58 protein-coding genes, 1 tRNA gene and 1 pseudogene (1 of these 60 running past the window's edge) are annotated in these 57,671 nt (G+C 45.1%); 26 read left to right on the top strand and 34 right to left on the bottom strand.

The window, feature by feature from the left end; translation table 11 throughout:
* The 6 genes from AACT42_RS24440 to AACT42_RS24415 form a co-directional block, all read left to right on the top strand.
* On the top strand, window positions 1-153 hold the 3' end of the coding sequence (locus AACT42_RS24440; RefSeq protein ID WP_161441830.1) for a DUF2787 domain-containing protein. The gene continues 285 nt to the left of window position 1, outside the view; the window shows 153 of its 438 coding nt (coding positions 286-438); the start codon falls outside the window, past its left edge; the stop codon is at window positions 151-153.
* Window positions 154-204: 51 nt separating this feature from the next.
* A complete protein-coding gene (locus tag AACT42_RS24435) occupies window positions 205-648 on the top strand; it encodes a DUF2787 domain-containing protein (protein WP_094134154.1) in 444 nt (147 codons plus the stop codon).
* A 3-nt stretch (window positions 649-651) separates the two neighbouring features.
* Entirely contained in the window at window positions 652-828 is a 177-nt protein-coding gene (locus AACT42_RS24430; RefSeq protein WP_094134155.1) for a hypothetical protein, read from the top strand.
* A gap of 138 nt (window positions 829-966) precedes the next feature.
* Window positions 967-1,734 (top strand): WYL domain-containing protein, encoded by a 768-nt coding sequence (locus AACT42_RS24425; RefSeq protein ID WP_094134156.1) that lies wholly within the window; start codon window positions 967-969, stop codon window positions 1,732-1,734.
* Complete coding sequence (locus AACT42_RS24420) at window positions 1,731-2,099, top strand: hypothetical protein (protein ID WP_094134157.1); 369 nt, start codon at window positions 1,731-1,733, stop codon at window positions 2,097-2,099. The genes AACT42_RS24425 and AACT42_RS24420 overlap by 4 nt, the downstream gene beginning before the upstream one ends.
* Before the next feature lie 47 nt (window positions 2,100-2,146).
* On the top strand, window positions 2,147-2,374 hold the full coding sequence (locus tag AACT42_RS24415) for a hypothetical protein (RefSeq protein ID WP_094134158.1): 228 nt from the start codon (window positions 2,147-2,149) through the stop codon (window positions 2,372-2,374).
* 196 nt (window positions 2,375-2,570) lie between these two features.
* Here the strand turns inward: AACT42_RS24415 and AACT42_RS24410 are convergent, their stop codons facing one another.
* The 3 genes from AACT42_RS24410 to AACT42_RS24400 all read right to left on the bottom strand — a co-directional run bounded on the left by AACT42_RS24410 (window position 2,571) and on the right by AACT42_RS24400 (window position 7,280).
* Window positions 2,571-3,794 (bottom strand): aldose 1-epimerase family protein, encoded by a 1,224-nt coding sequence (locus AACT42_RS24410; RefSeq protein ID WP_094134173.1) that lies wholly within the window; start codon window positions 3,792-3,794, stop codon window positions 2,571-2,573.
* 549 nt (window positions 3,795-4,343) lie between these two features.
* Window positions 4,344-4,664, bottom strand: coding sequence for a hypothetical protein (locus AACT42_RS24405; RefSeq protein ID WP_094134159.1), 321 nt, complete (start codon window positions 4,662-4,664; stop codon window positions 4,344-4,346).
* Window positions 4,665-4,673: 9 nt separating this feature from the next.
* A complete protein-coding gene (locus tag AACT42_RS24400) occupies window positions 4,674-7,280 on the bottom strand; it encodes a LysM peptidoglycan-binding domain-containing protein (RefSeq protein WP_094134160.1) in 2,607 nt (868 codons plus the stop codon).
* 368 nt (window positions 7,281-7,648) lie between these two features.
* Here AACT42_RS24400 and AACT42_RS24395 point away from each other — a divergent pair, with 368 nt between their 5' ends.
* Window positions 7,649-7,822, top strand: coding sequence for a hypothetical protein (locus tag AACT42_RS24395; RefSeq protein ID WP_254918665.1), 174 nt, complete (start codon window positions 7,649-7,651; stop codon window positions 7,820-7,822).
* 197 nt (window positions 7,823-8,019) lie between these two features.
* On the opposite strand, the gene AACT42_RS24390 is transcribed toward AACT42_RS24395, so the two are convergent.
* The 3 genes from AACT42_RS24390 to AACT42_RS24380 all read right to left on the bottom strand — a co-directional run bounded on the left by AACT42_RS24390 (window position 8,020) and on the right by AACT42_RS24380 (window position 9,685).
* Complete coding sequence (locus AACT42_RS24390; RefSeq protein ID WP_094134161.1) at window positions 8,020-8,220, bottom strand: AlpA family transcriptional regulator; 201 nt, start codon at window positions 8,218-8,220, stop codon at window positions 8,020-8,022.
* A 73-nt stretch (window positions 8,221-8,293) separates the two neighbouring features.
* Window positions 8,294-8,890, bottom strand: a complete 597-nt coding sequence (locus tag AACT42_RS24385; protein ID WP_094134162.1) for a YagK/YfjJ domain-containing protein — start codon at window positions 8,888-8,890, stop codon at window positions 8,294-8,296.
* A gap of 120 nt (window positions 8,891-9,010) precedes the next feature.
* Window positions 9,011-9,685 (bottom strand): inovirus Gp2 family protein, encoded by a 675-nt coding sequence (locus AACT42_RS24380; protein ID WP_094134163.1) that lies wholly within the window; start codon window positions 9,683-9,685, stop codon window positions 9,011-9,013.
* Between the two features lie 784 nt (window positions 9,686-10,469).
* On the opposite strand from AACT42_RS24380, the gene AACT42_RS24375 reads away from it, so the two are divergent.
* The gene (locus AACT42_RS24375) at window positions 10,470-11,351 is read left to right on the top strand and encodes a hypothetical protein (protein WP_094134164.1); all 882 of its coding nucleotides are present in this window, start codon (window positions 10,470-10,472) and stop codon (window positions 11,349-11,351) included.
* A gap of 67 nt (window positions 11,352-11,418) precedes the next feature.
* Here AACT42_RS24375 and AACT42_RS24370 read toward each other — a convergent pair whose 3' ends face one another.
* Window positions 11,419-12,678: a tyrosine-type recombinase/integrase gene (locus AACT42_RS24370; RefSeq protein WP_094134165.1), complete on the bottom strand. Its 1,260-nt coding sequence runs from the start codon at window positions 12,676-12,678 to the stop codon at window positions 11,419-11,421.
* A gap of 927 nt (window positions 12,679-13,605) precedes the next feature.
* Between AACT42_RS24370 and AACT42_RS24365 the strand changes: the two genes are divergently transcribed.
* Together AACT42_RS24365 and AACT42_RS24360 are read left to right on the top strand one after the other, a co-directional pair.
* Window positions 13,606-16,707, top strand: coding sequence for a beta-galactosidase (locus AACT42_RS24365; protein WP_094134166.1), 3,102 nt, complete (start codon window positions 13,606-13,608; stop codon window positions 16,705-16,707).
* A pseudogene (locus AACT42_RS24360) lies at window positions 16,697-16,851 on the top strand (substrate-binding domain-containing protein); the annotation flags it as partial. The gene AACT42_RS24365 and the pseudogene AACT42_RS24360, both read left to right, overlap by 11 nt.
* A gap of 15 nt (window positions 16,852-16,866) precedes the next feature.
* On the opposite strand, the gene AACT42_RS24355 reads toward AACT42_RS24360, so the two are convergent.
* Together AACT42_RS24355 and fabR are read right to left on the bottom strand one after the other, a co-directional pair.
* On the bottom strand, window positions 16,867-17,244 hold the full coding sequence (locus AACT42_RS24355) for a YijD family membrane protein (RefSeq protein ID WP_094134167.1): 378 nt from the start codon (window positions 17,242-17,244) through the stop codon (window positions 16,867-16,869).
* Window positions 17,244-17,885, bottom strand: a complete 642-nt coding sequence (gene fabR, locus AACT42_RS24350) for an HTH-type transcriptional repressor FabR (RefSeq protein WP_017048583.1) — start codon at window positions 17,883-17,885, stop codon at window positions 17,244-17,246. The genes AACT42_RS24355 and fabR overlap by 1 nt, the downstream gene beginning before the upstream one ends.
* A 286-nt stretch (window positions 17,886-18,171) precedes the next feature.
* Here fabR and sthA point away from each other — a divergent pair, with 286 nt between their 5' ends.
* Window positions 18,172-19,572, top strand: coding sequence for a Si-specific NAD(P)(+) transhydrogenase (gene sthA / locus AACT42_RS24345; protein ID WP_094134168.1), 1,401 nt, complete (start codon window positions 18,172-18,174; stop codon window positions 19,570-19,572).
* 103 nt (window positions 19,573-19,675) lie between these two features.
* Here sthA and dinF read toward each other — a convergent pair whose 3' ends face one another.
* The 3 genes from dinF to lexA form a co-directional block, all read right to left on the bottom strand.
* Window positions 19,676-21,019, bottom strand: coding sequence for an MATE family efflux transporter DinF (dinF, locus tag AACT42_RS24340; RefSeq protein ID WP_094134169.1), 1,344 nt, complete (start codon window positions 21,017-21,019; stop codon window positions 19,676-19,678).
* 62 nt (window positions 21,020-21,081) lie between these two features.
* A complete protein-coding gene (locus AACT42_RS24335) occupies window positions 21,082-21,900 on the bottom strand; it encodes a class I SAM-dependent methyltransferase (RefSeq protein ID WP_017044869.1) in 819 nt (272 codons plus the stop codon).
* Window positions 21,901-21,994: 94 nt separating this feature from the next.
* A complete protein-coding gene (lexA, locus tag AACT42_RS24330; RefSeq protein ID WP_026028591.1) occupies window positions 21,995-22,618 on the bottom strand; it encodes a transcriptional repressor LexA in 624 nt (207 codons plus the stop codon).
* A gap of 319 nt (window positions 22,619-22,937) precedes the next feature.
* Here lexA and plsB point away from each other — a divergent pair, with 319 nt between their 5' ends.
* Entirely contained in the window at window positions 22,938-25,361 is a 2,424-nt protein-coding gene (gene plsB, locus AACT42_RS24325) for a glycerol-3-phosphate 1-O-acyltransferase PlsB (RefSeq protein ID WP_013855485.1), read from the top strand.
* An 81-nt stretch (window positions 25,362-25,442) separates the two neighbouring features.
* Here plsB and ubiA read toward each other — a convergent pair whose 3' ends face one another.
* Both ubiA and AACT42_RS24315 read right to left on the bottom strand, forming a co-directional pair.
* Complete coding sequence (ubiA, locus tag AACT42_RS24320; protein ID WP_094134170.1) at window positions 25,443-26,297, bottom strand: 4-hydroxybenzoate octaprenyltransferase; 855 nt, start codon at window positions 26,295-26,297, stop codon at window positions 25,443-25,445.
* Complete coding sequence (locus tag AACT42_RS24315) at window positions 26,294-26,848, bottom strand: chorismate lyase (RefSeq protein ID WP_013855487.1); 555 nt, start codon at window positions 26,846-26,848, stop codon at window positions 26,294-26,296. Before AACT42_RS24315 ends, ubiA begins: the two co-directional genes overlap by 4 nt.
* Before the next feature lie 236 nt (window positions 26,849-27,084).
* Between AACT42_RS24315 and AACT42_RS24310 the strand changes: the two genes are divergently transcribed.
* Window positions 27,085-27,492, top strand: coding sequence for a flagellar basal body-associated protein FliL (locus AACT42_RS24310; RefSeq protein WP_013855488.1), 408 nt, complete (start codon window positions 27,085-27,087; stop codon window positions 27,490-27,492).
* A 31-nt stretch (window positions 27,493-27,523) separates the two neighbouring features.
* Here the strand turns inward: AACT42_RS24310 and glpG are convergent, their stop codons facing one another.
* From glpG to ftsY, 6 genes are all read right to left on the bottom strand, one after another.
* Complete coding sequence (gene glpG / locus AACT42_RS24305; protein ID WP_094134171.1) at window positions 27,524-28,357, bottom strand: rhomboid family intramembrane serine protease GlpG; 834 nt, start codon at window positions 28,355-28,357, stop codon at window positions 27,524-27,526.
* A gap of 8 nt (window positions 28,358-28,365) precedes the next feature.
* Window positions 28,366-28,686, bottom strand: a complete 321-nt coding sequence (gene glpE / locus AACT42_RS24300) for a thiosulfate sulfurtransferase GlpE (protein WP_010316900.1) — start codon at window positions 28,684-28,686, stop codon at window positions 28,366-28,368.
* A gap of 395 nt (window positions 28,687-29,081) precedes the next feature.
* Window positions 29,082-29,939, bottom strand: coding sequence for an RNA polymerase sigma factor RpoH (gene rpoH, locus AACT42_RS24295; protein WP_013855491.1), 858 nt, complete (start codon window positions 29,937-29,939; stop codon window positions 29,082-29,084).
* A gap of 175 nt (window positions 29,940-30,114) precedes the next feature.
* Window positions 30,115-31,083 carry a permease-like cell division protein FtsX gene (gene ftsX, locus AACT42_RS24290; protein ID WP_013855492.1) on the bottom strand — a complete coding sequence of 323 codons (969 nt, stop codon included), beginning with the start codon at window positions 31,081-31,083 and terminating at the stop codon, window positions 30,115-30,117.
* On the bottom strand, window positions 31,073-31,747 hold the full coding sequence (gene ftsE / locus AACT42_RS24285) for a cell division ATP-binding protein FtsE (RefSeq protein ID WP_010316903.1): 675 nt from the start codon (window positions 31,745-31,747) through the stop codon (window positions 31,073-31,075). The genes ftsX and ftsE overlap by 11 nt, the downstream gene beginning before the upstream one ends.
* 62 nt (window positions 31,748-31,809) lie before the next feature.
* Window positions 31,810-33,072, bottom strand: coding sequence for a signal recognition particle-docking protein FtsY (ftsY, locus tag AACT42_RS24280; RefSeq protein ID WP_094182991.1), 1,263 nt, complete (start codon window positions 33,070-33,072; stop codon window positions 31,810-31,812).
* A 206-nt stretch (window positions 33,073-33,278) separates the two neighbouring features.
* Here ftsY and rsmD point away from each other — a divergent pair, with 206 nt between their 5' ends.
* Window positions 33,279-33,878: a 16S rRNA (guanine(966)-N(2))-methyltransferase RsmD gene (gene rsmD, locus AACT42_RS24275; RefSeq protein ID WP_026028810.1), complete on the top strand. Its 600-nt coding sequence runs from the start codon at window positions 33,279-33,281 to the stop codon at window positions 33,876-33,878.
* On the top strand, window positions 33,875-34,141 hold the full coding sequence (locus tag AACT42_RS24270; protein WP_088731368.1) for a DUF1145 domain-containing protein: 267 nt from the start codon (window positions 33,875-33,877) through the stop codon (window positions 34,139-34,141). Before rsmD ends, AACT42_RS24270 begins: the two co-directional genes overlap by 4 nt.
* A 75-nt stretch (window positions 34,142-34,216) precedes the next feature.
* Here the strand turns inward: AACT42_RS24270 and AACT42_RS24265 are convergent, their stop codons facing one another.
* From AACT42_RS24265 to AACT42_RS24255, 3 genes are all read right to left on the bottom strand, one after another.
* Complete coding sequence (locus AACT42_RS24265) at window positions 34,217-34,804, bottom strand: YhgN family NAAT transporter (RefSeq protein ID WP_017048588.1); 588 nt, start codon at window positions 34,802-34,804, stop codon at window positions 34,217-34,219.
* A gap of 100 nt (window positions 34,805-34,904) precedes the next feature.
* Window positions 34,905-35,528 carry a lysoplasmalogenase gene (locus AACT42_RS24260; protein ID WP_013855503.1) on the bottom strand — a complete coding sequence of 208 codons (624 nt, stop codon included), beginning with the start codon at window positions 35,526-35,528 and terminating at the stop codon, window positions 34,905-34,907.
* Window positions 35,529-36,446: 918 nt separating this feature from the next.
* Window positions 36,447-36,821: a hypothetical protein gene (locus tag AACT42_RS24255; RefSeq protein WP_026027131.1), complete on the bottom strand. Its 375-nt coding sequence runs from the start codon at window positions 36,819-36,821 to the stop codon at window positions 36,447-36,449.
* Window positions 36,822-37,041: 220 nt separating this feature from the next.
* Between AACT42_RS24255 and AACT42_RS24250 the strand changes: the two genes are divergently transcribed.
* Complete coding sequence (locus tag AACT42_RS24250; protein ID WP_017044543.1) at window positions 37,042-37,371, top strand: DUF2500 domain-containing protein; 330 nt, start codon at window positions 37,042-37,044, stop codon at window positions 37,369-37,371.
* Here AACT42_RS24250 and AACT42_RS24245 read toward each other — a convergent pair.
* Window positions 37,368-38,381 carry an acyltransferase gene (locus tag AACT42_RS24245; protein WP_013855506.1) on the bottom strand — a complete coding sequence of 338 codons (1,014 nt, stop codon included), beginning with the start codon at window positions 38,379-38,381 and terminating at the stop codon, window positions 37,368-37,370. The two genes, AACT42_RS24250 and AACT42_RS24245, sit on opposite strands and share 4 nt — an antisense overlap.
* A 220-nt stretch (window positions 38,382-38,601) precedes the next feature.
* Between AACT42_RS24245 and AACT42_RS24240 the strand changes: the two genes are divergently transcribed.
* Window positions 38,602-39,072 (top strand): Dps family protein, encoded by a 471-nt coding sequence (locus AACT42_RS24240; RefSeq protein WP_013855507.1) that lies wholly within the window; start codon window positions 38,602-38,604, stop codon window positions 39,070-39,072.
* A gap of 63 nt (window positions 39,073-39,135) precedes the next feature.
* Here AACT42_RS24240 and AACT42_RS24235 read toward each other — a convergent pair whose 3' ends face one another.
* A complete protein-coding gene (locus tag AACT42_RS24235) occupies window positions 39,136-40,362 on the bottom strand; it encodes an EAL and HDOD domain-containing protein (protein WP_094132038.1) in 1,227 nt (408 codons plus the stop codon).
* A gap of 36 nt (window positions 40,363-40,398) precedes the next feature.
* Window positions 40,399-41,016: a homoserine/homoserine lactone efflux protein gene (rhtB, locus tag AACT42_RS24230; RefSeq protein ID WP_088728532.1), complete on the bottom strand. Its 618-nt coding sequence runs from the start codon at window positions 41,014-41,016 to the stop codon at window positions 40,399-40,401.
* Between the two features lie 74 nt (window positions 41,017-41,090).
* On the opposite strand from rhtB, the gene AACT42_RS24225 reads away from it, so the two are divergent.
* From AACT42_RS24225 to AACT42_RS24210, 4 genes are all read left to right on the top strand, one after another.
* The gene (locus AACT42_RS24225) at window positions 41,091-42,089 is read left to right on the top strand and encodes an alpha/beta fold hydrolase (protein ID WP_026028809.1); all 999 of its coding nucleotides are present in this window, start codon (window positions 41,091-41,093) and stop codon (window positions 42,087-42,089) included.
* Window positions 42,090-42,239: 150 nt separating this feature from the next.
* A complete protein-coding gene (locus AACT42_RS24220) occupies window positions 42,240-43,067 on the top strand; it encodes a Cof-type HAD-IIB family hydrolase (protein ID WP_013855511.1) in 828 nt (275 codons plus the stop codon).
* A gap of 188 nt (window positions 43,068-43,255) precedes the next feature.
* On the top strand, window positions 43,256-44,284 hold the full coding sequence (locus tag AACT42_RS24215; protein WP_094132037.1) for a COG3650 family protein: 1,029 nt from the start codon (window positions 43,256-43,258) through the stop codon (window positions 44,282-44,284).
* Entirely contained in the window at window positions 44,285-44,890 is a 606-nt protein-coding gene (locus AACT42_RS24210; RefSeq protein WP_019281801.1) for a tRNA-uridine aminocarboxypropyltransferase, read from the top strand.
* On the opposite strand, the gene yigB is transcribed toward AACT42_RS24210, so the two are convergent.
* From yigB to lptM, 6 genes are read right to left on the bottom strand one after another with little or no spacing between them, the layout of a single operon-like run.
* Entirely contained in the window at window positions 44,876-45,589 is a 714-nt protein-coding gene (gene yigB, locus AACT42_RS24205; RefSeq protein ID WP_064624083.1) for a 5-amino-6-(5-phospho-D-ribitylamino)uracil phosphatase YigB, read from the bottom strand. The genes AACT42_RS24210 and yigB overlap by 15 nt on opposite strands.
* 3 nt (window positions 45,590-45,592) lie before the next feature.
* On the bottom strand, window positions 45,593-46,525 hold the full coding sequence (gene xerC, locus AACT42_RS24200) for a tyrosine recombinase XerC (RefSeq protein WP_094132036.1): 933 nt from the start codon (window positions 46,523-46,525) through the stop codon (window positions 45,593-45,595).
* On the bottom strand, window positions 46,497-47,201 hold the full coding sequence (locus AACT42_RS24195) for a DUF484 family protein (RefSeq protein WP_019281077.1): 705 nt from the start codon (window positions 47,199-47,201) through the stop codon (window positions 46,497-46,499). Before AACT42_RS24195 ends, xerC begins: the two co-directional genes overlap by 29 nt.
* A 24-nt stretch (window positions 47,202-47,225) precedes the next feature.
* Window positions 47,226-48,056 carry a diaminopimelate epimerase gene (gene dapF / locus AACT42_RS24190; protein ID WP_010319875.1) on the bottom strand — a complete coding sequence of 277 codons (831 nt, stop codon included), beginning with the start codon at window positions 48,054-48,056 and terminating at the stop codon, window positions 47,226-47,228.
* 11 nt (window positions 48,057-48,067) lie between these two features.
* On the bottom strand, window positions 48,068-49,321 hold the full coding sequence (gene lysA, locus AACT42_RS24185) for a diaminopimelate decarboxylase (protein WP_088728526.1): 1,254 nt from the start codon (window positions 49,319-49,321) through the stop codon (window positions 48,068-48,070).
* A gap of 29 nt (window positions 49,322-49,350) precedes the next feature.
* Window positions 49,351-49,470 (bottom strand): LPS translocon maturation chaperone LptM, encoded by a 120-nt coding sequence (gene lptM, locus AACT42_RS24875; protein WP_033197445.1) that lies wholly within the window; start codon window positions 49,468-49,470, stop codon window positions 49,351-49,353.
* 75 nt (window positions 49,471-49,545) lie between these two features.
* On the opposite strand from lptM, the gene cyaY reads away from it, so the two are divergent.
* Window positions 49,546-49,860 (top strand): iron donor protein CyaY, encoded by a 315-nt coding sequence (gene cyaY / locus AACT42_RS24175; RefSeq protein WP_017044535.1) that lies wholly within the window; start codon window positions 49,546-49,548, stop codon window positions 49,858-49,860.
* 44 nt (window positions 49,861-49,904) lie between these two features.
* Here cyaY and AACT42_RS24170 read toward each other — a convergent pair whose 3' ends face one another.
* Complete coding sequence (locus tag AACT42_RS24170) at window positions 49,905-52,433, bottom strand: class I adenylate cyclase (RefSeq protein ID WP_017044534.1); 2,529 nt, start codon at window positions 52,431-52,433, stop codon at window positions 49,905-49,907.
* Between the two features lie 350 nt (window positions 52,434-52,783).
* On the opposite strand from AACT42_RS24170, the gene hemC reads away from it, so the two are divergent.
* Genes hemC through AACT42_RS24150 form a run of 4 tightly spaced genes read left to right on the top strand, consistent with a single transcriptional unit; the run spans window position 52,784 to window position 56,833 of the window.
* Entirely contained in the window at window positions 52,784-53,722 is a 939-nt protein-coding gene (gene hemC, locus AACT42_RS24165; protein WP_026028808.1) for a hydroxymethylbilane synthase, read from the top strand.
* A 3-nt stretch (window positions 53,723-53,725) separates the two neighbouring features.
* Window positions 53,726-54,487 carry a uroporphyrinogen-III synthase gene (locus AACT42_RS24160; protein ID WP_013855520.1) on the top strand — a complete coding sequence of 254 codons (762 nt, stop codon included), beginning with the start codon at window positions 53,726-53,728 and terminating at the stop codon, window positions 54,485-54,487.
* Window positions 54,471-55,652 (top strand): uroporphyrinogen-III C-methyltransferase, encoded by a 1,182-nt coding sequence (locus AACT42_RS24155; protein ID WP_094132035.1) that lies wholly within the window; start codon window positions 54,471-54,473, stop codon window positions 55,650-55,652. Before AACT42_RS24160 ends, AACT42_RS24155 begins: the two co-directional genes overlap by 17 nt.
* Window positions 55,652-56,833, top strand: a complete 1,182-nt coding sequence (locus AACT42_RS24150) for a heme biosynthesis protein HemY (protein ID WP_094132034.1) — start codon at window positions 55,652-55,654, stop codon at window positions 56,831-56,833. Before AACT42_RS24155 ends, AACT42_RS24150 begins: the two co-directional genes overlap by 1 nt.
* A 646-nt stretch (window positions 56,834-57,479) precedes the next feature.
* Here the strand turns inward: AACT42_RS24150 and AACT42_RS24145 are convergent.
* Window positions 57,480-57,570 (bottom strand) — tRNA-Ser (locus AACT42_RS24145).
* Between the last annotated feature and the right edge of the window lie 101 nt (window positions 57,571-57,671).

Below are 57,671 nucleotides of genomic sequence, written 5' to 3'. Positions count from 1 at the left end.
CGCTGGTGCTATCAACCCGATGTGGGGAGCACTGATTTATCCCATCCAGAGGTACAAGAGCTACTCTCGGTCTGGATGAAAGCCTTTGCCCGTCACCTTTCCAGAAACGTCTTTGATGATGTGCAACTGACAATGGTCGGTACGTTCCACTAAATTCTCACTCTCTCATTTCTTATTTGAATCCTGAAACAAGGAGGACTCACTATGTCCAAATTAACCTTCACAGCATCATCACTACCTGTGTCCAAGAAACTGCATAAGCTGCTAAGTGAACAGTTCACCGCTCATTTACTGACTAATGAAGCACTGACCACCAGCCGTTATCTGGTGTTCAACTTTCGCGATAAAAGTTACAGCGCGGAGGAAGGCGGCTTCCATCCGGTTGAGATGGGGATTTGCCAAACCTCAACAGGAGAATGGAGCATCGAATACATCACCGACTTTGCTTATATAGGTAACTACTATCCAGAGCTAGAGCGCAACTTGGATTTTGATTTTCGGGTTGGGCAGTTCTTTGTTGCTTATCGTGGCTGGCTACCAATGCAGGGTAGCCGTGATGCCAAAGAGCAGTATCGCCTATGGGAGAATAACTTTCTTACCTATGTCGATATGGACGCTTACAACGAGATAGCCGTCACCCCGCAATAACTCATGACTTCTCTTCTTCTACAAACCATCAAACTTGTCACTGCCCTCATCACGCTGTTTTCACTTTCCCCGTTCTTCGGTGCCATTGGAGCCCTATCCACTTTAGGTTTTCTGGTGGTGCTATTAATTGGGTTATTGGCAGCGATTGCCGAGCTCAGTGATAAGTATAAGCCTCGTTAATGTTAATCGGCTCACGCTTTGGTGATGCCGATTGATGCTGTTTTCACCGTTGGACATTATGTGTCTGACCCACCTCTATTCTCCCGACATTAAATGTCCGACTCCGGTGTGGAGCTTTGATGTATTGAGAGCGTAGTCATGAGCAATAAAACCAGCATTGAAGGGTTATCCGCTTTGCTGCACACGCTGATGCTTATTCCTCAACATCGATGGATCACCGTTAGGGAATTGCAGCAGCAGTTAGCCCTACTCGATATCCACCGCACCACTCGCAGCATTAAACGTTACCTCGATGAAGTCATTGTGGAGGTGTTTAATGTGGAATGTGATTCGATGAGCATGCCTCATGTCTATCGGAAAACCTCAGAGCAATTGTGGAAGCTCAACAAGCAGGAAATGCTCTATTGGCAATTGACCAACAGGTACTTACTGCCGCTTGTTCCTGATGCACTGAATTATGGGCAAGGGTCCTCCTCGGAGAGAGACAAACCCTTGCCACAAAAGGGTTCAGTACATTCAAAAGAGCAAGCATGGTTAGCCAAAGTACATGTAGAATTGCCCACTATTCGCGAGTGGAGTGACGAGCAACGGCACATGTTGAATGCGGTACACACGGCATTACTGCACAACCGTATGCTCAAGATCTCTAGCCAAGTATTGCAGCAAGAGAAGGCGCTCATTGAGCCACTGGGACTCTCGGTTCAGTGTGACGCGCTCTTGCTGCTCTTTCGATTATCCGGCCAACACACGATACGCACCCTAGCCTTGCCTTTGATTGATGAGGCCAGTGTATCGACGTTTTCTTTTACCTATCCGACTGATTTCAATATTGAGCAGTTCATGCGTGAACACGATGAAATCAGTACGCCTGAATTTTACTCACCGATAAGGAGAGCACCGTTATGATATTAATCAACACCCCACTCCGATACGCCGCTATGAGCGTGCTGTTTATCGGACTCACCGCTTGTGGCGACCAAGAAGAGACTCAAGCAGCAACGGCTGATATTGAAGTGTCGATATCGACTAACTCGCACTGGGGAACATTGGTCTTTGACCTGCAAGCTATCACTGACAACACCGTAATCAGCAATGTAGTGATTAACCGTGGCAACTGCCGATTACCCGCAGGCACAGCCTCAGAGCTATCAAGAAACGTTTCATTGCAGTTCGGCCAAACCTACACCGGATACAGCAACAACTGCACCGTGGACAGCGTGAAAGAAATCGAAGTCACCTCCAGCGCGGGCACCTTTGTCTACACCTTCTAACTTTCAATTCCCAAATAACACACTCAACCAACTCGTAAGGATCAACCATGAAAAAGTCATCTCTACTTATCACTACAGCGTTAGTTTTCTTTGCCTCTTCCGCCTTTGCTGGTGGAACACTGGGCGGCAACCCATCCACAGATTCGGGTGCAGTCAACGCCAGTGTGGGCAAATGCACTCAATACAAAATGGATGTGAAAGCAGCGCAACAGGCAGGCAAAGACGTAGCGACCATCACCGTTCCTGAAGGCTGTGAAGCAGTCAAAGAAAAGTAACGCCACCAGCAGGGGTAAAAACGACAATGGGGAGCAATCACGCTCCCCATTCTTTTTTTTGCTTCTGTACCTAAGCTTCCCATCTAAAACATTTCTGGGCATTAACGTTAGTACCACGGGGAATTATGAATTTCTAATTAGCTAAAATAGCAGAGGGGATACGATTTCCCCTCTGCATCAATGGAAGCACTATGGATTACTGAACTTTACTTAGATCGACGATTGGCTCATGCACTTGCTGCACTTTTTTACCATTCAGAAGTTTATTCACATCTTTAACCGCACTATCCACTTCTGCTGAAGAAGACAATACCGTATACGTTAGATCAAAATGTTTGCTTTCTCCTGCATGAATCGTCGGGACTAGGCCCAGAGGACGTTGGAACTTGGTGTTGTAGGCGTAACTGGTACCAGGTTCAATTCCCGTAACATAACCTTGCTGTAAAGTATCTGTGTTTTTCCAAATCGTCAGAACTGGCAATTGGCTGGTATTGTATTGCATTGATACACCTAGGTTGCCCGCCTTGTTATGTAACACAGCTAATGTGTTTCCTCTCTTATCTGCGACAGGTTTTAGATTGTAAACCATCTCATCATACCCTTTAGTTGGGCCTAGGTAAGTTTGCCAATCTTTCAAACCTTTATCTGCATAGCTATTAAAGGGAGAAATTTCACTGGCAGCGGCATACACTTTTGCACCTTTCTCTAATATTGGGCTGCCAAAGTTAGAGTGATAAATAATTTGGTATTCATCGTCGTAATCAGATTTGTTGGTCAAAGTATCATTGAGCGAGAAGCTGTTTTCTCCCGGAGTAATAGAAAACGATGTTTTTGTTACTAGATCTGCTTTTTTAAACGTTCTTTCCGACACTTCACCTTCAACAGTAATAGTATGCGGAGCCTCATCGTCAACAATGACTTTAATTGACGAACTTGGCGTATTTTGAACCCGACCATGCAAGCTAAGTAGTTGACCATTGTCATCTACCCCAGGATGCCCCGTCCATTCATAACCACAACGCACCATCATTTCGTTGAAGCCATCCAACCAACCGAGTCCGTTACGACTTTCCAAATCAATGTAGGCTGGATTAACAATTTCTTTTACTGGCGAGTCCCAGCCTAACACTCGTTTGCCATCTTTTTTAACGTCAAAAATCCCCATACCTCTGGTTGGAACTAAGGTCACTTCCAGCTCACCATTCTTTATGACAATAATGTCAACGCCTTCTTGCTTACCGCCATGTAAGCGCACTTTTTCTATGCTAAAAGGGATATTTCCAAAACCAAGCTTTTGGTTCGTAATTTCCCAATTTTCAACATAAGTATTCGTTGCGGTATCAGTTAGGGTAAATTCTGCTGCTGTAGCATAAAGCGGTGCAACCAAAGTAAGAGCTGCAATAAGTGGTTTTATTTTCATAGTTTGATCCTCTAAATAATTTTTCTGACATTCAAGCTGAATCGTTTCAGCTATCAAAATTGCAGACAAAAGTTTTCGGATCAAAGTGCTGAACAAATAGATGTGATTCAGTTCATCGAACTGGTCACTTTTCAACCTATTAATGTTTGATGAATCACGTTCAGCAATAACTGATTGATTTGCAAATAGCAATATAACGACGTTGAAATTTTAACTTTTAGAATCAAATGTATACCTTGGGTAATAGTCTAAATCGAAGAACTCTAAAATGGTATGTAGCTAGTTTAGGGGAGGTTGACACCAACATCAGCAGTAAAAAACGACAATGGGGAGCAATCACGCTCCCCATTCTTTTTTGTCTCAATGCACTGGTTTAAAGGTATATGTTATCTGTTAAAAAGCGACTTAACTCTACCCAAAATGATTGCGATATTAATCCTTTATACAAAAATAAAGAGGTAAAGCACGGTCATAAAAAACAACCAGTTTAACCACATGAACAAGTCGAAGGAAACTGCTCCATTTCTTCAACGATGGCGTACAAAAGGATCAAATGAGAAAACTTATCAAAAAAACAAAGTTAGCCCACATAAAAAAATCAAATTTCAAGGTTCTCTTTTTTGCCCTATAACGGACTAAAGGATAGAAAAGTGCATACATCACAAACAACCCTCCTGCCCCTAGGCCTGAAGTATTCAGATACCACTTTTCCTTAAACTGCTCTGGTTCTTTAGATAAGTTTGCTATCAGCTCGTCAATATATCGCCGATCACCGAAGCAGTAGCGATAAGAATAAAACATAAATGGCAATACCCAGATAAAAACCCATAGGTTAGCCAACTTGTGAATGAGGGTAAAAAAGTCTTCCATACTGTGCTCTTAAAATACTTTTGGCATATCAAAGTCACTATATCTATTTGAATTAATATAGTTTTCCACTTCCACTGGGATACCTTTTTCCAATTCCTTTTCTACTGAATCAAGATAACTATCTAAGCCCAACAGGTCATATTTTTCTTCAAAAAGCTCTTTGCCAGCGCCAGCTCCAATGAACCCACCAGTCAGGGCTCCCCCTGCATAAAGCAACATCACGACTGGTGCAGCACTTATAGATAGACCAACAACCAAAAGACCAGCAATACCAGCGCCTAACATCCCTCCAGCCCATCCACCAGCAACACCACCAGTTTCAATTGCAGCTTGACGAGTACATGATGCTAACGACTCACAGTTTTGAGTAACATTGTATACGCCGCTTGCAACTCCAAGGCCTAACGATAGTTTTCCTGCTTTCTCCGCATAAGTTATCCACTTAGCGGTATTGGCTACACGGGCTCCCAGCTCGGGAACCGAACCTGCCTTTAATATTTCATCAGCATTGTGAATGAGTGACTTAGTAGAGTCTATGCCCAAACTTGTCTTTAAGCCTTGGTCGACTGGTATCTTCAGAGTACGCTGCGTAAGTTTATCCAACTGCCTATCGAGGATTTTCTTCAAACCTTGCCTCTGTCGAACAAAGCTTGATCGGTCGATTTTTTTAGCTAGGAGATCGAGGTATAGACGATCCATCTTTTTAAGTGATGACGATACATTTTCCAGATTTTTCTGCATTGCTGGCGCTATTGTTCCAACTGCTGCTCCCATGTATGCGAATGAGTCCGACGGCTTACCCGTATTCCAATACTCCACCAGCTTATTTTCTATTACTTCAAAGTAAGCTTGATGCAACTCGATTTGGTCGGAGCTCAACTTGCCCAATTCTTCACTCGCTAGCATCGAATTATCTTTTAATGACTTTAGCTTGGCCTTATCCTCTTCTGAAAACGGCTCCTTGGTTAGGAAGATAACCATTTCTCCAAGAATAAGGGGATCATTCAGATGTTGGTTATGTTCTTGGATCAGAGATTTCGTTACAGAAGAGACACCACTTAGCGCTTGTTCCCAATAATCACTAAGGGACTGAGACTCTTCAATCCTCGCAAAGCCAAGTTGGAACTCTATTTGCTCTTCAACCTCTTTTAAGTTAGCAATGGTGAGATCATCGTGAACAACACCTTCAGAATTCACCGACTTAAATGTGGAGCCTTTGATGTAAGAACTTGAATAGTCATAAATTGAGTTTGAGGGCTTGTTGTACTCCTTCACTTCAACACTTGGTTTCCCATACTTTAAATCGGTCTGTTGTTCAATCTCGGCCTTGTTACTTACTAATAATTGGTCACCAACCTTCAATTTCATCGGGTCAGCATCATACTGCGGGTTCAAATCAAGTAACTGTTTCGCCGACAAACCATATTGCCCTGCAATGGCTCCCCATGATTCTCGTTGGTTGGTTTTAGAATCCGTCCCAACAGTATGCGTTTCTGGTTTACTCTCAGCTTTCTCCGTTTCCGCAGGTTGAGTAGTCTGTCTTTCTGTGACAGGTTGCTTGGGCGCCGCAAGCAACTCGTTGATATCGAGCTTAATACCATGTTGCGCCAACCAGTCATCATTGAGGCCGTCGAGCTCCTCTCGGGTAATTGGCTGTTCAAGATAAATCAGATGTTGGTTGTCGGCGTCTTTACCTTCGAGCTTCCAGTAGACCAGAATGGCACTTTGATAGACGTTGTAGCCTTGCTCATCATTAAGCTGCTCGTGAGTAGAACGTGTTGCGTAGAATGCCCACTTGCCATTTCCTAGCAGCTTGTACTCTTGAACTAAGCGTCCATTGTAGAAATGGTAGTAGTAGCCTTCTGTTGGTAGCCCCAAACGCTCACCAAGCTGCACTGAAGGTACAACAGGGATAAATGCCTCTCGTACTACACCGGAGCCTATAGGCTTTACCTGCACATTGTTGGGAACACTAATTCCCAAAGCATTGGAAGCCACTTTAGCTACTAATTTTTTCGGTTCATCAAAGGCGGTATGAGCGGTATATTTTGTACCGTGCTCGGTCGCCTCCGTCTGCCAGCGGCCAATCAGGGCTTCTTGTTTGGTTTTCGCCAATTCAAACGCATACCCCACGCTTTTTCTAAACGTCTCATCCGAACAAGCCACTTCAAAGCAATATTCGTATTGCAGTTTTGGTGGTGCATCTAAGGTATCAGGTTTTACGGGCTCAGGAACATAGGTCTCTTCAATGTTAGGCGCATAACCAGCGGCGCTTTGAGTGGGCGCAGCACTGCCCGCAGCACCACCAGACATTTTCGTTCTTGAAAGGTAGGCACTTTTCGCTTCTGGCGATAACGCCTCTTGCCCTTCAGCCGACAAGCTCCACGATTTGCTCATACTATCTCGGAGCATCACAGGCTTCGAAGGTGAATCCGTCAATAGTGCTAACTCACCATTTTTCAGCTTCTCCATAAAACTGGAATAACTCATCCCCTGAGGAAGTGCTGAGCCTAACGCTCTTTCGTCCAGCCGACCAATGTCACCTTCAACCTGACCAAACTCATATGCCATCAGTTCGGTTAACCGTACCACTCGATAACCCACAATCAAATCCATCCGCTATTTTCAATGGGCGTATTCTACCTAACCAGTGGGAGTTGCAGGATTTATAACCATAAGTTAGGTCTACCAATTGCAGACATTGTGATTTTCACCCACCGGAACCAGACCTATTGATAATGACTTAATCATTAAGAAAATAAAGCTCATTGCGGATTTTTACCAAACAAAAGAAAAGGTCACAGTTTGAGATGGATACACTCCTCACAAACTGTACAAATATCGCCCTACCTATCAAAACCTCAACGACAGTATTGAACTTCCTTCCTAGAATCTTCACTCTAAATTAGCAATGTTGCATATACTAAAAAGAGGTTGCTCTAATGAACGATTGGGAATAAGTAAACTTTAGTCAAGACCATGAAATGGACTATCACTTAGGTCTAGTAGGTAAATCAAAGTCCGAGTACAACAGAAAGTACCTAAGAGACAACACTCAAAGGACGGCAAAAGATAAGTTAGACAAGACACGAATTACCCATACTGAATTCAAGCCATTTGTTATAGCTGATAAACCACATTTGAAAGATCCTGCCTAATAGATAGTTAAGATAATATTGCCTCTTTGAAAGGGGCAATATTCAGCAATACAAACCTCGTTTGCATCCGTGTTGGTTGTTTGGGGCTGCGCCGTCTACGTATATTGAATAACTCATTTATTATCTCTCTCTAATTGAAAAAGGGCGCATGACTTTGTTTAGCCAGCGCCCCGTTGATGGTTTATCTGATGTTTGTATTACTGAAAGGATTCTTGGCCGTCTCGCAGTGCTAGACGTTGCTCCATCCATTCTTCGATTTCACTTTCTACCCAAGCCACGGCACGTCCACCGAGTGGTACACTCTGCGGAAAATCGGTTTCATCTGCCATGAACTTATAGATAGTTGAACGGCCTAGCCCTGTTAGTGACATCACGTCTTTAAGTCTTAGAAATCTCATTTTCACTGGGAATCGTCTCCTGCTTTGTATATACCCATGTGATAAGCCACCACTGTAAAAAAATGCAGTCGGTCTAATCTGCACTAGAGCCAAAGAAGTAACGCTCTTCTTTCCATGCTTCAGCAAGGTTGCTCATACGTTTAAAGGCGCTGTTCTTTATGTTAGTGTCAGTGCTCTTACAGCGTGTACCCAGGCTATAGTTCCCTCGATCATTCAGTTGGACCATTGAGCGCTCATTACCTTGGTAGTGCTTTTTAATCGCTTCTCCCCAAGCTGTTTTCAGATGCCCCACAATTTCATTACTTTTCTCCATGTAAATGCCATCACCAAAATTCTGCTTATAATCAGTAAACAAAACCACTCGATATTGGTGCGAACGGTTATCCTCTCGCTTACGCCACACGTAGTGCAACGAATCGGCGTTCAGCTTCTCTTTCAGGATTTCAAAGTAATCGTTCAGGATGCAAAACTTTGCATCTTGATGATCTTTAGGCAGATATAAGTCAAAACGTGTAACGAGAGCGACTTCAAACTGACTGAGAGCCTGTTCAAAGACATCAACCATCGAAGTCAGTGCTGACTCGTACAACCCCTTGTCGCTGTAATACAGAGGGTAATCTTCAAAAGTTCTATCAAGGGTAATACTTGGGAGGTGGGTTCTATTCGCCATGAGTAATGCCTTTTGTGTGTGAATGACATAGGCATTACTCGCGCTGTATTTTTTAATGATGGTACGTTCCTGTGGGATCAACAACAAACCACAGGAAGTGTAACTATAGTAATTTTTATGCTACTTACGGCTTGTACCAAAGTTTCTTTGATGATCACCGAAGTGCTTAGTGTTTTCTTTTGCTAGATAGCTTACATGTTCGAATAGGCTATCAAACTGCTGTTCAAAAGACCGTGAGTTGGAATCTAGACGATGAATTACTGGAGTCCCTGAACGGTCTTTAGATACGTAAACCAAACCATTAGCTTCATCGTAGTCAACACCTGTGACTTTCGCCCATGCATCTATGACCATAGAGAGTAAGTTTTCTCGTTGGTTTCTCGCCTTCCCTAACCAGTTAAAACGATCTTTGTTGAACATGAGTACTAGGTGGTAGTGGTCATTCAGTGAAGAACAACGCTCCCTTACCCATACATACCTCACTTTACAAGGATGAACTCGTTGTCCATGCCTTTCCTTTCTTCGACCGTCATATTCGATCTGTGACTGTAGCGAACGGACAAAATCAGTGATTGCTCGACGTTTCTCTTGTCCATTTCTAAGCTTGGGGAATCGCAAATCAACTCGTAATGCCATTGTTCGGGGATAGTCATCCATAGCCTGCCCAATGGTGTCATAAATTTTATCTAGATACTGAATACAGAGCGCACCATGAGCCGTCTGAATAGGATGACCTCTAAATGTTTTCTTAGTAGTCAGTTTCAGGTTTTGGTTTTTTCTAGAGCGTACTTTCATTTCCTATCTACTCCTGTGTTTAGGTTCATAGATAGGTCTGTGTCGTTATTTTTAGTTATGCGATTTGAGTAAGTGGATAGGATAGGATTGGATGGAAGTACTAATAATACTAACCAGACAGACAACAAAAAAATCGCTCCGTAGACAACTCCTGCCCGTCAGAAGAAACAAGTGTCAGATAACAATCAAAACCTAGGCACTGAACTGTAAAAAATCGATGCAAGAGCATCCATCTCGAATCCAAGTCACTTACAAGTTAAATGACAAATAAAGTATCTGAAAAAGTGAGATGTCAATGGCGATACTAAGCATAAAACAAACGACAGGTAGCCACACAAAAACAGATATAGTTTTCAACGACAATGGTCAAACATTTTCCCGACTGCGTTTCCTGAGACCTAACCAACTAATTCAATTTTGTAAAGCGGGGGAGTGAATAGATGTACTTCCCCCTCATAAACTAAATCGCTGCACTATCATCACCGCGTCACAACCTGTCTCATAGGTACGTTCTCCCCTCGCAAAATCCCTTGTGCACTCCAAAAAAACCATTATCTTATTTAAAAAAAAAGATATCGAAGAAAAACCAAGCATGAAACCCAATAAACACTCTAAAAACATAGAGCACACAGTATCATTCAACAAAAAACAAGATTTTTAAGGAACTTTTTTACTACGATAAATCTAATAATTGAATACGTTAATTGTACTTTTTAGATACTAAAATTGATGGTATATATATACACTTAACCATCATTAAAATTGCAAGTTTGGGAACATTAAGATGGCATCAAGAGAGGCTTCACTAATCGAAAATGGCTTATTCAGGGCGAATAATGAAAGATACTTGAAGTTCTACTGGGCTTATCTTGCTAAGAATATGAACAATATTTTGGGGAGAGACTGCCAAGACAAAAAGGAACTACAGCTCAAAATATCCATGGTGTTACTACGCCGTAAACTCGATGTTGAAGGCTTGATAAATCGGATGAATCGCGCAGCATTGGAAAGTTTGTTACCTGAACGGTCGTTTGATTGGATAGATAAAAATGACGATAGAATCGTCTACTTCGTTTGGTCTTTGCTGAGGTTAACAACTCCGCGATCTCTGAAGATAGACGATAATGAGTATGATTTCAGATACTCAACTAGACTTACTCACTGCACCAATAATATTAATGACAAACAAGTAAACTACTACAAAAAGTTGAATTTGAACCCACTGCCTTTACATCGTTCAGAAGCATTTGAACTCATATATGACTTCTTTGATCAATGGAGCGCCACTGCTCATTCAAAAGAAAAACTAATGCTTATTCTTAAAGAAAAGTGGTTGTATATTGCATCAGATCTTCGCCCTGATTACTCCTGGATCGACCCAAAGAACAAACAACAAAACACTTGGACGTCTAACTATATTTCATCCCAACTAGAGTGGCTACCACACCTACCACCACCTATGACAACCTCTCAAACTTACAACATCAACATCGCCAACTTAGATACCCTGTTCGTTTTTCGTACAAATTTTGGTCAAAAAAAGCGAAAAGATAATACAGAACGCGGCACGAGACTAACTCACGCTGAATTCATGTACAAAATGATGAAGGCATGGAAGCAAAAGCAGTTTCGAGAAAAGGCTCGGCGCGCATCAGCTAAATATTAACCAGGTGATACGCACTTCTCACAGACTCTTCCCTTGCTCTATGCATTACCCTACTTTAGGGCAAAAGCTAGGCCATCTTAGCTGAAGGTAACGGGTGGACGTTCGCTTCCATTAGCGATTGCAACTTGTTACCCCATGCTTCCAGAACCTTCAATTGCTCATCGATATAATCATGATGGTTATAGACTCTGAGCATGCCTGGGAGCTGGTGGCCGACTGTCTTTTCAATCGCTACGATATCTAACCCCATTTCACTACAACGACTGATAAAGGTACGGCGCAAGTCGTGAGGTGAAAAGCGCTCAAAATCGATAGGTAGATTACGTTTGATCAATGCCCGTACTGCCGCAGGTTCTTGCACTTTATCGACCATTAGCTGGGGCCATACCAACTTCCACTTACTTGGCACACTGTCACGCTGATCTTTTAGAAGTGCAAGCAAGTAGTCACTTAAAGGCACTTTACGTGCATCTTGGCTTTTAGTGTGTCGTTCTTCTGAGCTGGCTGGTAACAGCCAAGTTCCCTCTTCAAAATCTAACTCACTCCAACGCATTTCTAGTACAGCACTAATTCGCTGTCCACAACCAAGTAAGAACTGCATTAAACGAATGTTAGAGGGATCTGTACGCCATGACGGCATACTCGTTAACAGAATCTTTAACTCTGAAAAGCTTAAATTACGTTTTGTCACTTTAGAGCCGCCGCCAACATCTTTTGCTTTCAGCTGTGGTGCAGGATGAGTATCAAGCATATTTAGTGCTAGGGCATGGTTAATCACTTGATTGATGATTTTATGACAAACCCCGATAGCCCCCGCCATACGCTTACCGTCTTTATCGACCTTCGCATCAAAGACCCGGTTGAGGTCATATATGCTCAAATCAGCCAATTTGATGCTACCGAGAATCGGCTTGATATCTCGATAGTAAATGGTCCTCGACTGGTCACCACGAAGCTGTTTTGAAAGACGTTTTTCATCGAAGCTAATAAACGCATCGTCAAAGGTCTTCGCCTCATCTTGCGCTCGTTTCTCGATATCCAACTCAACCTTTGGGTTCTTACCATTCTCCAACCAACTACGATAACGGCCCGCTTCCTTTCGCGCCTGATCCAATGTCATCCCGCGCTCTGGTTTGATCTTAATGTATCGACCCATAGAGATTTTTTCGTGTTTCTTCCCTACTTGAAAACGAAAGATCCAAGTCATTGTGCCTGTTGGACGAACTCGAATGTTCAATCCTTCGACCTTCTTATCGGGGATCGAGTATTCCTTATCCTGTGGCTTCAATGCTTGCAACGTTGCATTGGTACTGATTCGTTTCGTCATCGTTGGAAAACCTCTGCATTTCTGGGTACGGCTCTGGGTACGGCGTGGGGTACGGCAAACGTCGAGTTTCTATTGTACGGCTTTGGACTTTACCGGACAACAAGATCACGAAAATCCTTTAAAATCATAACTTTAATTGTTGAAAATATAACTCTGTAGACTTTGGCGGATTAAAGGTTCGATTTACCCACCACATGGAAGCAGGTGTGATGCTGGAGAAGATTAAATAAGACTTTCAATCAATATTTAAATTTCGATTTAATCGGCTTTCACGCATTCGTACTGACAACATTACCTATTATGCTGCTCGCTCTGACTAACGGTTTAATCAGGGCGGGCTATAGCACAGGGCGATGCAGAGCCCATACGATAACCGTTGAGATCACCGCTTACCTTCTGCCCCCAGTGCAAAATCTCTGCATACTCACCCAATTCGACAATCAGTAGAGCCTGCCCACCGGTTAATTCAATCAATGGTTATCTGTCATTTTGTCTGACTTTGAAGCAGGAAATTACATCGCATCACAATGAATAGAACAAAATAATCGGTGAGCCAAACCAAATTCATGGGAACGTTTACAGATTGATTTTGATATAAACGTCAGATCCAAAGCCAATCTCATCAAGGAAAGTTCATCACTCGCCGTTAAAATTGCTTAAAAGTACATTCCAGAGAGGATGATCACACGAAAGAAGAATAAATCCGTTATTACTATGAAAATATAAACCCCACCATGGAAACGTTTCCACATTTTATTTACACTGAGTAGCAAGTTAGGACTCAAAAAATAAAACGATTAGCTACTCTATGTATGGCACTGTTTTTGGCCGCGTTTGCGTCGATTACCAGAGCAAAAAAGTCATCCATTACGGTATTCACTACCGTAGCTCAACACGGTTAGAAACAAAAAATCAAGTAGGAAAACCATGAAGGCATTTTCAGATATTCTCCAACGACGTGACTGGGAAACCCCGCAATCAGTGAATATTCACTGCTTAAAAGCACACAGCCCACTTTCCAGTTACCGAGATATTGACCATGCCCGTGACGGCGTTTACGCCCAACGTCAATCGCTGAATGGCCAATGGAAATTCAAAGTGTTCGACTCGCCAGAACAAGTCGAAGGCGAGTTTATTCAAACCAAATTCAATGACACGAACTGGGATGAAATAACGGTTCCTTCCAACTGGCAGCTACAAGGCTACGACAAACCAATTTACACCAACGTAAAATACCCGTTTGAAGTAAACCCTCCATTCGTGCCCGCTGAAAACCCGACAGGTTGTTACCGCACTACGATTTCCCGCTCAGAAGCCGATCTTGCCAATACCCAACGCATCATCTTCGATGGTGTGAACTCAGCATTCCACCTATGGTGCAACGGTACTTGGGTAGGATACAGCCAAGATAGCCGCTTGCCTTCCGAATTCGACTTATCGCCCTACCTAGTGGCTGGCGAGAATACACTTGCCGTGATGGTGATGCGTTGGTGTGATGGCAGCTACCTAGAAGACCAAGACATGTGGTGGCTAAGTGGTATTTTCCGCGACGTAGCTCTGCTTTCTAAACCGCAACACTGCATTGAAGATGTATTCGTCACGCCAGATTTGGATGCGTGTTATCGCGATGGTTCACTATCAATCGTGACGCACATTTCAGCGCCAGATTGTTACCAAGTGCAAGTGCAGCTCTTTAATGGTGAATGCGCAGTGACTGAGCCGCGAATTGATCGCCCGCACAACCGCCGTATTGACGAGCGGGGCACATACGATGACGTGGTATTTCAAACATTGCACGTGCGTGAGCCAAACAAATGGAGCGCAGAAACCCCCAATCTATACCGCCTAGTCGTTTCACTATTAGATGAAAACGGCATACATCTGGAGAGTGAAGCCTATCATGTGGGCTTTCGCAAAGTGGAAATCACTGATGGTCAGTTTAAACTCAACGGCAAGCCTTTGCTGATCCGTGGCGTTAACCGTCATGAGCATCATCCAGAGCTTGGGCATGTGATGACAGAAGAAGACATGATCCGCGACATCTGTTTGATGAAGCAATACAATTTCAACGCGGTACGTACAGCGCACTACCCAAATCACCCTCGTTGGTACGAACTGTGTGACCAATACGGCTTGTACGTGTGCGATGAAGCGAACATCGAAACCCATGGCATGCAGCCGATGAATCGCCTTTCGAGCAATCCACAATGGACGCACGCATACATGAGCCGCTACACCCAAATGGTGATGCGCGATAAAAACCATCCTTCTATCATCATCTGGTCTTTGGGTAACGAGTCTGGCCACGGCAGCAACCACAATGCGATGTACGCTTGGTCGAAAAACTACGATCCGTCGCGCCCTGTTCAATATGAAGGTGGCGGTGCCAATACCGCTGCAACCGACATTATTGCGCCTATGTACGCCCGAGTGAATACAACGATTGCAGATGAAGCAGTGCCAAAATGGCCAATCAAAAAATGGATTTCTCTACCCAACGAAACTCGCCCACTGATTTTATGTGAATACGCCCACGCGATGGGTAACAGTTTGGGGAGTTTTCATGAATATTGGGATGCATTCCGCGAGTTTCCTCGCCTTCAAGGCGGCTTTATCTGGGATTGGGTAGACCAAGGCTTGAGCCAATGGGACGAGAACGGCCAACACTTCTGGGCTTACGGTGGCGATTTTGGCGATAAAATCAATGACCGCCAGTTCTGCATCAACGGGTTGATCTTCCCAGATCGCACTGTGCATCCAACATTGGAAGAAGCCAAATACTGCCAGCGTATGATTCGCGTGTCGCTGCAAGAACAAGCGAAAGGATTCTGTCATCTATTAGTAACTAACGAAAACCTATTTCGTGCAACGGACAACGAGCAATTGAACTGGTCACTTTTAGAAGATGGCAAATTGATTCAATCTGGCTCAGTGGTGCTGAACATCAAAGCCGATAGCCAAGCAACCGTAGATATTGCTTTTGAATTTACACCTAAAGCAGAAGCGCGATACCACTTGAATACTGACATCACCTTAGTGGCTGAAACACTTTGGGCACCCGCGGGACATGTGAGCGCTTCTGAGCAATTTGCGCTACGCAATACCGCAGGTCTCGCCATGCCTAAATTGGAAACGCAACCAGCCCCAGCGATAAGCCAGCAAAAATGCATGATCGTAGTCACCAGCCTAGATGAGAAGCATCAATGGTGCTGGGATAGTCAAACAGGCTTGATGATTGATTGGCAAGTCGATGGCAAAGCGCAAATGCTGGCGGCACCGCAAGATAACTTCTTCCGTGCGCCACTGGATAACGATATTGGTGTGAGTGAAGTGGATAACGTAGATCCAAACGCTTGGGTATGTCGTTGGGATATGGCTGGCATTGGCCAATGGAAACGCGAATGTGTCAGTTGCCATGGCGACATGTTGGCGCATGCCGTGCAAGTAACATCAACTTTCGCTTACCAATTCAACGGCGCCGTGCAAGCCATCACCACTTGGACGCATACGCTGAAAAACAGTGGCGAAATGCAGCTGACCGTTGATGTAACACTTGCCGATGATCTACCACCCATGCCACGTATCGGCTTGGAGCTACAATTGCCATTGCATGAACAGAGTACACCAATCACTTGGCAAGGTTTAGGTCCGTTTGAGAACTACCCAGACCGCCTATCTGCAGCACGTTTTGGCTTGCACACGCAAACGCTAGAAGAGATGCACACTCAGTACATTTTCCCAACCGACAGTGGCTTACGTTGTGGAACTCAATGGCTGCAAGTGAACGAACTGGCGATATCTGGCGATTTCCAATTTAGTGTCAGTCAATATGCTCAACAGACGCTGGCAAAAGCAAAACACACCTGTGATTTAATGGCAGAAAAAACCATTTATGTGCGCCTAGACCATCAGCACATGGGCGTGGGTGGTGATGATTCTTGGAGCCCTAGTGTGCACAAAGAATTCCAGCTAACTGGCAATAATTACGTTTACCGAATATCGTTCAAAGCAATTTCGCATCGTATTTAAAAACGCACCGATAACGGCTATCGCCACTTACAACGATTACGTGGCAGCGGGATGCATGACGCTACGACAAGAAAACGGCGTCCACATCCCTGTGATATGTCTTTGATAGGCTTGGATGACGGTCACATCGCACGCTATATCTACCTAGTCATTGATGACTTAGTCGGCGCGATGGCGACCAAGAAAACCCAATTTCCTTCCAACCCAGAGTAGCAACAACAGCAGTACGAGAATCGCGAAAAAGTTAGAACCAGAATCTGGATATTGTGCTTTGATAAATGCCGAATGACCAAAAGCACCGACAAAGAAACAGGCAAGCGCTACCAATGGAAGATCTTCCGCCACCGGATGGCGCAAATATTCTTGATACAACGCCTGCACAGAAAGCACTAATGCAATCAATGGGAAAATGGAGAACGGAACTTGGCTAATGGTTACCCAAGACAACAAAGCATCGCCGCACATACCTGCGATGAGCGCTAGCACAAGTATTTTTCTTTCCGAACCACGATGGGTTGTGTTGTTTTCATTCGACATTACTCTATCCCCCCTTTGAGCCGATTACGTTCACGTTCTTTGCGATACCAAAATGCCCCTTTGGCTAGCATTCGCAACTGCATGATCAAACGTTCAGCAAGCTCATCTCGCTCACGTCGATCTAAATCTAAAGCTTCAGCGCCGGAGCTGAACACCAAAATAACGGAAGCTTCGGCCTGAGTTAATGCCTCGTCACGACCCATGCCTGTCGTCATCAAATACTCGGTGAGCTCTGCGGAAAAGTGCTGTATTTCTCGCACTACCGCGGCACGAAACTCGCAAGAAGTACCTGAGCGTTCTCGCAGTAATAAGCGAAACACATTGGGACTACTTTCAATAAATTCCATGAAGGTTTCAACCGACGTGCGGATCACACTGCCCTCTTTGACAATGCGCTGCCGTGCTTGACGCATCAATTGGCGCAGCAGTAAACCGCCTTCATCAACCATGGTTAAACCCAACTCATCCATATCTTTAAAATGTCGATAGAATGAGGTGGGCGCAATCCCCGCCTCGCGGGCCACTTCTCGTAAACTTAAGTTAGAAAAACTCCGATCGGCACTTAATTGGCTAAATGCTGCATCAATCAATGAACGACGTGTTTTTTCTTTTTGTAATGCGCGAATTCCCATCGATTTCATATTAAGTCGCTTCTCTTTTACTATCTGAGCCATACTATAACGTGATTGAGCACGTTGTCTAAGCCACAACATCGCCTCTTTGGACAAAGTGACCAATTAAACAGTCACCTAACCTAATTTCAATCACTCGCCACAGTAAGATGGGCAAAGCAATAGCATAAAGTGGCATTTTCACCTCTCGAGCGTGATCCTCTCCACTCTCTGATGGCAACATCGTTTACCGCACTGATGGATCAGTTAAAATCTCGCTACAGCAATGTTAAACAAATACGACAAGGAATAGAGTATGGCGAACCAAAACCACTTCGATGTCATCGTAATTGGTAGCGGCCCGGGCGGAGAAGGCGCCGCAATGGGTTTGACTAAAGCGGGGTTTAATGTCGCCATTATCGAAAAAGAGAGTAGTGTTGGCGGAGGTTGTACCCATTGGGGCACCATTCCCTCCAAGGCGTTACGCCATGCGGTCAGCCGCATCATCGAATTCAACAGTAACCCTCTATTTTGTAAAAACAACACCAGTATTCATCTCACTTTTTCTGATATTTTAGGCCATGCTAAATCTGTGATTGATAAACAGACGCGCTTGCGCCAAGGCTTTTACGATCGCAATCAGTGTACGCTGATTTTTGGTAACGCTAAGTTTACCCACAAAAATACCGTGGCGGTTACGCACGCTGACGGCAGCATCGAAAAATACAGCGCCGACAAATTTGTGATTGCGACTGGCTCACGCCCTTATCAACCTGATGATGTTGATTTTACTCATGAACGAGTTTATGACAGCGATTCGATTCTCTCGCTTAAACACGATCCTCGCCACATCATCATTTATGGCGCAGGCGTCATTGGTTGCGAATACGCTTCGATTTTCCGCGGCTTAGGCGTCAAAACCGACCTCATCAATACCCGTGACCGCTTGCTGTCGTTTCTGGATAACGAAACGTCTGATGCACTCTCGTACCATTTTTGGAACAGCGGCATTGTGATTCGTAATGATGAAACCCATGAAAAGATTGAAGGCACTGACGATGGTGTGATCGTTCACTTGCAATCGGGCAAAAAAATGAAAGCCGACTGTATCTTGTATGCCAATGGACGCACGGGCAACACTGACAAATTGAACCTCAAAGCGGTGGGCCTGAATGCCGACTCACGTGGCCAACTGGCCGTCAATCGTAACTATCAAACCTCGGTGGAGCACATCTACGCAGTCGGTGATGTAATTGGCTACCCAAGCCTTGCGAGCGCAGCCTATGATCAAGGTCGATTTGTCGCTCAAGCGATTGCTCATGGTCAAGCGCAATGGCACTTAATTGATGACATTCCAACTGGGATTTACACCATTCCTGAAATCAGTTCAGTGGGCAAAACAGAGCAAGAACTCACCGCGGCCAAAATTCCGTATGAAGTTGGCCGCTCTTCGTTTAAACACCTCGCACGAGCACAAATTTCTGGCAAAGATATCGGCAGCTTGAAAATTTTGTTTCACCGAGAGACAAAAGAAATTTTAGGTATTCATGTGTTTGGAGAACGCGCGGCTGAAATCATCCATATCGGACAGGCAATTATGGAGCAAAAAGGCGAAGCCAATACCCTCGAATATTTCGTTAATACCACCTTCAATTATCCAACCATGGCCGAAGCCTACCGCGTGGCGGCGTTAAATGGCCTGAATCGATTGTTCTAATCATCGACCTAATTCTGCCTGCTAATGGAATGAAAGCCGCTAACGAGTGCGGCTTTCTTTTTGGTAACCTAGTGAGTGAAGTGCTTAGGGATAGGTTCGGTGATCAAGTGAGAAAAACACCGCGTCGCCATTGTGAGATAAATAGCACACCTAAACTGATGCCGCGCATTGCCATAAAGCTGAGCATCGCCATCCACAGGGCGTGATTACCCAAAGACTGAGCCAGATAGAAAACGCTGAAAAAACTGCACATCGCGACAAACATGCTGTTGCGCATCTCTTTACCTTTGGTCGCGCCGATAAAAATACCATCCAATAAAAAACACCACATCGCGGTTAACGGCATCGCCACCAGCCACGGTAGATAACGGTTAGCCGCTTGCTGAACTGCATTAATGTCAGTGATCAGCGTGATCAACGCCGATCCCCACACCGCAAACATCACCGTTAACGCTAAACAGATTAGCGCACTCCAGAAAAAACTGCCGATCAGAGCACTTTTGAGCTGCGTCTCACTTTTTGCACCAATCGCTTTGCCAACCATAGCCTCCATCGCATAAGCGAAACCATCCATGCCATAGGAGATCATCATCAAAAAACTCATTAAGACAGCGTTAGCCGCCACAGTTTGATCGCCAAAGGCCGCCCCTTGAAAGGTCATAAAGCTAAACGCCGCCTGCAAACAGAGTGAACGCAGGAAAATATCGCGATTCAATTTCACAAAGCGGCTAAGACCTTGTGTCACTAAAACACCTAGCTGCAGTGGCGAAGGGAGTTGATGCCGCCACCAATAGCGCCAAACACACAGTAAACCAAAGCTCATGCCCGCATAATCAGCGATAACCGACGCCAGCGCAGCACCTTCCACTTTCCAGCCGAAACCCAACACAAACAGAATGTCCAACGCGATGTTGGTTAAGTTAGTGATGATTACCATCCACATTGGCGCTTTGGCATTTTGCGTGGCTAACAGCCAGCCGAGCAGTACAAAGTTGGCCAATGCGGCGGGCGCACTCCACGCTCGAATCACAAAATACTGCAACCCATATTGCTTTACTTGCTCACTGGCACCGCTGGCTGAAAAAATCGCATCGCCAATCCATCGATGCAGAATCAAAAACAACAACGCAAATGCCAGTGCCATCAAGAGCCCTTGCAACAAGACTAACGCCAGTTTTTGTGACGATTGTTCACCGTATGCTTGCGCCGCAAGGCCTGTGGTCGACATTCTTAAAAAGCCGAGTAACCAGAAAGTGACACTGACTACCGTACCGCCAAGTGCCACACCACCTAAATACCAAGCGTGTTCCAGATGACCGATCACCGCCGCATCAACTAAACCTAACAGCGGTACGGTAATATTGGACAGCACCATAGGTATCGCCAGTAGCAACACTTGTCGATGTACGGAACGGTTCGATAACGTTTGTAAAATAGATTGCAACACGTTGACCTCTCATGGGTGAGAGCAAAGTGTAGCGGAGTGATAGGAGGACGGCTAGCGGTTACTCACCAACGGACATAAACTAAAACGGGTGTTAAGCGCAGCTTGTAAACCATCACCTTACTTAACCAACGTTGCCATAATTTCCAGCGGCCACAATGTTGATCGAGCGGTGAAAACGTTTTTGCCGACGAAGCCCAAGGCAAGACATTGAGTACCGCTTCGGTTGGATTAGCAAAACCATGTCCGTAATGGCCTGAGCCCATTTTCTGACCTAAAGCGGAAGCAGTTTTGTCTCCAGCCAGCATTAAACAAGCCGCCGCATTAGAAAAATGCAAACCCAATGCGCGGATAAAATAGGTGAGTTGCTGCGCCGTACAATCTAATAACGCATGCTCACAAACGATTAAAACGGCTGAGGATTCCGCAATAGGCAATCCATCCAACCACTGAAGATCATCGACACTGCCACACACATGTTGATAACGCTCACTGCGATGAAACAATTTCTGCCGCCACAGCAGGTTTTCGGTGATATCGAGTTCTATCCAATGGCAACGCCCGTTGTCTACCCGATAAAAACGGGTATCTAACCCTGCACCGACATTAATGATCCATCCATCAGGGTTACGCTCAATAAACGCGCGCACTTGTTGATCGCACAATTGCGTTAAGGTGGCATGCAGTAATTGTTTTTGATCGATATCACCGCTTAAACATTCGGGGGCTAAGTGACAGCTCTGGCAGGCCTTTGCAGCGATCGGATCATACACTAACCCGTTATCAACCAAACTTTCGCGGCTACGAAACCACAACGGTTGAACTAAATTGGTTGGAATATGATGACGTGGGGTTAGTGAATGTTTATCGGTAGGCATTACCATCTTCCTTATGTCGCAACTCGATGTAACAACAAAGAAGATGATAATGAATATCAGTTAGAATAACAAGTTATTGAGAATGGATCTCAATAATAAATTACATCCAATCGGTATTGCGAATAATGCCGACGGCGACACCTTCAATGGTGAGCTGCTGAGATTTAAGATCCACTTCAATCGGTGAGAACGCTTCATTCTCTGCGTGCAATAACACGGTAGAGCCTTTGCGTTCTAGACGTTTTACCGTCACATCATCTTCAACACGCGCCACCACCACTTGCCCATTACGCACATCTTGTGTTTTATGCACTGCGAGTAAGTCACCGTCCATAATGCCAATATCTTTCATACTTTCGCCTTGCACACGCAGTAAGAAATCCGCTTGAGGGCGAAACATATTGGGATCCACTTGGTAATGCGCTTCGACATGCTCTTGCGCCAAAATAGGCTCTCCCGCCGCGACTCGACCAATTAAAGGCAGGCCAAGATCTTCTGGCTCATTGGCAGCTTCAAGTAAGATACGCAACCCACGAGAGGCACCCGGAATAATTTCAATCGCTTGTTTACGAGCCAGTGCTTTTAAATGCTCTTCTGCGGCATTGGCGGAACGAAAACCCAGCTCGCGTGCGATTTCAGCGCGAGTCGGTGGCATTCCGGTTTCGTCGATCTTACTGCGGATAAGATCAAATACTTGTTGCTGGCGGGGCGTTAACGGCTTCATATCTCACCTGTCTGTTTATACAGTTAACTGTGAGTATATCCAGTAATCGAATAAATGGAAGAGCGGACGCTTATTTTTTGGCTATTTACAAAAAATGCCGCAATCGACCGATAAATACCTCACCGATTCACTCACCGCGCTCGCAAGTGATGCTGTTTTACTAAACAATAATGATTAAAAGGTTTGACCAGTTTCTGGTATCCTTGCGGCTCAAAAATAGCTAGCCGCTTCGGCGCATATCGATTTCTCTGAGTATCAACTCACAGGGAAATGGACATGCGCTTAAGCATATTGAAATATTCTTGAGGCGACGACCTTTATGTCTTCTGGACACTCATTATCTCGTTCACTACTAAAATTACCTTTGTCTGCGTTGGTCAAAGGCACGGCGATCCCTTCTAATCCAATAGAAGACCACGGCATTGATATTCACAAGCCGATTGTTTACGCCTTACCTTTTCGCTCAAGTGTTGATTTGCTCACCTTGCAAACTCACGCCAAAGAACTGGGTTTACCTGACCCGCTGCAACCACTTGAGCTAAACGGCAAAAGTTTTGCCCGTTATGTTTTCATCTCGGCGCGCCCAACCTTGATGCGCAATGATCAGCACGTTCCTAGTGACTCTATCGCTCTTTTTTCTGAACTGCTTGAGCTACATAAGTTTGATACGGAATTGGACGTTCAAATGATCCCAGCGACGGTGCTTTGGGGACGTAAACCAGGTAAAGAGGGGCAAGAGAAACCCTATCTCCAAGCCTTAAATGGCCCACAAAAAGCACTCGCGGTAATTTTTGCTGGACGCGATTGCATGGTGCGCTTTAGCCCCGTCGTTTCACTGCGCTATATGGCTGATTCACACGGCACCGACGAATCTATCGCGCATAAATTGGCACGAGTGGCTCGTATTCATTTCTCTCGCCAAAAGCTGGCAGCTTCTGGGCCAAATTTGCCCAATCGCCAAGCGCTGTTTAACCGCCTAATTAAATCACAAGCGATTGAAAAAGCGATTGAAGATCAAGCGAAAGCCAACAATATCTCCCTCGAAAAAGCGCGCAAAGAAGCGCATGACATCATGGATGAGATTGCCGCTGATTTCTCTTACTCCTTAATCAAGAAAGGAGAACGCATACTGGGCTGGTTATGGAACCGCATTTACCAAGGGCTTAATATAAATAATGCCGCCACCGTACGTCGCCTTGCGCAAGATGGACACGAGATTGTCTATGTCCCTTGCCACCGCAGCCATATGGATTATCTCTTACTTTCTTATGTGCTGTATCGCGAAGGTATGGTGCCACCGCATATTGCTGCCGGAATCAACTTGAATTTTTTCCCAGCAGGGCCGATTTTTCGCCGTGGCGGCGCATTCTTCATTCGTCGCAGCTTTAAAGGTAATAAGCTCTATTCGACCATTTTCCGCGAATATCTGGCCGAGCTATTTGCCAAAGGCTATTCAGTTGAATATTTCAGCGAAGGTGGCCGTTCACGCACTGGCCGTTTACTGCCAGCGAAAACAGGCATGCTGGCGATGACCATCCAAGCCATGTTGCGCGGCCTTAACCGCCCGGTGACCCTCGTGCCGGTTTATATCGGTTATGAACACGTGATGGAAGTAAGCACTTACGCCAAAGAGCTACGCGGCAAAAGTAAAGAGAAAGAAAATGCGGGTTTAGTGCTGCGCACGATTCGCAAGCTGCGTAATTTTGGCCAAGGCTATGTCAATTTCGGCGAACCGATCCCGTTGAACCAATACCTTAACGAGCAAGTGCCAGAATGGACGCAAGATATTGACCCTATGGGCAGCACCAAGCCGCAGTGGATCAACCCTATTGTTAACCAACTGGCCACCAAGATGATGACGCACATTAACGATGCGGCGGCGGCCAATGCCTTAACTTTGTGTGCCACCGCATTACTTGCTTCACGCCAAAGCGCACTGGCTCGTGACAATTTGGTTAAGCAAATCGACTGCTATTTATCGCTACTAAATAACGTGCGCTACTCAGCAACCTGCACTGTGCCTAAAGCCAGTGCGGAAGAACTGGTTAACCACGCACAGTCACTCGACAAATTTGTAATTGAATCCGATACCATGGGTGAGATTATTTCTCTTGACCGCAATCAGTCGATTTTGATGACCTACTATCGCAATAACATCATTCATCTGTTTGCCATTCCCTCACTGATTGCGCAGATGTTGATCCGCCAGCAAACGCTATCACTAGAGCAGATAACCGCCAATGTGGCACTGATTTATCCCTTCTTAAAGCAGGAGCTGTTTTTAAGCTTTGCGCAAGATGAACTCGCAGATGTAGTCAACGCTTACGTTAACGAACTGCAACGTCAACAATTAGTGACGCTAGAAGAGGGTGTCGTGGCCATTAACCAAGCCAAAACACAAGTGTTGATGCTGCTCGGTCGTACCATTTCAGAAACCCTACAACGCTACGCGATTGCTCTCAATCTACTGGTTGCCAACCCTGAAGTGGGCAAATCTGATTTAGAGCAAAAAAGCCAAGAAATTGCACAACGTCTTGGCCGTTTGCATGGCATCAATGCCCCTGAGTTTTTTGATAAAGGGGTATTCTCCGCCATGTTTGTCACGCTCAAAGAGCAGGGCTATTTGGATGTTGATGGCAATTGCCATTTAGAACCAACCGTTCAACTAGCACGCCTACTTTACTCGATGCTCTATCCTGAAATTCGCTTAACCATTCAAGAAAGTCTCTGCCAAGCGAACTAATCGGTCGTAAGAAACAGTAAAGGCATCCCAATGGATGCCTTTACTTTATTCGTGAAGTACTTACAAAAACTAGTGAACTACTTACCAAAACGCAAAAAGCAGGCCCAACGTTAACACCATGCCAACGTAATTGTTATTGAGAAAAGCGTGGAAGCATAAATCACGATCACGATGACGAATTAAACGCTGCTGATAAACAAACAGAGCCGCTGCAGCCAATACTGACCAATAAAAACTCGCCCCTAACTGATAATAACCACCAAGTGCGATCATCAACGCCAGTACCAATAACTGTAAAATGCCGATGATGATTTTATCAAAACGACCAAATAAAATAGCGGTCGATTTTACTCCGATATTGATATCGTCATCGCGATCAACCATCGCATACTGCGTATCATACGCCACAGTCCACAACGCATTGATCAAAAATAGCCCCCACATCACTGCTGGCAATTCGTTGGCTTGCGCCGCCCATGCCATCGGAATAGACCAACTAAAGGCCAGCCCTAATACCAACTGCGGAAGGTGTGTATAACGTTTCATGAACGGATAAACAAACGCTAATGCGATACCAACAAAGGAGAGCTGAACCGTGAGTGGATTCATGGTCAAAACCAGCAGGAAAGAAGTGATACCTAGCGTTAAAAACAGTGCAATCGCCTCTTTGGTTGTCACACGCCCGGCAGGCAAAGGCCGCTGTTTGGTTCGTTTAACATGTCCATCGACTCTGCGATCGGCAAAATCGTTGATCACGCAACCCGCTGAGCGCATCAACAACACCCCCAACACGAATACCAATAATACTTTAGGATCGGGGAAACCTTGCGCGGCTAAAATCAATGCCCATAAGGTTGGCCACAACAATAGCAAAGAACCAATTGGCCGGTCCATGCGCATCAGTTGCCAATAAGCACGCGCCTTAACCAAAGTCATGACACTCTCTCCTTAGAGTAAATCGGTGAAAAGGGTAAAAACAGCTCCGCAACTAACATCGGTTTATTATTCATCCATAATCGTGAACGGCGTGCAAGCAACGGCCCCTCTTCCATCATTGCCCAGCCCACTTGTAGTGCGTCACGCTTAACGTGCTCAGCACGAAAAACCGTTAACCCAAGCGGGATATCACCTTGACGCGCTAAGTCATATTGCTGACCCAGCATCGAAGATTGAGGAATTAAAGTACGGCCTAAAACCCATGGCTGTTGATCACCACGCAGCACAACCTGACGTAACAAACAGGCTTCATCAGATAACAGAGCCATCTCATCGCCCTGTAATTTTTCTGCCTCAACGAGCTTATTGTGCAGTAGTTCAACGCTCAGTTGCTGACACTGCGCCTCTAACACGCGAGATAATGATCCTTGCTCTAAAAGCCAAGACTGAGAAACCTGATCAGGAAAAGAAAAAACGTCAGGTTGTTGCCAAATTACTTCTCGCAAAGCAGACAGATAGAGCGAAATTGATTGATTCATACTAGTATTCAATTAGTGGCTTTATCAACATACAATAAAGGTCCATTTTTGGTTAACACAACCATAAAAAGCGCTCACTCACAGAATCCCTCGGTTGGAGGTTAGAAACCCGCTTGTAAAAACGGGAAGCGACAACTGCGGTATATTCCAAACAACGAGATAAGCATTTTGATTACAATCCGATGCTCTATTGTAACAAGACTCAAGCGATTCGAGTATCGTGAACCAACTAAAGAAAAGATAGAAATATGCTTAAACGTTATGTAGCCCAAATAATTATCGCCCTAAGCTTGTTTTGTGCGTTACCAAGTTATGCACAAGATGAAAAAGCGCCTAGGCTGGCGTACTTTACCTTAGAGCCGGATCTCACCACCAACTTTTTCACCAAAGGAAATAAGTTAGGTTACATCCAAGTTCGTATCGACGTGATGGTATCCAGCGACGCCGATTTACCCGCCGTTGAACGGCATCAACCACTGATTCGTGATGCCATCGTCGAGCTACTCGGTAAACAGACCGAAGAGACGATAAAATCACTCGCAGGTCGGGAAGATTTAAGAAAAACGTTGGTCACAGAGCTCAACGCGGTGTTACTGCCTGAAATAGGCCGAACCATTATTGCTGACCTACTGTTTACTAAATACATCTATCAATAGAGCAGCGATTGCCGCTCTATTGATGTTTTGCTTAACGAGTTCGATGACGGCTGGCGTCATTTAATCCAAAGGCGATTCCTGCAAATAGACCCGCTAAATGCGCGCTGTTGGCAATCGCCATAAAGGGTTGTACAAACCCGAGCACCAACCACACCAGCATAAAACCGATCACGGGTTTGGGCATTTGCAAGCCAAGATGAGGGGCTTTCCAACTAAGCATCCATAGATAACCGACCAACGCATAGACCACACCCGATAAACCACCAAAATTGGCTCCTTCAACCCAGTACTGAGCCGCACCGGACAACAGTGCTGACACTAAAAATAGCTGTCCAAGTTTGAATGAGCCAAGCCGTTTTTCAACATCGCCCCCCAACTGCCACCACCATAACAAGTTAAAGACGATGTGCAGCACAGAGAAATGAAGTAAAGCATGACTAAACCAGCGCCAAATCTGCCATTGCTGCCCAGCCAAAGCAGGAAAATGTAATGCAGAAAATACTTGATTGGCTAGCCCAAACTGCTGCAATGCAAAGATAATGGCGCATACCATCATCACGCCCAGTGTTAAAGGCCCAGCTTTGGCTTTGAGCATCGCCAACATGCTCGGTGAACGATATTGAAAGTGACTTTTACGGCTTTCGGCCACATCCCATGAAGCGGCTTGATACTTTCTATCATTTGGATTGTGCAGAAAATGGTTGAGTTCCGCTTCGGCTTCAATCTGATGTTGCTCATCAAGTAACCATAACGCAAATTGACCACTCCCTTCCGGCATCATTTGAATCTCAATTTCACGAGAGGCCATGTAATCAATAAAGGCTTGCGCCATTCTTGGGTTATTGAGCGTGATCAGTCTTAACATAAGTCATCCTAATTGCTGGTTACGGGCAAGCCTGCACGATGCCAAGCTTCGAATCCACCATCCACACTATACACCTGTTCAAAACCTTGGTTAATTAGATACTGTGCAGCACCTTGGCTGCTAATACCGTGATAACACATCACTAAAATGGGTTGGTCAAATTCGCTTTTTTCCATAAATGAAACCATGCTGTCGTTGGTTAAGTGGAATGCGCCATTTGCATGTGCAACCGCAAAAGATTGCGCATCACGAATATCCACTAATTGCGCATCATGTTGTTCCATTAAAGCTTGTGCTGCTTGAGCATTGATATGTTGAAACTGATCCATCGCTTCCTCTGATTGGTTTTATTTTTAGCGTTTGATTGTAACCTATCCCAAGGCAATCAAGTACACGGCCTTTATAAGGTTATCCACCACTGATCACTTTTTCGCCGTTTGTGGATAATCTTGTGGATTGCGTTGATAAAGTAGTAAATGAGAAATAGATCCACAACATGTAGTGATGATCCTTACTTTTCTGTGTGTAACACAATACATATCCCCAAATATAAAACGGTGTTCAAGCCTTGATTTAACCGACTTGATGACAGCTCACGAATAATTTTGTCACAGAGTTATCCACAATAAGCGCGCTGAAAATTTGATCACTTAAAGTGATCCAAAATAAAAAAACCGAGATCGTAAGATCTCGGTTTTTAATGCGCTTCACAATGAGTCAGTGATTAGAACTCGCCGACAGCATCCTTTAGCTTCTTCATTGCATTTTTTTCTAGCTGACGAATACGCTCAGCTGAGACACCATACTCTTCCGCTAACTCTTGTAGCGTAGCTTTTTGATCATCCAACCAACGAGAGCGCACAATATGTTTACTGCGTTCATCTAAGCTAGCCAACGCCAGACTTAAACGATTGTTGGTGTGATGTTCCCAATTCGCCGCTTCAATGTTATCCGCAAGATCCGAATGCTTATCTTCGAGATAAAGCACAGGTGCCGTGTAAGAAGAGCTCGAATCATCGTCTTCCGCCGACATTTCAAAGGTGGCATCTTGCGCGGCTAAGCGTGATTCCATTTCTCGCACTTCAGCCGGGTCAACGCCCAACTCACGGGCAACCGCTTCCACTTCACCGCTATTAAACCAGCCTAAACGCTTTTTCGATTTGCGTAGGTTGAAGAATAGCTTACGTTGCGCTTTCGTGGTCGCTATTTTTACAATGCGCCAGTTGCGTAACACGTATTCGTGAATTTCAGCTTTGATCCAGTGCACAGCAAAGGAAACCAGTCTCACCCCAACTTCTGGGTTGAAACGCTTCACCGCTTTCATTAAGCCAATATTGCCTTCCTGAACTAAATCCGCCATGGGCAGGCCATAACCAGAATAGCCACGAGCAACGTGAACAACGAATCGAAGGTGCGATAAGATCAACCCTTTCGCCGCTTCAATTTCACCTTTGTAATGTAATCGCTCTGCGAGTGACCGCTCTTCTTCCGCGCTCAGCATTGGGTAGCTGTTCACTGAACGAATGTAGCTGTCTAAGCTGTCTTGTGAAACGAGAGCCATTTGATACGTTTGGTTTGTCATTCAATTCCTCATCAATTTCTGATCTGGAGTAATGGATGTTTTTAACCCGACAATCTTGAACCTAAAATGAACAAGATTCAAGCAAGGGGAAACTATTATGCATAAACAAGTCGCCTATACAAGTGCTGTGGCTAAAGCTAGCCAACAGTTATTGCCTACATATGACAATATTCAACTAAACTGGTTCAATTTCTTTTAAATGACGCTGCGCAGATACTTTTGCCGCTACACATCCTAAGAAAGTACCGAGCATCAACAGCAGTAAGGATTCATCCCAACTTAGGCCAATAAGACGAAAACGGCTGTCATACAGTAGGGCAAGATCTTCAACGGCACCGTTCAATAAAATAGTCACAAAAGCGGTTAACAGCCAAGCGGCGAATGCGCCCAACAAGCCAAACCACATGCCAGCATAGAGATAAGGGCGCAAAATGTAGCGATCGGTGGCACCGATCAATTTCATGGTTTGGATCTCTTCTTTATTGGCTTGTACGTTAAAGCGCAAGGTGTTGCCCACAATCAGAAATACAGCGCCCAACATCAATACCGATAAACTCGCGACAATGATCGCCGCTAAAGTTCGAATGGCGTTTAACCTAGCAAGCCAATCTTCATCCAAGCGTACATCCGTGACGTCTTGTTCTGCTTGTATTTTTTTCGCCAGCGCTTTGATTTGCTCTTGCTGCTCAACCTGCGGGGTAACAATAAGCACGCCAGGTAAAGCGTAATCATCCAATAAACTAATGGCTTGTTCAAACCCGGCGTATTGACTCAGGTCATCCAATCCTTGCTGCGGTGAGATGTACTCCACGCTGGCGACATCGGCCAAACTTTCTAACTCATCTTTCAACACCATAATTCGTGCTTCAGGTGTGCGCTCATGTAGATAGACACTGATTTGAGCAGGGCTGGTGACATTATTGGCTACAGACGCGATATTTTTGCTCAGCAGGTACATACAGGCTGGCATCGCAAGCGCCATCGAAATAACGGCGAGCGTTAAAATATTGCCGAGTGGGCGTGACCATAAACTTGAAAATGAGGCCTTGGCCTGCTTAAAGTGGATGGCTAAGAAACTATCGGTTTTGGCCCGTTTCGGTTCACGTGCTTTCGCGTTCCTTTTATTCGACGACTTAACGGCCATAGTCTTCTACCTCGCTTAAAAAACCTTGGTTAAGTTCTAAATGACGATATTGAGGACGCGTGTTGACTAAGCTGATGTCGTGCGTCGCAAGCAAAATAGAGACTCCGGCACGGTTAAACTCTTCAAACAGTTTAAGCACACGGTTAGAAAGCTCTGGGTCTAAGTTACCCGTAGGCTCATCGGCCAGCAGTAAGGTAGGTCGGTTCACGACCGCTCTTGCGATACCCACTCGTTGCTGCTCACCCCCAGAAAGTTGGCTCGGTAAACAGCGTGCTTTGTCTAATAGATCAGTTTTATCCAGCGCGGCTGAGACGCGACGCTTAATTTCATTTTCTGAAATCGATTCAATGCGCATTGGCAATGCCACATTGTCGTAAACCGTTCTGTCCATCAGTAAGCGATGATCTTGAAACACGATGCCGATGTTGCGGCGTAAAAAGGGAATATCTTGATTGGGAATACGCGTAATATCGTGACCGTTAAAGCTGATGCGCCCATCGGTTGGACGCTCAATCGCACAGATTAACTTCAACAAGGTGCTTTTACCGGCTCCGGAGTGCCCACCCAAAAACGCCATTTCTCCTCGGCGTAGGTGAAAGTCGACCTTTTGCAGCGCCTGACGGCCTCCGCGATACGCTTTGCTGACTTGTTGAAACTTAATCACTCGCTATTCCTCTCACCAGTCTCCATTGGATGATGAGGTGCTCATTGAGCACCCACGCACACTTACTCTTCGCGGCTAAACAGAGCTTCAATAAATTGCTGCGTTTCAAACGGACGTAAATCGTCAATCCCTTCGCCAACCCCAATAAAGCGGATCGGAATTTCAAACTGATCGGCCAGCGCAAAAATAACGCCGCCTTTCGCCGTGCCATCCAACTTGGTTAAGGTGATCCCAGTCACCGGGGCCACTTCACTAAAGAGTTTGGCTTGGCTGATGGCGTTTTGCCCAGTAGCGGCATCTAACGTCAGCATCACTTCATGCGGCGCTGATTGATCAATTTTTTTCATGACGCGCACAATTTTACGCAACTCTTCCATGAGGTTGCTCTTGTTTTGCAAGCGACCAGCGGTATCGGCAATCACCACATCCACGCCACGTGCTTTGGCGGCCTCAATCGCATCATAAATCACTGATGCGCTGTCTGCGCCAGTGTGCTGTGCAATTACTGGTACGTTGTTACGCTCGCCCCACACTTGCAACTGCTCAACAGCCGCAGCACGAAAAGTATCGCCCGCCGCTAAGATCACTTTTTTACCTTGAGCTTGAAACTGTTTGGCCAACTTACCTATCGTGGTCGTTTTGCCTACACCGTTGACGCCGACCATTAAAATAACGTAGGGCGTTTTTTGGCTATCGATCACTAACGGTTGCTCTACTTTGGCCAAAATATCGGCCATTTCGTCTTTCAGTAAACCGTAGAGTGCCTCTCCATCTTTCAACGCGTGGCGAGAGGCTTTTTCTGTTAGATTACTGATGATTTTGAGTGTGGTTTCCATCCCAACATCGGCAATCAGCAGTTGCTCTTCCAGCTCTTCAAACAGCTCATCATCAATTTTCTTGCCTTTAAACAGACCAAAGAAACCCGCACCAATATTGGCTTTGGTTCGGCTAAGGCTGCGTTTTAAGCGTGCGAAAAAACTCTCGCTGGGTTTTTCTTGCTCTTGAATTCGTGCTTCTGCTTCTGCTTCTGCTTCTGCTTCTGCTTCTGCTTCTGCTTCTGCTTCTGCTTCTGCTTCTGCTTCTGCTTCTGCTTCTGCTTCTGCTTCTGCTTCTGCTTCTGCTTCTGCTTCTGCTTCTGCTAGCGCAGTGTGTGGCTCTTCGATGGGTTGAGCAACTGCCGTCGTTTCTTGTTCTTGCTCAGCATCAACTGGTTCGACAAGCGTAGATGGCTCAAGCACTTGTTCTGTTTCGCTGGTTGATTTACTTGATTCTTCGTCACCAAAACCGAGCCAAGAGAGTAATCCACGTTTCTTTTTTTCCGTCATCTGGGGATATCCTAGATCTACCTAACTAACTACGACCCTTTTCTTGAAGGATTATCCCTCGTAAGAAAAAGAAAAATGACAAAGCAGTGAAAACTTTCCAATTAGATTGGTAAACTTTGTCATTATTGAAATTCAATGGCTATACCAAACCCGTTTCGGGTTGGCAGATTGGGTATAGTATCACTTTATTAGCGGTCAAAAAATCTATGGTAAGACGTCGCCAACAAAACTCATCACAAAATAAGCCTTCAACGGGCTTTGTTCGCATTATTAGTGGCTTATGGAGAGGTCGTAAACTGCCTGTTCATGATGCCCAAGGTCTGCGTCCCACGACGGATCGCGTCAAAGAAACTCTTTTTAACTGGTTAGCACAGGAGATCCCTGGTGCACACTGCTTAGATTTATTTGCAGGCTCTGGCAGCCTTGGGTTTGAAGCCGCCTCAAGGCAAGCACAATCCGTGACGCTGATTGAACTCAACCCGACGGCATTCAAACAGCTTGAACATAATATTGGTGCGCTCAACGCGACCAACTTACGAGCGATAAATAGTGATGCGCTGGCCTTTCTCAAGCAGCAAGGGACGCCTCACCACGTAGTGTTCATCGACCCGCCTTTTCGCCAAGGCTTATTAAGCGAAGCCGTCTCGCTTTTAGAACAAAATGGCTGGCTTGCCGATGAAGCGCTAATTTATATTGAGACGGAAAAAGAATTGGCGCTAGAAGGCATCCCTGCTAATTGGCATCTACACCGTGAGAAAAACGCAGGCCAAGTCAGTTATCGACTATTTGAGAGGAGCTCGGAATGAGAGTGTTACTGGTACTTGCAAAAGCGGCGATTGCTTTTGTTTGGTTGATTCTATTACTGAATATCTTCATGCCGTTCCCCGGTAAAGCGGCGATTGCACTTTATATTATGACGGCATTTTTGTTCATTATGCACGGACTACAAATGCTGATTTTTATCGGTGCGTTTGGTGACAAGATCAGCATGAGCCGTTGGGAAAAATGGTCGATTCTGGTATTTGGAGTCTTCGCGCTGCTCGATATCCGCCGCAAACACATGATGTAAGTTAACGGTATAAAGAAAGCAACATAGGAAAAGCCGCTTCAAGTTCACACGATAGGTGGCTTTTTTATCCCCGAATCACAGCCCCATATAGCTTTTTACGCCATTTAAGAACATTTGCGTTGAGATCATAACTAGCAATAATCCCATCAAACGCTCGACCGCTTTTAAACCACGTTCACCCAGCACTTTGTGGAAGAAACCGTAGAACATCAAAATGATGAAAGTAGCGCCCCACGCGAGCAGTACAGAGGCTGACAGCTCAAGGAGTTTGTCAGGGTGCTGAGTCGAAAGAAGCAGTAAGGCCGCAATCACTGAAGGACCCGCGATCATCGGAATTGCCATCGGTACGATGAAGGGCTCTTCCCCCGCCGCTAATCCAGTAATGCTACCCGCACTAGGGAAAATCATTTTAATCGAGATGATGAAGAGAATGATACCGCCAGAAATGCTGAGAGTTTCCGGTTGCACGTGCAAAAAACCCATGATGTTTTTGCCAGCAAACAAGAACAGCATCAAAATGATCAACGCAAAACAAAGTTCGCGCACAAGCACAACACGGCGACGTTTGGGATCAAGGTGTTTTAAGATGGAGAGCATGACCGGCAGGTTGCCAAGCGGGTCCATGATCAAAAAAAGCATGGTCGCCGCCGATAAAATATCCATCTCTCACTACTCACATCGATTTAAAGTGGCCGCAGTATATCAGCCCAATCATGAGATTTCGATGCTCCTGAAAATAACGATGTTTATGAAGCGATAATGTTTACAAGGCCACCGAGGCGGAGATTAACGCTTGCGCTAATAAATAGCTGCCAGAAATAAGATAGCGCCCACAAGGCAATGGCCTGCGGTAATCGTGAATGGCTAACAAACTGGCCGAGAGCATCAGCACCAGACAGCCAACAAACCCGGCAAAGGCAGGCACTGTTTGCGTCTGCAGCCACAACTCTCCCGCCGCCCACGCCAACTGAACTAACATCATACCCATAATGGTTACGGGAAAGATCAAGGTGTCAATTTGCGGCAGCAATAGGAAAAAAGCCACAATACTGGTCGCAATCAAAAGGGCAGGTAGCCACCACACCATAGTGTCAGAAAGTTGCGCCCAGAAGGCTTTACTGTACATCAACTGTGCGACAAGAAAGCTAGCAAAACAGAGTTTTGAGTAGCGTTGCAACAGATGCAATGTGTCCGCGATTGCGGAAATAAGCAGACCGAGCGTGACCCATAAGATAGGAGAAGTGAGCTGCGTGGTATGGTTTAGAACTATCGCCACCAATAACAGCATACTGAGTGTTTTAAACATTACCGCTTGCTTGATTTTGTTACTTTCAACAGCCGAAATACTAATGAATCCAGACAAAGCAACGGAGAGCCAACTCCACATCTCATTTCCCCTTTAAAAATCTGCGGTCAGTGTAGGCATGTCATCATTGAAGTCCAGCAGATGAACGCAAAAATTGGATCTTGCTAGCGAATCAGAACGTTGGCTTTATTCAACAACAAAGAGTGGCGAAAACAATCAAAGCTCACTCTTTGCTCACCAACCCTCACTTTCAATCACCACAATGCTACCCAGAGACATTCCACTCATTTACAATACACAAACAAAGAAAAACCAACAAAAAACGACACTAAAACAGAAATTATTAAAATAAAAATAAAAATAAAAACAATGATTTAGGCAAAAAACCAAAAGAAAAACTAGAACTTAAAGCCTCTAATAAAAAAAAAGCAACAACTGACTTACTAACTAGCAAAAAAACTGGTTTAACCAATTTTATTTGCGAGAACATCTCATTATTAAATTAATTTTTCTCGAAAAATGAGAATTCACCAAACTCTGACAATGATAAGCCACCTAAGATAGTAAAACCAAAAAAAACCATACAAGCAACATCACATTAACCTAATAAAATTAAACAAATTCAACGAATTAAATAAATAAAGATTAAAACAGCACCAAGAAGAACATTATATAAACACACCAAAACAAGCACTAAACATTGCCAATATTCCCTGAATATGATGATGTTAAGGTGTTATTTTGGATACTTCATCAAATTGAGGTTGATCAACTAAACAAAGTAGTGCTATTCTCATATTCATAGAATGAAACCACAGAATAAAGGAGCAGTGTTATGATTTCTTCATCTCAAAAACAGGGACTTGTAATGATCGCGGTTATCGTAGGCCTAATGACACTGCCAATGATGTACTAAGTATCTAATTCCCAATAAAAAAAGAGGACACTTTCGTGTCCTCTTTTTTTATATAACGATTGAGTAAAACAACCTAATACCATTTATGGCATTGTGACGTGTTTCGATAGGGCTTCCCAATGAAGATAGTAAAAAAGAAGCGCCGCTAACGTGATTAAGGTCATTAATGAAATGGCTACGCGCCAAATAAAACGACCGCTGCGCGGAGTCAGCTCCTTCTCACATTCCTCACACACACGAAGAAATGCTTTGCGATCTTCTAACTGATAGTTATCTTCATGCACAACTTTGTTACGAATAGTGGCAATGAACCTCAGCTTGCCCACCACATCATGTGGTAAACGCTCTTCACAGCTGGTCACCAATTGATGTAACCCCTTCCCCTCAGCGTGATATTGCTCTCTCAACAAGCTTTCCAATCGACGCGTTCGCAACACTACCTTCTCAATATCTGACATTATCGCCCTCCTGTGCCAACTCTGGTGACGCTCCATCTATTTTTATCATACTTCCCCACGGAATAGTTGAGCATTTTTGCTCGCTAACCTGCCGAGGAAATGTGATATCCGCCGGAAAAAAAACCGTCAAACCAATCAAACTCACGCTTTAGTAGCAAGCAACACCCCTTTGCCATATGTTGCACGCTAAAATGTCGCCTTCATCGCTAAGGAGTTCACCATGCCGCTTTCATTACTTATCGTTGTCGCTTTGTTAGTTATCTCTGCTATTTGGGTATTTAGCTATTTCTATCGTCGCCATGTGCAAGGCGAAAACGCCCCCGAACGCACTGCTAATGTCACGATTATCGACAAGCAAGCCATCGTCATCCCTCATGCTCGCCCTGGGGAAGAGGATCAGGAGTTCTGGATTTACGTCCAAAAAGGCAAACTTGGCCCAAAGCGGGAATTTCAAGTCGGCGTGCATTATTACCATGCACTTAACCCAGGCGACCAAGGAATGCTGACTTATTGCGGACACAAGTTTCTACACTTTGCACTCAAGCGTTAAGGTAATAACCAACGTGTTTTTGCAGAGCGAGCAACCCATATACTCACCGCCAGTGATCCTGCGCCGCTTACGAGAATCCATAACGGGATCACCCATGCGGGATTCCCTTGATCCCACCCATACTCTTTTACAGGCCATAGAAAGATGGGATGTAATAAATAGATGCCTAAGCTGTGCTGGCTTATCACACTTACGACTTGCTTAGCACGAGCGGGCAATCTCTCAGCAAAATATCGACACACGATAAATATCATGCTGGCGGCTAAAACGACGTTCAGTGTTTTATAAGAGAGCCAGCGACCAATCGTATACTCACCCGCTGCGACACTGTGGCTAACCACCATCCATACCGTCGTCAATAGTGCCAGACAGCCAAGCAGAATCGCCATACATAGCGTTACCCGGTTGAGTGGCACCTTCTGATAGAGCAAGTAACCCAACGGTAAATAACCAGCAAACAGCCATAGCTCATTGCTCCAAGGGCCATCAATACCGCATAAAAATAAGGTGGTCGTCAGCAGCCACACGGCAACTAATGCGTACAGCGCTTTATCATCAACTCTTCGGACCAGCAGTTGTAAAAAAGGGATCACAAAATAGAGTGGGATAAAGTAATAAAAAAAACCTAAATGGTAATAGGTTGCGTGGTGCGTACTGTTACTCAGCACCGCCTTTGCAACTTGCCCATCAAATCCACTCGCACTCCAGCCGGACAAATAAGCATAGAAGAGCGACCAAACGATAAATGGCAGCAAAACTTTGCCAAGACGTCGCTGAACATAATAACGCGCATCAAAAGGGCGACGATCACTAAGCATTAAGGCTCCAGTGATCAATATAAAGACTGGCACAGCCCAACGGCTTACACTATTGATGCCAACCGCAACCACCCACTGCTCAAAAGGAATATCGCCGAGTTGCTGCCGATAGGGGGCCAACACATGAATACCGATCACCGCTACAGCCGCCAAACAGCGCAATAAATCAAAAAAAATAACTCGTTTGGTCATAGTGCCTATCCACAGTGTTTTAAGGTTTCTACTATAAAGTTGAAATAGTTGGCTATGTAATCCGCAAGTCAGTTATCGGTAAAGGATCACTAACGCCATTATAATTAATAGCTAATACCTATCGAATAAATCAATCAAAACGAATTTATTTTGTTCACTTCAAGGTGCAATCTAATGCTTAACAAGAGAAATCACTTATCCATGACAACGAGGTGAACACATGACAACAAATTTGATCGGTTTAGATACCAACCAAAGCCAACAACTTGCACAAGCGTTAAACCAATTATTGGCTAACTACCAAGTGTTTTATATGAATACTCGTGGTTACCATTGGAATATCAAAGGAAAAGAGTTCTTTGAACTGCATGCAAAATTTGAAGAGATTTACACTGACATACAGGTCAAAATTGATGAGTTAGCGGAACGAGTTTTGACTTTAGGTTATCAACCGTTGCATAGCTTCAGCGCCTATTTAGCAACAGCACAAGTGTCAGAACACACTAACGCAACTAATGGGCAAGAAACCATGCAAGGATTGGTTAAGGGATTCAGTGTATTGATCCACCAGCAACGAGAAATTCTTGAAATTGCAACGCAGGCGGGAGATGAAGGCACTTCAGCACTGATGAGTGACTACATCCGCGAACAAGAGAAACTGGTATGGATGCTGAATGCTTGGCTGCAATAAACCCTAAGTTTGGGCAAACCGCCGTCGCTCATGACGGCGGTTTTTATATTCGCACGAAATTTATTACAGCAAACGATGAATATCTTGACTCCAGCGCTGCGCCGCCGAAAGCTCATCACTGACTTGATTTAATTCAAGCCCTAGCAGATCACAATGGCTTTCCACTCCTTGCCAGTCCGCTTGCTCAAAACACTCCTCAAGTGCCAACAGCTCGCCAATGGGTCCTTCACGCTTTTGCAGTGCTAGTTTGACCACGTCACATAAGGGTAACTGCGCAACCAGCTCTTCAATTGAAATATCCAGTAAGGCATCTAACACAGAAAAAAGACCAATTAAAAAAGCTTGCTCGCGATGTTGACGAAATGAAGGATGCCCAGACATTAATTGGCAAAATTGAGCACGTTGCAAAGAGAGGTTATACAACTCTTTCGGCTTTTTAGCTGAGACAAATGAAGCAACGGCTAATGATACAAAGGTTTTGAGCTTGTCTTGACCAAGATAGACCAAAGCTTGACGAAAAGAGGAAATCGGTACGGATAAGCGATCAGACATAGTGTTGACGAATCTGAGCAACTTGTATGAGAGCGCTACATCTTGCGCGACAATGTATTCAATCCGTTCAAAATCAGCATTTGGCTTACAAACTTCTCGAAACAGCTCCAAGGCGATAATCTGCTCTGGTCCAACATAACGCTGCTTGATCATTTCTGGTTTACTAAAGAAATAACCTTGGAAAAAGCTAAAACCGGCATTACGTGTCACGGTGAACTGGTGATCCGTTTCAACTCGCTCCGCTAAATAGCGGCGCTTACTGCCTTCCGCTAAACGCTGACGTACAAACTCGCAAGCGTGATCTAAGCCCAGCGCCATAATATCGAGCTTGACGATGTGCACATAACTCAGAAAGCGTTCCCATTCTGGCGCATACACAAAGTCATCCAGCGCCACCAGATAGCCACGCCGATACAACTCTTTTATCGCCTCAAGCAGTTCATCCGTCGGCTCACAGGTTTCGAGCACTTCCACCACAATTTGTTCTCGCGGCAACGTTAAAGGCAGACGGCGAATTAAACTCTTGTAGGGAAAATTAATAAAACAACGTGATTTGGGAATATGGGGATTGATCCCCACCGCAAGAAAGTTTTCGACGATCAAGCGATACGTGGCTCGATTCGACTCAATGTGTGCTGGAAACGCGTTTTTTTCCCCATCACGAAAGAGCAATTCATAGCCAAGCGTATGCTGCTTGGCATTTAAGATCGGTTGTCGTGCGACATAAGAATAATGCATTAGTGATTAACAACTAATAATTGAGACATAGCCATCTTAGGACTTCGCCACTGCCAGTAGCGCTCCACAACCAATAAACATCGAGCCAAATACTCGGTTAATCTTACTCATGACACTCTCTGAACGAATAAAGCGCCCCATTCGTGCGGCTAAGGAGGTGTAACCAAGCATCACAATCGAATCAATGGTTACCGTGGTCACGCCTAACACCAACAATTGAATGAACTGATCTTGGGTTGGGTCAATAAATTGTGGAAAAAGCGCCACCAGAAAGACGATGGATTTAGGATTTGTCAGGTTTATCAACACCGCTCGACGCAATAAAGACCAACTCGTTTGCATTTGAGCCGTTGCATTGGCCATCATACTTGAACGATCGCGCCATTTTTGAACACCTAACCACACCAGATACGCAGCACCAACCCACTTAATCACACTAAATGCCGTGGCTGATTGTGCCACTAAGGCACCAATTCCGGCTCCCACCAACATGATGTGAAAAGCCAAACCCAATTGTAAACCCACAATCGCGGCTAGTGATTTACGTGTACCGTAGCTAAGGCCATTGCTGATGGAATTGACCGTACCTGAACCCGGCGCCAAACTAAACAGTATCGCGGTCACCACATAGGCAAGCCAAACATGAGTATCCATTGCAATTCCTCTCAACTAGACTAATCTAGCCTAAAAATGAACTATTCCTCGAATCTGTCCAATAAGAATAATCTATGAATCAGACGAGTCCAAACTCCCCACCTTATACTCAAGAGTCTTTCTTTGAGCAAGTGATCAATACCACGATTGCCGATTTCTGGCACTCCAGAGAAGAAGGTTTTATCAAATCTGCTGATAAAACAAAACTTTATTGGTGCAAACTTACCTCGCCTCAACACTCAAAGGCGATCTTCGTCGTCAACGGACGAATTGAATCTTGCTGGAAATATCAGGAGCTATTTTATGATTTTTTCCAACAAGGTTATGATATTTATTCTTTTGATCACCGTGGCCAAGGGCTTTCTGATCGATTAATCGACGATCCACAAATCGGCCATGTCGGTGAATTTGATGACTACATTTTAGACATGCAGCGTGTCATTGAGCACTTTGACTTAAGCCATTATGCACAACGTTTTCTCGTCGCCCACTCGATGGGCGGTGCCATTGCGACCCGGTATGTACAAACATACCCTCAACACCCATTTGCGGCTATGGTGCTCAGCGCGCCAATGTTTGGTGTCAACATGCCATGGCAATTACGTCCTATCGCCATGACACTGAGCCAAGTGCTGACGGCTATGTATAGCAAACCAACCTATGCGCCAGGCTATCAAGCCTATTCTGCAAAGCCTTTTGAGATTAACCCATTAAGTCAAAGTCAAGTGCGTTACCAATGGTTTCGAGACCTGTACCAACGCAAACCCGAATTGCAAGTCGGCGGCCCTAGCACGCGCTGGGTATGGCAAGGGCTCATGGCAGCGAAGCTGTGCCAACTGATGACTCGTCAAGTGAAGTTACCAACACTCATCTTGCAAGCAGGGCAGGATGAGATTGTCAGTAATGCGGATCAAATCCGCTTTGTCACTAAGCTGGCGAAAACCAATCCATCTAGCAAGCTGGTCATCATTGAAGGAGCAAAGCATGAGCTCTTTTTTGAAAAGGATTGCTATCGAAACCAAGCACTTGATGAGCTATTTAAGCAATTCCAATCTCTTGAGAACACGGTTTAATCACGATGTTAGAACTGAGCAAATAGAGGAAATTTCAATTGAGAGTTTTACCCTCTTTTTCCTCTTTAAGATGGCGTAAACTAAGCCACACCAAAGTTTCTCCACCATCTGCGATCTGCAAACCAAATCGACCATGATAATGAGGGTTTTATGACCACCGAATGTAAAGAGCACGCGATTCATATCGTGGCGTCCGATCTCGACGGTACACTACTTGCGCCAAACCACCAATTGAGCGAATTCACCAAGCAAACGTTACAAGCACTTCACCAAAAAGGCTTTACTTTCATCTTCGCTACCGGTCGCCATCACGTTGATGTGGCGGGTATTCGCCAGTTAGCGGGCATTCCAGCCTACATGATTACTTCCAATGGCGCGCGCGTTCACGATCAACATGACAACCTGATGTACAGTAAAAATGTACCGCAAGAATTGGTACAGCCAGTCATTGACGTGTTTAAGCAAAACCCTGATATTTTTGTTCACATCTATCAAGATGAATCGTGGTTATTGAATAAAGAAGATGAAACGCTGCGTGATTTCCACGAAGAATCCGGCTTTAGCTACCAAGTATTTGATGTCAATAACGCACCTACCGAGGGCGTCGCCAAAATATTCTTCACCCACCCAGCGCAAGATCATGAGTTATTAGCTCAGTTTGAAGAACGCTTAAACGATATTTTTGGCGACAAACTGAACGTCGCCTTCTCAACACCTTGGTGTTTGGAAGTGATGGCAGCAGAAGTGTCGAAAGGGGATGCGCTCAAAGCCGTTGCAGAATCATTAAACCTGACCCTAGATAACTGTATTGCGTTTGGCGATGGTATGAACGATGTGGAAATGCTGTCGATGGCTGGTAAAGGCTTGGTGATGGGCACATCGCATCAAAAAGTGTTCAATGCACTGCCGAATAACACAGTGATTGGTAGCAATGCAGAAGACGCCGTGGCTCACTATTTGCGTGAACATTTATTGTAACAGCAGCCTGCAGTAACGAGTGGTCACAAAAAACAGCGCCATTTGAGCGCTGTTTTTTTGTTCATAACGGCTTCACGATTTATCTCTGATTCTTGTCCGCGGGTTGTTAAATTCACACCATCAGTTCAATTTGCCAGCGCCTTTGTGCCATAATCTAGCCTCGTTGCATTGCCCAAAAAGAGTCTGCTATGAAAGTGCTTCACTGTTCCGCGCTGTTATTGACCACATTAATACTGCAAGCCTGTGCGACACACAACACATCACAGCCACCAGCCGTACCGATGGCGAGTTTGGATAAACCCAGTTCAATCAAAGCACAGTCCTTTATTATGCGTGGAGAAGTCGTGGTAGGTCATGAGGCGCAAACCTTTACACCTTGTGGTAGCAATCAACAATATTGGCTAGCACTGACGCCACAGCAGACTCAGCAAGCCTTGAGTTTGGCTCGCTCGCCTTATCAGCCTTTGTATGGCGAACTCATTGGTACTTTATCAGCGCCAAGCCGCACAGGCTTCGATGCCGATTCCAGCGCACGTTTCAACGTGACCAGCATCAATATGCTCAGTGCTGAAAATCCTAAACGCTGCAATCAACCACTCAAACCGACACGCGCTTTTGGCAACGAACCATCATGGTCCATCCACTTTGAAGGGAAAAACCTTAACTTTCAAACCATCAACGGTGAAACTCAAACATTCGCTATCACAAAAAGTCAGCTATCTGAAACTAAGCGTGAGTACCAAATGAATCAAGGTTCGCTGCTCCTCACACAAAAAATGTGCAGTGACGGGATGAGTGACTCGCTGTACGGCTGGAGTTCCACCTTGAAAGTCGGTGAGAAAAGCTATCAGGGGTGTGCCACCTTAGGTAATAGTGATGCGACGCTTCCATGGGTTGGGGCTTATCATGCTACTTCGACCCAAAATAGGGATTTCACGATTCGTTTGCAACTGAATGCGGATCATACCGCTAGCACTCATTATGACTACAACGATGGTCAGCCATCGACCGTTGAAAAGGGGTTTTGGCAACCATTAAACCTAAATCAGATCCAAGTTGTCATGACGCGCCACCAGCAACAATATCTGCTTTCTGAACGTCTCTTTACTCGCACTGGTTACCAACTGAAAGCAGAAAAAGAGAAGGTGGGCGATGTACTCTACCCTATCGCCAATGGCGGTTTAACGTTATTTTCTGAAAATATCGAGACACCATAAGTGACCAGACCGTGCCCTTGCCCAGTTTGCCATTTTAGCTATCAATGCCTCTGTTCACTGCAACCAACACTGGATAGCCAACTGCGCATTGCACTACTGATGCATGAAAATGAACCGCATCGAGCGACCAATACTGGCAAGCTGCTGCTGCGTAGCTTGCCCAATTCCTCTGTGTACATCTGGGACCGAGTCTCTACGGCGAAATCATTACAAAAGAGAATTCTAGATGAGAAGTTAAACGCTGTGGTTATTTTCCCTTCGACGCGCAGTCAATCGCTCACCGAATACCAATCTCTCTCAACGTCTGACACTCAAGAAATCGTGTTTATTATCCTAGATGGGACATGGCAAGAAGCCAAGAAGATACTCAATAAGAGCCCTTGGTTATCCGATTTACCGCAGCTACACCTCACCCCAAATCAAATCTCTCAGTATGGATTAAGGCGAAATCAAGATGCTGGTCATTTATGCACGTTAGAAGTGGGCGTTGAGCTGCTCAACTCTCTCGGAGAACCAAATAATGCGAGAGAGTTACGCGCGTTTTTTACTTACTATCTCAAGGCTTTTCAAGCGGATAAAAGCGGTCACACCCTAAAGCTGCAGTAATGAATCCAGTTGATGGATTTCAATATCAGGCAAAACTTTGGCCTTACGACTGGCGAGCAAGGTTTGGCCTTGATCGTTATACCAACAGGCTTGGAAACCATTGCTTTTTGCGCCTTGCACATCGGTTATCAGATGATCACCAACGTGTAAAATCGAGGCTGCAGGTAGCTGTAATGCAGCCTGCGCTTTGTCAAAAAGATCCGGATACGGCTTGGCCAAGCCATCGGGACCCGCTTTAAAAATTTGTTGAAAATAATGCCCCAAGCCAATTTTGTGCGGGTCAACATTGCCGTTGGTAATCGCCACTAACGGCATGCGCTTTGCCAGTTCGGTCATCACGCGGTGCGTCTTCTCTGGCACCGTGATTAAGTGACGTAACCGCAACACTTCTTCAATGGCATTCTGCGCAGCCTGTAAAGCAAGTTGCGGCGAATAGCCTAATTGAATTAAGCCTTGTTCTATCTGCTTAAATCGCCACTGAGTGACATCATGACCGAGCAGTGGCTCTTGCAGCGCCAGTTGCTGTTTAAGTTGCTGCCACCAACTTATCGGACGCGTCGCGGAAAGCGGATGATGAGTGTGCAGCCACACGACCATTTGCTGCTCAACATGACGGATCACTGGATGGTTGTCATACAGCGTGTCGTCCAAATCAAAGCTCATCGCTTTAATGGGGCCGATATTGCGATAAAAGTGCATGCGTTACTCGCTCTGTTTCTTTTTACGTGCTCTTGGGTGCGCTTGGTCATAGGCCTGCGCAAGATGTTGAAAGTCCAAATGAGTATAAATTTGCGTCGTCGAAATGTTCTCATGACCCAGCAACTCTTGGACAGCACGTAAATTATTGCTCGATTCAAGCATGTGAGTCGCAAAAGAGTGGCGCAGTTTATGTGGGCTAATATGGCTAGCCACCGCCTGCTTTTGCCCCCACTCGGCCATGCGTTTTTGTACGTTGCGATGCGAAATACGAACACCCAGCTTTGAAACAAACAAGCTTTGCTCATCAGCGTTTGCAAACTGCGTTCGTATTTTCAACCAATGCGCCACCCATTCTTTGGCTTGCCCTGCAAAAGGCACCTTACGCTCTTTATCCCCTTTACCCACCACACGAATCTCGCCGCGGCTAAAGCTCAGGTCTTTTACGTTAATGCTGACGAGCTCCGCTAAACGCAACCCAGCACCATACATCAGTTCCATTATGGCGCGATCGCGTACTGACAGCGGATCATCATCCTTGACTTCCAGTAGTTGTGCTACTTCATCCACATCTAAGTTTTTCGGTAACGGGCGTTTTTTACGCGGTGCTGCAACGCCTTTGGCCGGGTTAGCCGTCAATTCACCACGCAAGATCAAGAAATCAAAAAAACTGCGCAATGAAGAGAGACGCGTCGCTAAACTGCTGGCTTTCATCCCTTCACGCATCCCTTTGCTCGCCAGCTGTCGCACCCAAGCGGCATCGACTTGTTGCCATTGATTCAGCCCCATCTGCACTAAATGCTGCGCCATGGTTTCCAGCTGTTGTTTGTAATTGCGTTGGGTGTGCAAGCTCAACCCTTTCTCGCTCCGCAGATATTCATAGAAGCGAGTTAAGGGCTGCTGTAAGCCGTTAGGCAGAGGTGTGGCTGATTCGGTCATGCTCAATCGGTTGCCAAGGTAGAGTCTCAATTAAATGAGAGAGAACTAACGCCAAATGACGTAAAAAGAGGGTATCCATGCTCGGTTGAAAATGGCCGCCATCTTCACTTGCAAACGCTAACACGCCTTGTGATGAGCGCTTACCTAATGGTAGCACCACATACGAACCCATTTCTGGCGCAGCGGTTTGTTCACCAAATAACGCTTGGCGATCCAACTTTTTCATACGCCCTAAATAAGCATTTTTGCCATTAAAATGGTTAGTTGCAAAACGCTGCCATTGCTCTTGGGTCAATTGATAATCAGTTTCAGGCGAGGCCAGTAAACGGATATACGCCACCAAACCTAAGGTTTGCGCTTTGTTTTCTATTGCCTTGCATACTTGCGGCATTGAATGACATTTTAAGATCTGCTCTTGCAGATCCATAAATTCGTGGAAAGTGCGGTCATTATTGGCCGCTAATGACATAAAGGCTGTGATCTCTTCCTCTAACTCTTCAATTCGCTGACGCTGACGATTCAGTTGTACATGCACTAAAGAGACCGCACCTTGTTGATGGTGCGGCAAGGAGAGCCTGTCAACCAGCTCTGAACGCTGGAGGAAAAAATCTGGGTGATCTCGTAAATATTCAGCCACAACTTCGGCTGTGAGTGCATCCGCTTCAACGTGTGACAAAACGATTCCTTATCTTACTTAACCCTAACAAGAGACTTGACCATCAAACACATGAGTCGCAGGGCCTGTCATATAGAGTGGCTTACCCGGCCCTTGCCAGTGGATCTCTAACGAGCCACCAGGTAAGTGTACTGTCACCTCTTCCGCCAATAACCCTTGAAGAATACCAACGGCAACCGCGCCACACGCGCCACTGCCACACGCTTGAGTTTCACCCGCGCCACGTTCATAAACACGTAGCTTCACTTCATTGCGATTCAGCACTTGCATGAAGCCTGCGTTAACACGCTCTGGAAAACGCTCATGAGATTCAAGCAGTGGACCCAAAATTTCAACCTCAGCGGTTGTCACATCCTCCACCACTGTCACCACATGCGGATTGCCCATGCTCACCGCGCCGCAGAACAAGGTTTTCTCTTCAACGCGCATGATGTAAGTTTTCTCTGCCTGTTTGGCTCGAAATGGAATCTTATTAGGCTCAAATTCTGGTATGCCCATGTTGACGGTGATTTGATCATCCTCTTCAACATTTAAAACCATTTTGCCTTTTTTAGTCGTGACTCCGATGCTGTACTTATTGGTCAGCCCTTTCATCCGCACAAAGCGAGCAAAGCAACGTGCGCCGTTGCCACACTGTTCGACTTCGCTGCCATCGGCATTAAAAATACGGTAGTGAAAATCACTTTCCGGATCATACGGCGCTTCAACCACTAATAGCTGATCAAACCCCACGCCAGTATGACGATCCGCCAAGCGGCGGATCAAATCAGGGGAGAAGAAGACGTTTTGTGTAATGCAATCAACGACCATGAAGTCATTACCCAAACCGTGCATTTTAGAAAAATGGAAATGCATAATGCTTCAATTTACTCCGGCAGAATACGCTCTAATGCCCATAGGCTCGATAGTGCTTCACGCTGACGAACAAGGTGGGTTTGTGCACCATCCACCATCACTTCCGCCACGCGAGTACGTGTATTATAGTTCGAAGACATCACAAAACCGTAAGCTCCTGCTGAGCGAACCGCCAGTAGATCTCCCTCAGCCAAGACCAATGAACGATCTTTACCCAAGAAGTCACCGGTTTCACAAATAGGCCCAACCAAGTCATAGGTTAGCGCTTCACCTTGGCGCGGCACAACAGGAACAATATCTTGCCAAGCTTGATAAAGCGCTGGACGCATCAAATCGTTCATCGCCGCATCAATAATGGCAAAGTTTTTGTGTTCGGTATGTTTGAGAAACTCTACTTTCGTCAACAACACGCCCGCGTTAGCCGCAATAGCACGTCCCGGTTCAAAAATCAGTTCGAGATCTTGATGGTTACTCAAACGCGCCAACAAGGCTTTGGCATAATCGGAAGGCTGCGGAGGTAACTCATCGCGATACACCACACCTAAACCACCACCAACATCCAAATGTTTAATGGTGATCCCTTCCTCTTTAAGCTGATCAATTAACGCAAGTAAGCGATCGGTTGCATCAATAAAAGGGGCAATGGCGGTCAGTTGAGAGCCAATGTGGCAATCAATACCGTGAATGCTGAGATTCTCTAGGCTTTGTGCCAAGCGATAAACATCCAGTGCACGGTCAAAAGCAATACCAAACTTATTGTCACGCAAACCGGTTGAAATATAAGGGTGGGTTTGTGCATCCACATCAGGGTTGATGCGCAGTGAAATCGGTGCCTTGACACCCAGCTCGCCAGCCACTTTATTTAAACGTGCTAATTCAGGCTCGGATTCAACGTTAAAGCATTTAATCTTGAGCTCCAACGCGCGTTTCATTTCCGCTTCCGTTTTACCGACGCCAGAAAATACAACTTTCGCCGGGTCACCCCCCGCCACCACAACACGCTCTAGTTCTCCTGCCGAAACAATATCAAAACCTGACCCTAAACGCGCCAACGTGTTTAATACGCCTAAGTTTGAGTTAGCCTTCACCGCATAACACACCAGATGAGGGTGTTCGCCTACCGACTTATCAAAAGCATGCCAGTGACGCTCTAAAGTAGCGCGAGAATAGACATACAAAGGCGTGCCGTATTGCTCAGCCAACTCTGTTAATGCGACATTTTCAGCCCAAAGCTGACCATCGTCCTGATAATTGAAGTAATCCAAAATTCGTTTCCTTTAAGCTAAATCAATGACTATGGCTGAGGTTGTTCACTCTGCTCAGGCTCTGCTGGCATGTATAACGGCCCGGTTTGACCACACCCTGCTAAAGCAAGGAGTGACAACATAAAAAGTGCAGCGATTGATTTTTTCATTTTGCATGTCGTGATTATTGAGTCAATGCCCCCTATAATCGCACCACAATCAGGAAAAGCAATAGGATAGACAGGATGAACGATACTGAATTTCACCAACTTGTCGATGAGCAGCTAGAAATCATTGAACAAGCGATAGACAACGCAGGTGCCGACATTGATTACGAAACCTCAGGTAATGTGATGACGTTGGAATTTGATGACCGCAGCCAAATTATTATTAACCGCCAAGAGCCAATGCATGAAATTTGGCTGGCATCAAAGTCAGGCGGTTTCCATTTCAAACTGATCGACCAAAACTGGATTTGTTCAAAAACAGGGCTGGAATTGATTGCGATGGTGAAACAAGAATGTGAAAAACACGCTGGCGAAACGATCGACTGGGTGTAAAGCAACAACGCCAAGTGACAGATGTGTGACTTGGCGCTACCGAACTAAGCGTTGACCGCTTTTGAAGGACGAGAATAGAGCGCGGAATCGTTACGATAAGGGACAATATAACTCTCCCCTTCTTCTGGGTGGACGATTTGATAATACTGCGGCAGATTGAAGTTAATAAGTTTAGCGGAGAGTGGGTTACCGTCGCGCACTGAGGTATAAAAGCTGTTGACGTTAGTGATCATCTCATCTTTTTCGCCGCTGAACTGGTGATAGACTTCAATTTGGTTCGACTCATCCAACACATAAATGTTGAAGCCTTTATCAGTATCTTCAAAGAAAAACTGCACTAAGCCTTCACTAGCAAAACCATCGACGATTTCCGGCAGTTGATAATCTTGATCGCGATCGAGCATTAACAGCGGTGAACCTTTCAATTTGTTGGTTGAAATACTGCGGTAAAAATCTACCGAGTTTTCCAACTTCTGTACCGAAACCCCTCGCCGCTCAAAAAACAGGCCATACATTTGATCGCCAATGCGTAACGCTTTAAAACGGCGACGTTTCTCTTGCTCTACCGGTTTCAAACGCAAATCGATACATTCCGCCAGCAACTGGTACACCATGTTGCGCATCACGCCACGCAGACTTTTGCTGTAACAAAATACATCGACAGACTCTGGCGGTAGCGCATCTTGGTGCATTTTGCCAAGCACGGTTTTCAACGCGTCGAGCATCGCCGTTTCGCCAGTAAAATGGAGAGTCCGTACTTCATGCCACGAGTTGCGATACACTAAATCGACACTACCGACTAAGCTTTTTTGCTCAGATCCGAAACTGAAAATATCTATATTTTTCAAATCAATTTTGAGCGATTTACCGCTTAATTCCGCGGTAGGATCATTTTCAAAGTTGATGAACATCGCCAGTTGGCTGATTTCACAAGGGCTCGCTAAGGCCTGCATGGTCGGCCGCCGCTTACGCAACGAGAAGGTATTACGCAAATCGCTAACCATTTGATAGAACTTATCAATATCCAACTGTGCGTCACGTACTACTGAATGCAAGTGAGTTGATTCCGTGATCAAACCATTAAAGAAGGCCCAAGAGACCAGCTTACTGAGGTATTCATTATGCTCAAGGAAAGGTTGGCCAATCATACGATGGGCAACCAGAGGCTGTTTATACAGATACCAGCCTGCCTTATTGGTTCGCCCTTCTCGAACTTGAATAAACGAGAGATCCGGCTCGTGCAGATCTGGCGAGATTTGTGGGTTCAGTAGCGTAACTTTACCCGGCAACACCTCAAATACCGCATACAACTTACGTGCGAGGATTGAAATATCTTGTGGGCTAATGGCCGAGGTGATGTCATTACGGCGTGCAAACTGGATCAGGTTTCGATAGCTCAGCATCAACGCATCTAACAACGCATGATGGACAACTTTAACTTGTTCGACTTTCCAATTACGGCGATTGTCTAATTCTTGAACAACAGATTCCGACCAATTCCATTGCTGAATCATGTGGCTTAATGCTTCTCGACGCCATGCAACTGAGCCTAAGCTCGGCTCACGGGATAACTTTTCATGCGTTTTGAGATAAAAACAACGACGCACCAGATCAAGACGGGCAGAATCACCAATACGTTCAAGGTAACGCGTCACTTTTTCAAGCATCAAATAGTAAGCATCCATACTGTACAAATCAGGTTCATGAGTAAAAAACCGTCGTTTGGTATCAATGCTTAATAATTGCGTGTGTGGGTACTCCCACGAATACGCCTCAAGCAGAATCGCTTTTAACACTGACTTGTAAGGCGAGTCGATGCTTTTATAAAGCTGCCAAAGGTTTGCGCCGAAATACTCTTCAGCAGGAATGCGGTTCAACTTACCAAAATCGATCCATTCACTGCAATTAATGTAATCATTGCTGCACAATTCGTGCACGTATTCGTCGTAGCACTCTTCCATTTCAGGAGGCACGATTTGCCACAGTAAACGCTTGCCTGCCAAGCGAACAGCAGAGCGATAGAACTCGTCTAATAGCAGGAGATGTTGCGATGAACCGCAGTTTTCGCCTGTCATCTGCTCAGAATGATTACTGCGAAAACGTAGCTCATCCATCAAGAAAAAGTTAGCTTCCACCCCTTGGCTCTTTGCCCAATCAGTGATCAACAAACATTTGTTGCTTAAGCTTTCCCGCTCATCACAGCTCATACTCGATGCTACACATACCCAAATATCTAAGTCACTCGAGGTGCTTTGACCAATCGACGAGGTACTGCCCATGGTATACAGAGCAAGAATAGCGGGGGAATCAGCGGTCGGTAAGGGTTGACCTAAGGTGAGTTCTGTATCTTCAACCAGCTGACGTTGGATGTCGTTAGGCTCAAAACCATAGACACCATAAGGGACTTTTGCATCGTAGTAGCCGGGAATAATCGGGTGATTGAAGTGCAGTAATGCAGGAATGAAATGAAATACACGTTGACTTTGCAAATCCATAAGCGCCAGCGCACGCTCGGTACGTTGCTGGTTGAGATTGTCTAATCGTTGAATTAACGTCTTGGTGTAAGCCTGCAAGGTTGATTCCTTGGTTGAAACATTAACACGCGCTTTGATTATATTTTATTCTAAAGCACCAAAAAAACGTGATCAATCTAACATTTTCTTTCCATTTGGTAAAGCCCTCTCGATGCATATCACACTCAGACAGAGCATGCCTACAATGCGCTCCAATGACCTTGGCTATAGTGTCGTAGCTATTTACACTTTGTCGTAATAGCTCATTATATAAACGAGATATAAATCACACAATTTTGACCAATTTATGCTATCTCTTCATCAATCCTTCACAGCTACGATCTAGTAGTAAACCTTTCATAGCGGGAATGATAGGATTAAACCATCCATTACCTACACTCGGGATTATCATGACTCACGCAACACCCATTCGAATCGCCACACGTAAAAGCCCGCTCGCCCTTTGGCAAGCTTATTATGTTAAAGATGCGCTGCAAGCGGCTCATCCTGGCCTAGAAGTGGAATTAGTGACCATGGTAACCAAAGGCGACGTCATTTTAGATACGCCTTTAGCTAAAGTGGGTGGTAAGGGGCTTTTTGTCAAAGAGTTGGAAGTCGCTATGCTTGAAGGCCGTGCCGATTTGGCAGTGCATTCAATGAAAGATGTTCCCGTCGATTTCCCTCAAGGGCTTGGACTAGTGACGATTTGTGAACGCGAAGATCCACGTGATGCTTTCGTTTCAAACACCTATCAAAGCATTGAACAACTGCCTCAAGGTGCCATCGTCGGCACCTGCAGCCTACGTCGCCAATGCCAACTCAAAGCATATCGACCAGACCTTGTGATTAAAGAATTGCGTGGCAATGTCGGTACTCGTCTTGGAAAACTCGATGCAGGTGAATACGATGCGATTATTCTCGCCGCAGCAGGTTTAAAACGTTTGAAGCTTGAAGATCGCATTCGCAGCATTATTGAACCAGAACAATCGCTTCCTGCAGTAGGGCAAGGTGCAGTCGGGATTGAATGCCGTTTAGATGACGAACGTTTAAGAGCATTGCTTGCGCCACTCAACCATTCTGACACGGCTGATCGCGTGAAATGTGAACGAGCCATGAACCTAACATTAGAAGGCGGTTGCCAAGTACCTATCGGTAGCTACGCATTGCTCGATGGTGATCATATTTGGTTAAGAGCATTAGTCGGTGAGCCTGATGGTTCTAAAATTGTGCAAGGTGAGATTCGCGGCCACCGCTCCGATGCCGAGCAATTAGGAATCACGCTTGCCCATCAATTGCTCAATGATGGAGCGCGAGATATTCTGTCCAAACTCTACTGCGAGCACGAATAAAGCATGACGGTGTTGGTCACTCGCCCCGAAAATCAAGGGATTGAACTTTGCCAACAATTAGCGGATCTCGGTATCCGCTCCGTTCACCATCCACTGATTCAGATTAATGCAGGAGCCGATCTCCCGTATTTACTCCCAGAACTTCAGCAATGCGACATTATTATTGCGGTTAGCCAAAACGCGGTGACGTTCAGTCATCAATTTTTGCAAGATCACCGATATTTTTGGCCAAATGACGCCAGATACCTTGCCGTTGGTCAAAAAACCGCACATGTTTTCAGCAAATTAAGCCAACAAAAAGTACACTATCCGCAGATAAGTGACAGTGAACACCTGCTTGCCCTACCGCAGTTGCAATCAATATCGGGCCTTAAGGTGATGATTTTACGTGGTAATGGCGGACGTGAGCTCATCCACGACAGCTTAATCGAGCGTGGTGCTGATGTGGTGTATAAGGAAGTGTATCGACGCGATACGATCACCCTCTTTGCCGCCGAATCGATATCTCTGTGGCAGCAACAGCAAGTCACTCAGTTAGTTGTCACCAGCTCAGGTCAACTCAATTTTATGATGGATCAATTCTCTGATTCACAACGACTCTGGCTGCTAAATTTAGCTCTTTTTGTCCCAAGCGAGCGAATTCGACAAGAGGCGCTGCACATGGGATTTGGGTGCGTCACGAACGTGGGAAGCGCCTCCAATACAGAACTCGCGGCTAGTATTAGCCAATCTAGACAGGACTCTAAGCATGACAAGCAAAAATAATAACCCGCATATTGAACCTGAAAAAGCAGCCACACCTCCTCTGGTTACAGAAAAAGACGCAACGGATAACCTTGATTCACCAAAAAGTTACGTGCAGGATCCCACGTCTCAGCCTGAAGAAAAGAGTGATAAACGAGCAAAGCGCAGTATCAAACTTTCTGTTATTGCAATTAGCCTATCCATCATTTTCAGTGGTGGTATAGCCTATCAAATGCAGCAAAAAGACGCCTTTTACCAAGCCAAAATCAACGCATTGCAGACTCAATTAACACAAACCCAAAGTCAGCTCGCGGCTGAAATCAATCAAATAAAGCAAGAAACACAAGCCAAAGCGGACCAACTCACTCACAAAACTGACGTAGCCTTGAATCAACAGCAAAAAAGTATCGACAGCTTGCAACTAGCGATAGCTGATATCAAAGGCCGCCGTCCCAACGACTGGCTACTAGCAGAAGCTGACTACTTAGTGAAACTAGCAGGCCGTAAACTTTTTCTAGAACATGACATCGTCAGCGCGACCAAGCTAATGGAAAGCGCTGATCAGCGTATTGCTGAATTGAATGACCCAAGCTTAGTGCCGCTACGCAAAGCCATGGCGCGTGACATTACTCAGCTCAAAATCATCCCATTGATTGATCGTGAAGGGCTAGTGTTACGCTTAACAACCTTACAGCAACAAGTTGACACTCTACCGCTGGCCAATGCCATGTTGCCTGAAACTCAGCAGCAATCAGCACCACAAGTTTCCGAAAATATTAACGACTGGCAAAATAATCTCGTGAGCTCATTGAAAGACTTCTCGGAGAACTTCATTACCTTCCGCATTCGAGACGGTAATGCCATTCCGCTACTGTCACCTGAACAGCACTTCTATCTAAAAGAAAATCTCAAAGCAAAATTAGAAACCGCCATCAAAGCCGTATACGCAGAACAACAAGAGATTTATACAACGGCACTGAGCACAGCAGATAAATGGTCAGCCAGCTTCTTTAATTCCGATGATCAGAGTGTGCAGCAGTTTAATCACGCGCTATTGCAGCTCAGTAAACAAAATATACAAGTGCAATATCCAGTTAAACTTGAAACTCAGCACGAACTCGCTGATGTCATCACTGAACGCCTACGCCGTGAAGTCTCTCCAATGAGCGTTACGGAGGATAAGTAATGTTTAGAGTCATCTTTCTTTTTGTAGTATTAGGGGCCGGTTTATTTGTCGGAACCCAATATGCTGGCCAGCAAGGTTATGTTCTTATCTCTATAGCTAATAGAACAATAGAGATGAGCGTAACCACCTTAGTGATCTTTGTGATTGCACTCCTCTCTGGATTATTTAGCTTAGAATATCTCCTCAAAAAAGCATTCTACGCCAGTTCAAACACATTAAACTGGTTCAGCGTACGTAAGTTAAAGCGCTCTCGCCGTTATACCAATGAAGGTATCATTAAACTTCTAGAGGGAGACTGGAAGCAGGCAGAAAAGAAAGTCACTCGCTGGGCGAACCACCATGATATGCCGCTGCTCTGCTATCTTGTTGCATCGGAAGCCGCGCAGGGAATGGGTAACAGAGCAAAACGAGATTATTATTTAGATCTCGCTAGTCAACAAAGTAATGCAGGCCTAGCCGTTGAATTAACTCGCGCCAAGCAGCAAGTACGAGAAGGAGAGTTTGAGCTGGCGCTAAGCACTCTATCAGCATTACAAGCCACTCATCCGAATAACACCATCGTGCTCAACTTACTCAAGACAACATACGTGCACCTAGAACAGTGGCAACCGCTGCTTGAGCTTTTACCTAAGCTCCAAAAAGCAAAACAGATCAATGCGGACGAGAGCCAACAACTGAACCAAAAAGCACAATACGGTTTACTAAAAAACGTGGTCCAGCAACAAGGTAGCGAAGGCTTAATCAATCATTGGGACAAGCTCCCAAGGAAAACTAAAAACGACGTCATTTTAACTCAATGCTTCATCGAACAGTTGATTCAACGAAAAGCAGATTCGGAAGCATTTACCGTCATTAAAGAAACATTGAAAAAACACCCAATGCCAGCACTGTATTCATTATTGGCAGAGCTCAATTTACCAGATAGATACCCAGCAATTTTATTGTTACAAGAAGCCATTAGTAAGGATAGTGGTAACGCCGAAGCACACAGCGCACTGGCTCAATTGTATATGAAAGAGCAAAAATGGGCAGAGGCGCAAAGCCATTTGGAAAAAGCGTTATCGCTCCGTGCCAATGTATCTGATTACGCTTATCTTGCCGATAGCCTTGAAAAACAAAACTACCCTAAAGCCGCCGCAGAAGTCTCACGTAAGGCACTGACCATGATAGAGCATGTTTAAATGGTAACCTAAGCACCTAAAAATAACCTTATACCAATTAAAGAAAAGTACGATCTCATTAAGGCTATCTAGCTATTGTTAAATATCACGATGGATAGCCTTAATAGCACCGATTTTAAAACGCTGGCGAGCCAACAAAAACCATCCTAATTCTACTATTACCCGCTTGAACACCTGGGATTTCTTGGATAATTTCTTGATCAAAATGCCATTTGACTTAAGGTCGAGCACGGCACAAAACCTCGAACTGTGAAGCCACAGCTATTTGAATATGCGTATTTATTTGGGTCGGCTTGGGTCAGCATGCCCCTAAAAATGAATAGGTGAGGCCGTCGTTATAATGAATGGTGCTGGTAGGTATATAAGTGCAGTTTAGTCATATTACTGTCATCACGTTTCCTCCTACTCACCGTGTTAAATCCAATAGAGCAAGTGTGCAGTTGGCTCACGCTAACCAACAAAGTTTTGCGGATCACGGCGACATTATGTCCGAGGTGTTCAATGTGTAAAATCGATTTTTGGAAAGTACAGATAGGGTGATCAAGATATGTTCGAGAGATTGAATTAAGCTATTAATTTTCCAGATTGGCATGTTGATATAAAACGAAAAAAACCGCTGTAAAAACAGCGGTTTTTTCTTTAAAAGTGGCGGAGAGATAGGGATTTGAACCCTAGGATAGCTATTAACCATCGCCGGTTTTCAAGACCGGTGCTTTAAACCACTCAGCCATCTCTCCACAAATTGTCACTAAAAATTAGTCTTACTTTGATAATGCTATATTTTTAGTTTTGCTTTCATATTTTTAATGATATGTAAGCGATATTCAAAGCCTGGCGA

The organism is Vibrio sp. V15_P4S5T153, assembly GCF_963874485.1.
Classification (GTDB): Bacteria; Pseudomonadota; Gammaproteobacteria; order Enterobacterales; family Vibrionaceae; genus Vibrio; species Vibrio anguillarum.
This window is presented reverse-complemented; position numbering and strand designations above follow the sequence as displayed.

Excerpts from the sequence above, each read along its gene's own strand:
- rsmD (WP_026028810.1), top strand. The coding sequence starts at position 33,279 with ATGGTAAGACGTCGCCAACAAAACTCATCACAAAATAAGCCTTCAACG.
- AACT42_RS24255 (WP_026027131.1), bottom strand. The coding sequence starts at position 36,821 with ATGTCAGATATTGAGAAGGTAGTGTTGCGAACGCGTCGATTGGAAAGC.
- AACT42_RS24215 (WP_094132037.1), top strand. The coding sequence starts at position 43,256 with ATGAAAGTGCTTCACTGTTCCGCGCTGTTATTGACCACATTAATACTG.
- AACT42_RS24425 (WP_094134156.1), top strand. The coding sequence starts at position 967 with ATGAGCAATAAAACCAGCATTGAAGGGTTATCCGCTTTGCTGCACACG.
- rpoH (WP_013855491.1), bottom strand. The coding sequence starts at position 29,939 with ATGACAAACCAAACGTATCAAATGGCTCTCGTTTCACAAGACAGCTTA.
- AACT42_RS24380 (WP_094134163.1), bottom strand. The coding sequence starts at position 9,685 with ATGAAAGTACGCTCTAGAAAAAACCAAAACCTGAAACTGACTACTAAG.
- AACT42_RS24395 (WP_254918665.1), top strand. The coding sequence starts at position 7,649 with ATGGACTATCACTTAGGTCTAGTAGGTAAATCAAAGTCCGAGTACAAC.
- AACT42_RS24335 (WP_017044869.1), bottom strand. The coding sequence starts at position 21,900 with ATGGTAATGCCTACCGATAAACATTCACTAACCCCACGTCATCATATT.
- AACT42_RS24225 (WP_026028809.1), top strand. The coding sequence starts at position 41,091 with ATGAATCAGACGAGTCCAAACTCCCCACCTTATACTCAAGAGTCTTTC.
- AACT42_RS24155 (WP_094132035.1), top strand. The coding sequence starts at position 54,471 with ATGACAAGCAAAAATAATAACCCGCATATTGAACCTGAAAAAGCAGCC.
- AACT42_RS24420 (WP_094134157.1), top strand. The coding sequence starts at position 1,731 with ATGATATTAATCAACACCCCACTCCGATACGCCGCTATGAGCGTGCTG.
- AACT42_RS24150 (WP_094132034.1), top strand. The coding sequence starts at position 55,652 with ATGTTTAGAGTCATCTTTCTTTTTGTAGTATTAGGGGCCGGTTTATTT.
- AACT42_RS24390 (WP_094134161.1), bottom strand. The coding sequence starts at position 8,220 with ATGAGATTTCTAAGACTTAAAGACGTGATGTCACTAACAGGGCTAGGC.
- AACT42_RS24400 (WP_094134160.1), bottom strand. The coding sequence starts at position 7,280 with ATGGATTTGATTGTGGGTTATCGAGTGGTACGGTTAACCGAACTGATG.
- AACT42_RS24220 (WP_013855511.1), top strand. The coding sequence starts at position 42,240 with ATGACCACCGAATGTAAAGAGCACGCGATTCATATCGTGGCGTCCGAT.
- AACT42_RS24235 (WP_094132038.1), bottom strand. The coding sequence starts at position 40,362 with ATGCATTATTCTTATGTCGCACGACAACCGATCTTAAATGCCAAGCAG.
- AACT42_RS24435 (WP_094134154.1), top strand. The coding sequence starts at position 205 with ATGTCCAAATTAACCTTCACAGCATCATCACTACCTGTGTCCAAGAAA.
- AACT42_RS24430 (WP_094134155.1), top strand. The coding sequence starts at position 652 with ATGACTTCTCTTCTTCTACAAACCATCAAACTTGTCACTGCCCTCATC.
- fabR (WP_017048583.1), bottom strand. The coding sequence starts at position 17,885 with ATGAAATCGATGGGAATTCGCGCATTACAAAAAGAAAAAACACGTCGT.
- lptM (WP_033197445.1), bottom strand. The coding sequence starts at position 49,470 with ATGAAAAAATCAATCGCTGCACTTTTTATGTTGTCACTCCTTGCTTTA.
- AACT42_RS24265 (WP_017048588.1), bottom strand. The coding sequence starts at position 34,804 with ATGGATATTTTATCGGCGGCGACCATGCTTTTTTTGATCATGGACCCG.
- AACT42_RS24365 (WP_094134166.1), top strand. The coding sequence starts at position 13,606 with ATGAAGGCATTTTCAGATATTCTCCAACGACGTGACTGGGAAACCCCG.
- sthA (WP_094134168.1), top strand. The coding sequence starts at position 18,172 with ATGGCGAACCAAAACCACTTCGATGTCATCGTAATTGGTAGCGGCCCG.
- hemC (WP_026028808.1), top strand. The coding sequence starts at position 52,784 with ATGACTCACGCAACACCCATTCGAATCGCCACACGTAAAAGCCCGCTC.
- AACT42_RS24410 (WP_094134173.1), bottom strand. The coding sequence starts at position 3,794 with ATGAAAATAAAACCACTTATTGCAGCTCTTACTTTGGTTGCACCGCTT.
- AACT42_RS24250 (WP_017044543.1), top strand. The coding sequence starts at position 37,042 with ATGCCGCTTTCATTACTTATCGTTGTCGCTTTGTTAGTTATCTCTGCT.
- AACT42_RS24355 (WP_094134167.1), bottom strand. The coding sequence starts at position 17,244 with ATGTCGAATGAAAACAACACAACCCATCGTGGTTCGGAAAGAAAAATA.
- yigB (WP_064624083.1), bottom strand. The coding sequence starts at position 45,589 with ATGCACTTTTATCGCAATATCGGCCCCATTAAAGCGATGAGCTTTGAT.
- rhtB (WP_088728532.1), bottom strand. The coding sequence starts at position 41,016 with ATGGATACTCATGTTTGGCTTGCCTATGTGGTGACCGCGATACTGTTT.
- dapF (WP_010319875.1), bottom strand. The coding sequence starts at position 48,056 with ATGCATTTCCATTTTTCTAAAATGCACGGTTTGGGTAATGACTTCATG.
- AACT42_RS24260 (WP_013855503.1), bottom strand. The coding sequence starts at position 35,528 with ATGTGGAGTTGGCTCTCCGTTGCTTTGTCTGGATTCATTAGTATTTCG.
- AACT42_RS24310 (WP_013855488.1), top strand. The coding sequence starts at position 27,085 with ATGCTTAAACGTTATGTAGCCCAAATAATTATCGCCCTAAGCTTGTTT.
- lexA (WP_026028591.1), bottom strand. The coding sequence starts at position 22,618 with ATGAAGCCGTTAACGCCCCGCCAGCAACAAGTATTTGATCTTATCCGC.
- AACT42_RS24245 (WP_013855506.1), bottom strand. The coding sequence starts at position 38,381 with ATGACCAAACGAGTTATTTTTTTTGATTTATTGCGCTGTTTGGCGGCT.
- AACT42_RS24375 (WP_094134164.1), top strand. The coding sequence starts at position 10,470 with ATGGCATCAAGAGAGGCTTCACTAATCGAAAATGGCTTATTCAGGGCG.
- AACT42_RS24240 (WP_013855507.1), top strand. The coding sequence starts at position 38,602 with ATGACAACAAATTTGATCGGTTTAGATACCAACCAAAGCCAACAACTT.
- AACT42_RS24405 (WP_094134159.1), bottom strand. The coding sequence starts at position 4,664 with ATGGAAGACTTTTTTACCCTCATTCACAAGTTGGCTAACCTATGGGTT.
- AACT42_RS24415 (WP_094134158.1), top strand. The coding sequence starts at position 2,147 with ATGAAAAAGTCATCTCTACTTATCACTACAGCGTTAGTTTTCTTTGCC.
- xerC (WP_094132036.1), bottom strand. The coding sequence starts at position 46,525 with ATGACCGAATCAGCCACACCTCTGCCTAACGGCTTACAGCAGCCCTTA.
- ubiA (WP_094134170.1), bottom strand. The coding sequence starts at position 26,297 with ATGACTTTGGTTAAGGCGCGTGCTTATTGGCAACTGATGCGCATGGAC.
- ftsX (WP_013855492.1), bottom strand. The coding sequence starts at position 31,083 with ATGGCCGTTAAGTCGTCGAATAAAAGGAACGCGAAAGCACGTGAACCG.
- ftsY (WP_094182991.1), bottom strand. The coding sequence starts at position 33,072 with ATGACGGAAAAAAAGAAACGTGGATTACTCTCTTGGCTCGGTTTTGGT.
- AACT42_RS24385 (WP_094134162.1), bottom strand. The coding sequence starts at position 8,890 with ATGGCGAATAGAACCCACCTCCCAAGTATTACCCTTGATAGAACTTTT.
- AACT42_RS24160 (WP_013855520.1), top strand. The coding sequence starts at position 53,726 with ATGACGGTGTTGGTCACTCGCCCCGAAAATCAAGGGATTGAACTTTGC.
- glpG (WP_094134171.1), bottom strand. The coding sequence starts at position 28,357 with ATGTTAAGACTGATCACGCTCAATAACCCAAGAATGGCGCAAGCCTTT.
- plsB (WP_013855485.1), top strand. The coding sequence starts at position 22,938 with ATGTCTTCTGGACACTCATTATCTCGTTCACTACTAAAATTACCTTTG.
- glpE (WP_010316900.1), bottom strand. The coding sequence starts at position 28,686 with ATGGATCAGTTTCAACATATCAATGCTCAAGCAGCACAAGCTTTAATG.
- AACT42_RS24370 (WP_094134165.1), bottom strand. The coding sequence starts at position 12,678 with ATGACGAAACGAATCAGTACCAATGCAACGTTGCAAGCATTGAAGCCA.
- cyaY (WP_017044535.1), top strand. The coding sequence starts at position 49,546 with ATGAACGATACTGAATTTCACCAACTTGTCGATGAGCAGCTAGAAATC.
- AACT42_RS24270 (WP_088731368.1), top strand. The coding sequence starts at position 33,875 with ATGAGAGTGTTACTGGTACTTGCAAAAGCGGCGATTGCTTTTGTTTGG.